We start from the raw sequence: 54,261 nt of genomic DNA, 5'->3' as shown, positions 1-54,261 counted from the left end.
GCCATGGTCAGCGACTGCGACTGGGTGGCCTGGGCCAGCGCGTTGACCCGCAGCAGCAGCACCGCGTTGGAGGCGACGAACGTGGCCGTCGCGATGATGGCGACCGTCAGCAGGACGGCGAGGGCGCGCAGCGGCCCTGGCTGGCGGGAGCGCGGGGCCGGCTCGGGGCTGGTCATCTCACGTCGATCGTGGAGAGGCTCCAGATCCACTGGTCGGCGCTGGCCCCCGCGGGGACGCCACCGACGTAGACGATGCGCGTCGGGCCGCCGTCCTCGATCGGGATGGGCGCGCCCCCGCCGCTGCGCGTCGCCAGCAGCACGCCGCCCGCCATCACGTCGGAGATCGCCAGGTCGATCTGGTAGTCGTCGAGCGCGGTGATGTGCACCGAGCGGGCCTGCGGGTCGACGCGGGCCACCTCCAGCAGGTCGTCGAGCCAGACGCCCTCGAAGTTGAGCGTCTGCTTGACCCACGGCTCGAACAGCGTCACCCGGACCCGCCCCAACCGGTCGAGCGTCGGCGGGTCGAGCGCCAGCGCGCTGCCGTCGTTGGTGGTGCCGATCCTCCCGGTGAGGGTGAGCACCACCGGCTCGACGGGTTCCGGGACGGGCTGGTCGGGCAGCAGCGCGGCCGGCGCCAGGACGACGGGCGCCGGGTCGACGGGGTCGGCGGCGGGCGCGGTGGGCACCGGGGCGCTGGCCGCGCAGCCGGCCAGCGCGAGCAGGCAGACGGCCGCGAAGAGCAGCGGGGCCGGGCGTGCGTGACCGAGCCGGCGGGGAGCTCTGGCCAGGCCCATGGCACCGTCCTCGTGTCGGTCGTGCGGCCGTCGGCCCTCCGCGCGACAGCCCAATGATCGCTCACCGAGCGGCTCGGCCTGACTACACGATGGGGGTCAGGTGGCGGTCGCCGGGGTCGGGTCGCGGACCGGCGTGTCGCCCCCGACGCGCCGCTACGCTCACCCCGATGGACCACGACCTGCCGCCGGACATCCTCGTTCGCGCCCGGCACGTGCTCACCTGCGGCCCGGCCGGCGAACTGCGCGACGGCGCGGTGCTCGTGCGGGGCGGGCGGATCGCCGCCGTCGACGCGTTCGAGCGGCTGCGGGCGGCCGCCCCGGACGTCGGGGTCGTCGGTGACGGCAGCGGCATCCTGGTTCCCGGCTTCGTCAGCTGCCACGGCCACTTCTCCGAGGGCCTGGTGTCCGGGATCGGCGAGACGCACACGCTCTGGGAGTGGTTCGCACAGGTCGTCGGGCCGATCGAGCCGCACATCACGCGCGAGATCGCGCTGGTGGGGACGCTGCTGCGGGGCGCGGAGATGGCGCTGTCCGGGGTCACGACGGTCGCCGACATGTTCTGCTTCGCCCCCCGCGCCGAGCCCGTCACCCCCGGGGTGGTCGACGGGCTGGAGCGGCTCGGGCTGCGCGGCGACGTCAGCTTCGGCGCTGCCGACACCCCCGGCCCCCGCCCGCTCGCGCCGATCCTCGCCGAGCACGAGGCGCTGGCCGCCGCCGCGGCGGCATCGCGGCGCAGCCGGTTCCGGGTCGGGCTGGCCACGGTGCCCGAGTCGTCCGACGACCTGGTCGCGGCGACCGCGCGCCTGGTCGCCGACACCGGCCGGCTGCACGTCCACCTGCACGAGGTCCGCGAGGAGGTGACCCAGTGCCGGGTCACCCGCGGGGCGGCCGCCATCGCCTACGCCGAGCGCGCCGGGCTGCTCGACGGCCAGACCGTGGCCGCGCACTGCGTCTGGCTCGACGACGACGACATCGCGGTCCTCCGCAGGCGCGACGTCGCCGTCGCCCACAACCCCGTGTCGAACATGGTCCTGGCCTCCGGCGTGTGCCCGGTCCCCCGGCTGCGCCGCGAGGGCGTCACCGTCGGCCTCGGCCTGGACGGGCCGGCCAGCAACGACAGCCAGGACATGCTGGGGACCATGAAGACCGCGGCCCTGCTGCAGAAGGTGCACCACCTGCAGGCCACCGCCATCACCGCCCGCGACGTCGTGCGCATGGCCACGATCGGCGGCGCCACCGCGCTGGGCATGGCCGCCGAGATCGGCAGCCTGGAGCCGGGCAAGGCCGCCGACCTGGTCTGGCTGCCCGAGCACAGCCCTTCGCTGGCCAATATCCACGACCCGTACCAGAAGCTGGTCTACTGCGCGTCCGTCCGGGACGTGGCGCGGGTGTGGGTCGACGGGGAGCCGGTCGTCGTCGACGGCCGGGTCACCGGTGTCGACGTCCCCGCCCTCCTCCCCCGCGCCCGGGAGCTCGCCACCCGCCTGGCCACCGACGCCGGGCTCGACTCCGCCCTCGCCACCCGCGTTGTTGACTGATGTTGGCATCCGGCTGAATCATTGTTGGAACGTGTTGACTCCAACACGTCCTCTCGCGCATCGTGCGCTGCGTGTTCGAGTTCCCGTTCCCGGGCGTCGCGATGGGCTGCGACTACAACCCGGAGCAGTGGTCGCCCGACGTCTGGCGCGAGGACATCGCGCTGATGCGGGAGGCCGGGCTCGGCTTCGTGACGCTCGGGGTGTTCTCCTGGGCGCTGGTGGAGCCCGAGCCGGGCCGGTTCGACTTCGGCTGGTTCGACGAGGTGCTCGGGCTGCTGCACGAGGGCGGCATCGCGGTCGACATGGCCACGGCCACCGCCGCGCCCCCGCCGTGGCTCACCACCGCGCACCCGGAGATCCTCCCGGTCGACGCCGACGGCCGGACGCTGTGGCCGGGCAGCCGGCAGTCCTGGTGCCCCAGCTCGCCGGTGTTCCGCGAGCACGCGCTGCGCCTGGTCGCCGAGATGGCCCGCCGCTACGGGAGCCACCCGGCGGTGCGGCTGTGGCACGTCAGCAACGAGCTGGGCTGCCACAACGGGCGCTGCTGGTGCGACGTGAGCGCGGCGGCGTTCCGCGAGTGGCTGGCGAAGCGCTACGGCGACGTCGACGCGCTCAACACGGCCTGGGGCACGACGTTCTGGTCGCAGCACTACACGTCGTTCGACCAGGTGCTGCCGCCGCGGATCACGCCGGCGTTCAAGAACCCCACCCAGCAGCTCGACTTCGCCCGGTTCAGCTCCGACGCCCTGCTGGACTACCACCGCGCCGAGCGCGACGTGCTGCGCGGGATCTGCCCCGACGTCCCGGTGACCACCAACTTCATGGTCAGCTCCCACCAGACCGAGCAGGACTACTTCCGCTGGGCGCCCGACCAGGACGTCGTCTCCCAGGACCACTACCTCGACGCCCGGCTGCCCCGGCCGCGGGCCGAGCAGGCGTTCACCGACGACCTCACCCGCGGGGTGGCCGGCGGGAAGCCGTGGCTGCTGATGGAGTCGGCGACCTCGGCGGTCAACTGGCAGCCGGTGAACGTGGCCAAGCGGCCCGGTGAGCTGCTGCTCGACTCGTTGCGCCATGTCGCCCGCGGGGCCGACGCCGTCGGGTTCTTCCAGTGGCGGGCCTCGGCGGCGGGCGCGGAGAAGTTCCACTCCGCGCTCGTCCCGCACGCCGGGCGCGACTCCGAGCGGTTCCGCGAGGTCGTGGCGCTGGGCTCGGCGCTGCGGGCGGTCGGCGAGGTCGCCGGCAGCCCGGTGCGGGCCGACGTCGCCGTGCTGTTCGACTGGGAGGCCATGTGGGCCTGCGACCTCGACTCGCACCCCAGCGCCGAGCTGCGCTACACCGACGCGGCCAACCGCTGGCACCGGGCGCTGGCCGGGCTCGGCGTCACCGCGGACGTCGTGCACCCGGAGTCGGACCTGTCGGGCTACCGGCTCGTCGTGGTGCCGACGCTGTACCTGTGCTCGGACGCGGCGGCCGCCGGGCTGCGCGCGTTCGTCGAGGCCGGCGGGCACGCGCTGGTCACCTACTTCTCCGGGATCGTCGACCCGGACGACCGCATCCGCCTGGGCGGCTACCCGGGCGCCTTCCGCGACCTGCTCGGCGTGCGCGTCGAGGAGTTCGCACCGCTGCTGCCCGGCGAGACGGTCACCCTGGACGACGGCAGCCGCGCCGACCTGTGGGCCGAGCACGCCACCGCGCCCGACGCCGAGGTGCTCGCCCGGTTCGTCGACGGCCCGCGCCCCGGCGACCCGGCGCTGACCCGGCGGGCCGCCGGAGCGGGCGCGGCCTGGTACGTGGGCACGCGCCTGGACGAGGCGGCCACCGCGGCGCTCGCCGACCGCGTGGCCCGGGAAGCCTGCGCGACCCGGCTGGACGTGCCGGCGCCGGGCGTCGAGCTGGTGCGCCGCGGGCGGTACCTGTTCGTCCTCAACCCCACCGACGAGCCGGTGGCGGTGCGCACCGAAGGGGTCGACCTGCTGGCCGACGCCCGGCCCGGGGCGGCGTCCGGAGGTAGCGTCACGGTCGCCGCGCGGAGTGCCGCGGTGGTCCGGGAGGAGGAGTAGATGCTGGCCCGCCAGCGCCAGGAGCTCATCCTCGACGAGGTCCGCACCACCGGCGGCGCGCGCGTGTCCGAGCTGGTGGAGCGCCTCGGCGTGTCGGACATGACGATCCGCCGCGACATCGAGGCGCTGGCCGGTCGCGGCCTGGTCACCCGCGTGCACGGCGGCGCGACGGCCGCCCGCAGCAGTGTCGACGAGCCCGGCTTCGCGGCCAAGGCCGTGCTGCACACGGCGGCCAAGCGGGCGATCGCCGTGGCCGCCGCCGAGCTGGTCGAGCCCGGTGCCTCGGTGGCGCTGTCCGCCGGCACGACCACGCACGCCGTGGCGTCCGCGCTGCTGGGCATCCCCCGGCTCACCGTCGTGACGAACTCGCTGCGCGTGGCCGAGGTGCTGCACGAGGGTGGCCGCGAGGACCACTCCGTCGTGCTGACCGGGGGCGAGCGCACGCCGTCCGACGCGCTGGTCGGGCCGGTCGCGGTGGCCGCGCTGCGCCGCCTGCACGTCGACTGGCTGCTGATGGGCGTGCACGGGATGGACGCCGAGGCCGGGTTCACCACGCCGAACCTGGCCGAGGCCGAGACCAACCGGGCGCTGGTGGCCAGCGCCCGCCGGGTGGCCGTGGTGGCCGACAACTCGAAATGGGGAGTGGTGGGGCTGAGCACGATCGCGACGCTGGGCGAGGTGGACGTGGTGGTCACCGACTCGGGCCTGGACCCGGAGGCGCGCAACGCGCTGGAGAGCAGCTGCGGACGGCTGGTGCTGGCCGCATGAGCCCGACCGGAACGCGCACCCCCGCTCGGATGGCCGACGGCCGCGAGCTCTTCTACTTCGACGACCCGGGCCGCCCGGACCGGGTGCCGCCGCCCGACACGCGCGACCTGCCGGCGGTGCAGACCGGCTCGACCATGCGGTTCGACGTGCTGACCGGCGAGTGGGTCACGGTCGCCGCGCACCGGATGGACCGGACGTTCCTGCCCCCGGCCGACCACTGCCCGCTGTGCCCGACGCGTCCCGGCCGCGAGCCGTCGGAGATCCCGGCCGACGAGTACGACGTCGTCGTGTTCGAGAACCGGTTCCCGTCGTTCGCACTGGCCCCGGCCGTGGACGTCCCGGCTGGGGTCGACTCGGCGGTGGACGGGAACCCGCTGTGGCCGCAGCGGCCCGCGGTCGGTCGCTGCGAGGTCGTCTGCTTCACCAGCGACCACGACGCCGCGTTCGCCCACCTGCCCACCGAGCGCGTCCGCACCGTCATCGGTGCCTGGGCCGACCGCACCGCCGAGCTGTCCGCGGTCCCCGGCATCGCGCAGGTGTTCCCGTTCGAGAACCGCGGGCTGGAGATCGGGGTGACCCTGCAGCACCCGCACGGCCAGATCTACGCCTACCCGTTCGTCACCCCCCGCACCGCCCAGCTGCTCGACCGGGCCGCCGAGCACCGCCGCCAGACCGGCCGCGACCTGTTCCAGGACGTGCTCGACGGCGAGCGCAAGGCCGGCACCCGGGTCGTGCTGGAGGGCACCCACTGGACGGCGTACGTGCCGGCCGCGGCCCGCTGGCCGGTCGAGGCCCACCTCGTGCCGCACCGGGCGGCGCCCGACCTCGCCGCGCTGACCGACGACGAGCGCGCCGAGCTGGCCGAGCTCTACCCCGACCTGCTGCGGCGCCTGGAGCGGTTCTTCGGCGAGGACACGGTCTCGGTCGACCCCCGGCCGCCCTACATCGCGGGGTGGCACCAGGCCCCGGTGCACACCGGGCGCGACCTCACCCGGCTGCACCTGCAGCTGTTCTCGCTGCGCCGGGCCCCGGGCAAGCTGAAGTACCTGGCCGGGTCGGAGTCCGGGGTCGGTGCGTGGATCGTCGACACCACCGCGGAGCGGATCGCCCAGCGGCTGCGGGACGCGGCCGCGTGAACCGCTTCTCCGAGGAGTTCGGCCGGGAGCCGGCCGGGCGGTGGGCCGCCCCGGGCCGGGTCAACCTGATCGGCGAGCACGTCGACTACGCCGACGGGCTGTGCCTGCCGTTCGCCATCGCCCAGCGCACCGTCGTCCTGGCCGCCGGCCGCGACGACACCACCCTGCGACTGCGCAGCGTGTCCGAGCGCGACACCGTCGAGATCGACCTGGACGAGGTCGGCCAGGGCTCCCCCGCCGGGTGGGGCGGTTACGCCGCCGGCGTGCTCTGGGCGTTGCGCGAGGGCGGCCACCCGGTCCGCGGGCTCGACCTGCTGGTGACCGACACCGTCCCGCTCGGGGCCGGCCTGTCGTCGTCGGCGGCGGTGGAGTGCGCCACCGCGCTGGCCGCCGACGACCTGTTCGGCCTCGGCCTGGGCGGCTCGCCGGAGGGCCGCCGCGAGCTGGCCGCGGCCTGCGTGCGCGCCGAGAACGAGGTCGTCGGCGCGGCCACCGGCGGCATGGACCAGGCCGCGGCGCTGCTGGCCACGGCCGGGCACGCGCTGCTGCTCGACACCCACGACGGCTCCACCCGGCAGGTCCCGTTCGACCCGGCCGACGCCGGGCTGCAGGTGCTGGTGATCGACACCAAGGTGCGCCACCACCTCGCCGACGGCCAGTACGGCAACCGCCGCGCCGCCGTCGAGAAGGCCGCCGCCACCCTGGGCCTGCCCAGCCTGCGCGGCGCCACCCTCGACCAGCTCGGCGGGCTCGACGCCGAGCTGGCCCGCCGGGCGCGCCACACCATCACCGAGATCGCCCGGGTCGAGCAGGTGGTGGCGCTGCTCGACGCCGGCCTGGTCACCGAGATCGGGCCGCTGCTCGACGCCTCGCACGCCTCGCTGGCCGGCGACTACGAGGTCTCCTGCGACGAGCTCGACCTGGCCTGCACGACCGCGCGGGCGGCCGGGGCGCTGGGAGCGCGGATGGTCGGCGGCGGGTTCGGCGGATCGGCCATCGCGCTGGTCCCGGTCGCCCGGGCCGATGTGGTGGCCGGGGCGGTGCGGGCGGCGTTCGAGGCGGCCGGGCTGCGCGAGCCCGACCTCATCGACGCGGTGCCCTCCCCCGCGGCGGCCCGCCTGGAGTAGCCGGTCAGGGCTGCAGGACCTCGTCCCACTCCCGCACCCGGTGGGCGCCGACGACGCCGTGGCGCAGGAACGGGTCGTCGGCCATGAACTCCTCGACCGCCTCCCGCGTGCTGAACACCGCCATCGCGCCGACCGGCGCGTCGGAGAACGTGCCCACCAGCAGCATCAGCCCGCGCCCGTGGAACGCGTCGATCCGCTCGCGGTGGGCCGGGTAGTGCTGCTGGGCCAGGGCCATCGCGCCCTCGGCCAGCTCGTAGAACAGGACGTGCTTCACGTGCGGTCTCCTTCGTGCGCGGCCCCGGCGAGGGCGGCGAGGATGGTGGCCCAGCCGCGGTCGAAGCCGCCGGCCGCGTACCCGCCCGGCTGCGCGCAGTCCTGGCTGATCTGCTCGGCGCTGAGCGCCTCCCAGCCGCGGTGCTCGACCGCCACCCTGGTCAGCGCCGGGCCGAGCGCGGAGAAGGTCAGCTCGACCTCGGTCGGCGCCGGGCTGCACAGCCAGGTCATCGCGAAGCGGTGCGGCCGGTCGAACACCAGCACCGTGCCCCACTCGCGGACGGTGCCGTCGTCCCAGGTCTCGTAGACGCGGCCGTCGACGTGCGGCTCCACGGTGACGTCGCGGACCCGGTCGCCGCCCATCGAGTACGGCAGGCGTGGCCACCACACCCCGATCTCGCGGACGAACACGTCGAACGTGTGCTCGACGTCCGAGCGGACGAGCGTCGACTGGCGCACCGGGGGCCGGTGCGGCGCCGTCGCGGTCTGGCGGTCGGTCATCGCCGGTCCTCCCGGTCGTCGTGCACGGGGCGCGGGGCGTGCAGGTGGTCGCGGAAGCGGCGCAGGACGGTCGCCCAGAACTCCCCGACCCCGCCCCGCTCGGCGGGCGCCCGGCGGCGCCTACCCCGCCGTGGCGGCCTGGTCGTCATCGCTGATCCCCCGCTCGGCCTCGACCAGTCTCCTGGCCGTGTCCAGCGAGCCGGCCCACATCTGGTCCAGGAAGCTCTGCAGCCCCACCAGCCCCTCCGGGCGGGCCCGGTACAGCCGGCGGGTGCCGTCGCGGCGCTCGTGCAGCAGCCCGGCGGCCTTGAGCACGCCCAGGTGCTGGCTGACCGCCGTCCGGCTGACCTCGAACTCCTCGGCGATCCGCCCCGCCGGCAACTCCTCGTGCGCCACGAGCCGCAGGATCGCCCGCCGGCGGGGCTCGGCCAGCGCCTTGAGCGCCTCGTCCGTGGCGTGCTCGGTGTCGGTGTCGGTGTCGCCGTCGGGGTCGGCACCGGTGTCGGTCATCGCGTCAGGCCCAGAGCCCGACCCGGTTGCCGTCCGGGTCGGCCAGCACGGCGAACCGGCCGTACCCGCCGGGCAGGTCGGTCGGTGGGACGAGCCGCTCCCCGCCGAGCGCGACGGCCCGGTCGAGCGCCGCGTCCAGGTCGGGGACGCGGACGTAGATCGTCGTGCCGGCGTCGGCCGGCCCCTCGGACGCTCCGATGCCCCCGCCGATCGCCCCCTCCCCGGCCCCGGTGTCGACCAGGCCGTAGCCGCCCATCCCCGGGTCGGCGTCCACGGTCCAGCCGAACAGGTCGGCGTAGAACTTCTGCGCGCGCTCGTGGTCGGGGCTCAGTACCTCGAAGAACGCCACGGGGTGGGCCATCACTGCCTCCAGCTCTCTGTCGGTATGCACGAACGTTAGCAGCTGCTTCCGTTAGCGTCTACTGACAGATTCACCGAGTCTGGTCGCAGCGCTCGTGGAGTCCGCAGCGCTGGCTGGGTCGTCGCAGCACGCCGGCGGGCTGCGACCACACCCCTCGCGCTGCGCGCACACCCCGGTGCTGCGAGGCACGAGAGTGGCGCTCGTCCGACGAGGTGACGCGGCGGCCGCTACCGGCTCAGGACTCGGCGATGGGCAGCCGCACCTGGAACCGCGTGTCCCCCGGCTCGGAGACCACGGTGATCTCGCCGTGGTGCCGGGAGACGATCACCCGGTAGCTGACGTCGAGCCCCAGCCCGGTGCCCTTGCCGACCGGCTTCGTGGTGAAGAACGGCTCGAAGATCCGCTGGCGGACCTCCGGCGGGATGCCCGGCCCGGTGTCGCCGATCTCGACGAGCACGCGGTCGCCGTCGAGCGCGGTGCGCACGGTGAGGGTGCCGGTGCCGTCGCCGGACCCGCGCATCGCGTCGATGGCGTTGTCGATGATGTTGGTCCAGACCTGGTTCAGCTCGGCCGGGTAGGCCGGGACCTGGGGGATCGACCGGTCGTAGTCCTTGACCATCCGGATGCCGGACTCGTCGCTGAACTTGCGCCCGAACATCACCAGGGTGGCGTCGAGGCCCTCGTGCAGGTCGACGATCCGGTAGGGGGCGCGGTCCATCTGGGAGTACTGCTTGGCCGCGAGCACCAGGTCGGAGATGCGCGCGGTGGCGTCGGTGATCTCGCGCAGCAGGCTCTCGGTCTCCACCGTGTAGGACAGCCAGCGGATGGCGCCCTCGAACACGTCCGAGTCCGAGGCGAGCTTCACCGCCTCCAGGTCGGCGACGTCCAGGCCGCCGTTGACGAACACCGGGGCCAGGTCCCAGCCGCCGGCGATGCCCTGGTCGTCGAGCCAGTCGCTGATCTCGTCCTCGCGGTCGGAGGCCTCCAGCGGGGACAGGTCGGGGGCGTTGCGGACCTTCTTGACGAACTCGTCCTGGGCCATCACCAGCTTCTGCAGCTGCGGCCCGGCGATCTTGCCGTCGGCGATCATGCCGAGCTTGTGGCGCATCCCGGCGACCTTGTCGCGCAGCGCGTCGGCGGCGCGCCCGGCCGCGGCGGCCGGGTTGTTGAGCTCGTGGGTGAGCCCCGCGGAGAGCTTGCCCAGCGCCAGCAGCCGCTCGCGCTCGCTGACCGCCTGGTTGCCCCGGGTCAGGCCGAGCACCATGCCCTCCAGCAGGTGCTTGGCCATCGGGAACCAGCGGGCGAACTCCTGCGCGAACTCCGCGCGCGGCAGGGCGAGGATGCTGCCGTCGGCCAGCGCGCGCACCGACACCGGGTACAGCGTCGCCGACTCGTCCTCCAGGTAGAACTGGGTGGCCCCGAAGTACGCGCCGCGGTAGTCGCTGCGGGTGGTCTCCACCTGCTCGCCGCCGATGTTGCGGGTCATCGCGATCGCCCCGGTGAGCAGCACGTAGAAGCAGCGGGCCGGCTCGCCCTCGGTGAGGATCTGCTCCCCGGCCGAGATCGCCACGACGTCGCCGTGCTCGGAGACCCAGGCCAGCTGCTCGTCGTCGAGGCTCTCGAACAGGAACAGCCCGCGCAGCTCGTCCGTGCTCAGGTGGGTGGGGATCTCGGTCCCGGTCATCTCGGTTCCAGCCATGTCACTGCTCCGACAGGTAGCGGTGCACCAGGGTCACGGCCATCGCGCCTTCGCCGACCGCCGAGGCCACTCTCTTGACCGACTCCGCTCGCACGTCACCGGCCACGAACACGCCGGGCACGCTCGACTCGAGGTGGTACGGGTCTCGCGGGAGCGTCCAGCCCTGCGGCCGCTGCCCACCCACCACCAGGTCGGGGCCCGTGCGGACGAACCCGCGCCCGTCGCGCACGACCACGCCGTCCAGCCATTCCGTGCGCGGCGCCGCCCCGATGAAGATGAACATCGACGCCGCTTTAACGCTCTCCTGCTCGCCGCTGTTCCGGTCGACCAGCACGAGCCGCTCCAGGTGCCCGTCGCCGCCGGCCTCGACGACCTCGGTGCCGGTGCGCACGGTGACGTTGTCGATCGCGTCCAGCTGCTTGATCAGGTAGCTGGACATCGACGCCTCCAGGCTGGGCCCGCGGACCAGCAGGGTGACGGTGGCGGCGTGCCGGGAGAAGAACACCGCCGCCTGCCCGGCCGAATTGGCCCCGCCGATGACGTAGACGTCCTGGCCCTTGCACGCCGGGGCCTCGGTGGCCGCGGAGCCGTAGAACACCCCGCGCCCGGTGAGCTCGGGGACCCCGGGCGCCTCCAGCGCGCGGTAGGAGACGCCGGTCGCGAGCACGACGGAGTGCGCGGCGATCTCGCTGCCGTCGCCGAACCGCACGACCCGCGCCGAACCGCGCGCCTCCAGCGCCACGACCTCGCGGGTGGTGAGCACCTCGGCGCCGAACTTCGCGGCCTGCCGGCGGGCCCGGTCGGTGAGCTGGGCGCCGGACACGCCGTCCGGGAAGCCCAGGTAGTTCTCGATGCGCGAGCTCTGCCCGGCCTGCCCGCCGGTGGCCTGGCGCTCGACGAGCACCGTGCGCAGCCCCTCGGAGGCGCCGTAGACGGCCGAGCCGAGCCCGGCGGGACCGCCGCCGATGACGATCAGGTCGTAGAAGTCGGTGGCCGGGTCGGTGGTCAGCCCGACCGCCGTGGCGATCTCCGCGTCCGACGGCGAGGCCAGCGCCGTGCCCTCCGGCGTGACCAGCACCGGGACGTCGTCGGGGGTGAGCCCGGCGACCTCCAGCAGCCGCCGGCCCTCCGGGTCCTCCACCGACATGTACTGGTAGGGCACCTGGTTGCGGGCCAGGAAGTCGCGCGCGGCGAAGCACTCCGCCGACCACCGGTGCCCGACGATCCGGATCTCCTCGACGGGGCGCTGCCCGACCGCGCGCCAGGTCTCCACCAGTGCGTCGATGACCGGGTAGAGCTTCTCCTCCGGCGGGTCCCACGGCTTGAGCAGGTAGTGGTCGACGTCCACCACGTTGATCGCCTGGATCGCGGCGTCGGTGTCGGCGTAGGCGGTGAGCAGGGCGCGGCGCGCGTGCGGCGCCACGTCCATGGCCTGCTCGAGGAACTCGATGCCGTTCATGCCCGGCATCCGGTAGTCGGCCAGGATCGCGGCCACCGGCTCCCCGCGCAGGGTCAGCTCGCGCAGCGCCTCGAGCGCGTCGGCGCCGGACTCGGCGCGCACGATCCGGTAGTCCTGCCCGTAGCGGCGGCGCAGGTCGCGGGCGACGGAACGGCTCACCCCCGGGTCGTCGTCGACGGTCATCAGGACGGGCTTGGACGGCAAGGCGGACTCCCCACGGCACCACGGGTGACGAGCGGCGACGGCGACGCTCGGCTACGAAACTACTGCTCGCCCACCGCCGGGGGCCACGTCCCGATCGATTCGCGCGGCCGGCGGACCGGGAGGATGCGCTGCGCACCGACTCGGTGACTGTGCGGTAATCCGGAGAGAACCCAGGCGAAACACGGAGCGGTCAGGCTTGCGGCCATGAGCGCCGAGGTCGTGTCCCGCCCCCCGGTGGGACTCACCGGAGCCCGGTTCGACCGAGCCCACTGGCCGGACGTCGACGACCCCGCGGTCGCCCCACCGGTCACGGCGCCCCCGCCCGACGACCCGGTCGGGCAGACCGGCGCCCGCTTCGGCGGCCCGCGCCGGCGCAGGCGGACGCCCCCCGGCCCGCCGCCCGCCATCACCGCGGAGCCGACCCCCACCGCGACGTTGCCGACGACGGACGAGATCCCGGTCGTCGTGCCCGGGAGCGCGGCCGTGCGCCCCTACGTCCTCACCCGCGGCCGCACCCGCGCGGCGGTCGCGTTGTCGCTGGACACGCTGCTCTCCGCGACCCTGCCCGCCCCCGACCGACCGGTGCGGCCCGAGGTGCGCGCCGCGCTCGCGCTCTGCGCGCGGCCGCGCTCGTTCGCCGAACTCGCCGCCCGGCTGGGCGTGCCGCTCGGGGTGGCCGCGGTGCTGTTGGGCGACCTGGTGGGCGCCGGCCTGGTCCGGGTCCACCGCGCGACGCCCGACACCGGCCCCGACCTGGCCCTCATGCGACGCGTGCTGGAGGGGTTGCGCCGGCTCTAGCGAGCGGAGCAGCGTCTCAGGAGATCGTGCTCCCGCCGTTCACCGGCAGCCACGCCCCCGTCACGAACCCGCCGGCGTCCGACACCAGGTACGCCACCGCGGCGGCCACGTCGTCGGGCACGCCCATCCGCCCGAGCGGCACGCCGGCCTCGTACTCCGCGAGGGCCTCGGGGGCGGCGTCGGCGTGGCGCTCGACGGGGATCCAGCCGGGGGCCACGGTGTTGACCGTGATCCCCAGCGGGCCCAGCTCCTTCGCCCACACCCCGGCCAGCCCGCGCTGGGCGGCCTTGGCGGCGACGTAGGCCGAGCTGCCCGGCGGCAGCCGCTGCACCACGTCGGACCCGATGTGCACGACCCGGCCCCAGCCGGCCCGCCGCATGTCGGGCAGCACTGCGCGCAGCAGCAGCACCGGGCTGCGGACGAAGAAGTCCAGGTGCTGGGCGACATCCGGCCAGTCGAGGGCGTCGACGGGCACCTTCGGCTGCGGGCCGGTCGCGTTCAGCACCAGCACCCCGACCGGGCCGAGGTCGCGGCGCACGTCGTCCACCAGCGCGGCGACCTGCGCGTCGTCGGTGACGTCGGCCCGGTACGCGCGGGCGGCGCCGCCCTCCGCCGTGATCCGCTGCACGACGTGGTGCGCCGCGTCGGCCGAGCGGGCGTAGTTGACCGCCACCGGGTGCCCGTCGGCGGCCAGCCGGGCCGCGATGCGCGCGCCGAGACCCCGCGAGGCCCCGGTGACCAGGGCCGCCGGACGGGCCATCAGGGCGCCTGCAGCTCCGCGGCGTAGGCGGCGAGGGAACGGTTGTAGCGCGGCAGGTGCGGCGCGAGGGCGGCGAGGGCGAGGCCGGTGGCTTCCCGGGCGCGGCCGGTGGCGGCCAGGGCCAGCGCCAGGAACGCGGCGACGGCGTCGTCGAGCTCGTCGGAGCCGCGGTCGCGCTCGGCCGTCAGCAGCGCGACGCTCTCCTCGGCGCGCCCGAGGTTGCGCAGGCTGCTGGCCATCTGGATCACCGCGCGGCGGCGCCCGATGCCGATGAGGCCGGCGTCGAGGGCCGCGCGGTAGAGCGGGGCCGCGTGGTCCGGCCGGCCGGTGGAGTCGTTCGCGCAGGCCCGTTCGAACAGCGCGACCGGGTGGTCGGCCGGGAGCCCGGCGACCGCGTCGTCGATGCGGGCCCGGAAGCCGGCCGGTTCGTGCTCGTCCTGGCCGGCCCACAGCTCCGCCAGCCGCCGCTCCAGGTCCGCGCTGATTTCGGTCACGGGGCCAGCCTCGCACTACCGCGCCGGGAGGACCCGCGGACCCGGCGCCTACGCCCCGGGGTGGCGCGGGCCGACCTCCGCCGGTCGGATGCGTCCGGCACGACCTGCCCCGCAGGCTCGGTTCCGCGTGTCGTGGGGGCACGTGACACCGATCGAGGGGGAACGCATGCGCATCAGGCGCAGGACGACGGCCGCCGTGCTGGCCGGGGCGGCGATCGCGCTGGGGGTGGCGACGGCGGCACCGGCCGTCGCGGCCGAGCCGACAGGTACCCGGGTCACCGGCACCGATCCGGGCGGCACCCGCGTGACGGGCGCCGATCCGGGCGGGACGCGGGTCACCGACCGGGAGTACGGCCCGACCGGCACCAGGGTGACGGTGAGCCCGCTGGTCGGCGCCGGGGAAGTCGCCGCCGTGCTCGGCACGCGCGTGACGTGACGCGCTGACCGCGGGGGCCGGGGCGTTCGCGCCCCGGCCCTACGTCCGGGCGACCGCGAAGATCCGGCGGAACGGGAACCACGTGCTGCCGTCCGCGCGAACCGGGTAGGCCGCGCGCAGGCGGGGGGCCAGCTCGGCGCGGAACGCCGCGTACTCGTCGGCGTCCAGCGCGTCGCGCACCGGTCGCAGCGCGGTGCTGGTGATCCAGCTCAGCACGGGGTCGTCGCCGGTCAGCCGGTGCTGGTAGGTCGTCTCCCAGACGTCGACCTCGGCGCCGGCGTCGGCGAGCAGGTCGGCGTACTCGTCGGGCTCGGGGACGGCCTTCTCCCCGCGCGGCCGCACCCGCCCGGCCCACCGCGGCTCGGCGAGCAGCTCGCGGACCAGCGCGTGCGACGGTGCCCCGAAGTTGCCCGGCACCTGCAGCGCGAACCAGGCCCCGGACGGCAGGGCGGCCAGCCAGGCCGGCAGCAGCCGCGGGTGCTCCGGAACCCACTGCAGGACGGCGTTGGTGATGACGACGTCGGTGTCCGGGGCGGGCGTCCAGTCGACGACGTCGGCGCGCTCGACCGTCACCCCCCGCTCGCGGGCGGCGGCGACCATCTCGGCCGACGAGTCCAGGGCGCTGACCTCGGCGTCCGGCCAGCGGTGGGACAGCAGGCCGGTGAGGTGGCCGGGCCCGCAGCCCAGGTCGACGACGCGCCGCGGCGCGGTGGCGCCGACCCGGGCGAGCAGGTCGTGGAACGGGCGGGAGCGGTGGTCGCCGAAGTCGAGGTAGCGGGTGGGGTCCCAGGCCGTGCCGTCGACGACTCTCACAGTACGAGCGTACGGTTTTAGCGGTCCCGGGGTCAATCGGACGGGCGAGCGGCTCCGTCCAAGGTGCGCGCGACCGACCCGGCGACCGACCGGACGGTGTCGAGGTCGGTGCCCGGATCGGGGCGGACCTGCAGCACCATGCCGTCGCGCCCGGCGATCTTGCGCTGGACGAACCAGGCGCCGCCGCCGGGCAGCTCGCGGTGGTGGCGGGAGCGGATGGAGCCCTCGACGCGGGCGTGCACCACCTCGGGCAGCCGGCCGGGCCCGGCCAGCCGCCAGCGCACTGGCGGGCGGTCCGCCAGCAGGACCGCCCCGTCGACCTCCTCCGCCTCGACCGCCTCGACGAGCACGAACGCGCCGTTCTTCCAGGTCGCCTTGCTGACCAGGTGCCAGCCGATCCTGCGGTGGCCGTCGTCGGTGGGCAGCCACAGCCCCACCGAGGTGGCGACGAGGTGCCGGTCGCCGCCCTCCAGGGCGGCGACGCCCAGCACCCGCTCGTCGGGATCGAGGGTGCCGGCGAACGTGTCGGGCAGCCCGTCCCGCCCGGCCAGCTTCCGGAACAGGTTCGGCAGCTTCATCGCAGGGCCTTCTCGCGCAGCGCGATCCGGTACTGCTCCAGCGGCACCAGGTCGCCGAAGATCTGGTGGTAGGCGTCGGGCTCCTCGATCGGGTTGGTGCGCTGCAGGCGCGACTTCAGCTCCGCGATCTGGGCCTCGACCAGCGCCAACCGCACCCCGGCGATCACGCTGCCGATGTAGCGGGCCTCCTCCACGTTGCGCCGGGGCAGTTCGAGGGGCTCGACGGCCAACTCGGTGACCAGCCGGCGGGTCTCCTCGTTCGCCTCGGCCTGCACCGCCTCCACCCAGGCGCCGCCGTCGCGCCCGCCGCACACCCCGCCCGCGGCCTGCACGGCCCGGTGCACCAGGGCGAACGCCGGGTGCGTGAACACCTGCTCGGGCAGCTCGTCGTAGGCCGGACCGGCGACCGCCGGCACCTGCAGTGCCGCCTTGAGCGCCTCGCGCTGCAGGTGCAGGCGGGGGTCGTCCTTCGGGGGCGCGGGCGGGGCCGACCGGCGCGCGCGCCCGGCCGCGACGACGTCGCCCCCGGCGGACTCCCGCACCCGGCGCACCACCATCGCGATGTCGTCCCAGCTGGTCCAGCCGGCGAGGCGGCGGGCGTACTCGTCGCGCAGGTCCTCGCGGCGGATGCGGGCCACCAGCGGGACCGTGCGCTGCAGCGCGGCGACCCGGCCCTCGGCGGTGTCGAGGTTGTGCTCGCGCAGCATCGAGCGGATCGCGAACTCGAACAGCGGCTCGCGGCGGGCCACCAGGTCGCGCACCGCCGTGTCGCCGTGGCTCTGGCGCAGCTCGCACGGGTCCTGGCCGTCCGGGGCGATGGCGACGAAGGTCTGCGCGGCGAAGGCCTGGTCGCCGTCGAACGCCTTGAGCGCCGCGGCCTGGCCGGCCGCGTCGCCGTCGAAGGTGTAGATGACCTCGCCGAGGTCGAACGAGTCGTCGCCGATGAGCCGGCGGATCACCGCGATGTGGTCGGCGCCGAACGCCGTGCCGCAGGACGCGACCGCCGTCGGCACCCCGGCCAGGTGCATGGCCATGACGTCGGTGTAGCCCTCGACGACGACCACCTGGCGGCGCTTGGCGATCTCGCGCTTGGCCAGGTCGAGCCCGAACAGCACCTGGGACTTGCGGTAGACCGGCGAGTCGGTGCTGTTGAGGTACTTGGCCTCGATGCCGTCGTCGTCGAAGATCCGCCGGGCGCCGAACCCGACGACCTCGCCGCCGAGGTCGCGGATCGGCCAGACCAGCCTGCGGTGGAACCGGTCGATCGGCCCGCGGCGGCCCTCCTTCGACAGCCCGGCCTTGATCAGCTCGTCGAGCGTGAAGCCGACGCCGAGCAGGTGCTTGGTGAGCACGTCCCAGCCGGCGGGCGCGTAGCCGCAGCCGAACGTGGCGGCCGCGGCCGCGTCGAAGCCGCGGGTGGTCAGGAACTGCAGCGCGGGCGCGGCCTCGGGGGTGCGCAGCCGCTCGGCGTAGAACAGGGCGGCCCGCTTGTTGGCCTCCAGCAGCCGGGAGCGGGTGCCCCGGTCGCGCTGCACGGACGCTCCGCCGCCCTCGTAGGTGAGCCGGAAGCCGATCCGGTCGGCCAGCCGCTCGACGGCCTCGACGAAGCCGATGACCTCGACCTTCTGGACGAAGGCGAACGCGTCGCCGCCCTCCCCGCAGCCGAAGCAGTGGAACGTGCCGTGCGAGGGGCGGACGTTGAACGACGGGGACTTCTCGTCGTGGAAGGGGCACAGCCCCTTGAGGGAGCCGGCCCCGGCCCGCCGCAGCGCCACGTACTCGCCGATGAGCTCGTCGATCCGGGTGCGGTCCCGGACCTCGGCGATGTCGCTGTCCCGGATCCGCCCTGCCACGCGGCAGAGTCTATGCCGCGCCGCGCGACGGGGAACGGCGGTGCGGGCGCTCGGGCAGGGCCAGCAGCAGCGGGGTCAGGGCCATGACGAGCAGCACGGCCAGGCCGAGGACCGCGCCGACGAGGTTGATCGTGTCCATGCCACGACGATGCCCCGCGCGACCCGTCCGCCACCTCGGCCACAGGTACCGATCGGCCGGCCGCCCTCATCCCTTCGGACGACCCCCTGGCGCGCCTCACCCGCCGCGGCGGCACCGACGGCGACAATCCGATCATGCTCCGCTCCCCCGTTCCGCTTGTTTCGTGCACGTCCGAGTTGGGAAACCGCCCGTGCTGACAACTCAGGACGGAGCGCCCATGCGGGGCTGGGGACGGGTCCGGGCGGTCCTCATGGCGTGCGCCCTGGTCGCCACGACGGCCGGGTGCGCGGAGCTGACCGACTTCGTCGAGACCCTGCCCTCGACCACGACGGGCGGCGGCGCGTCCGCGCCGGCGGGCGCCGCCCCGACCGGCGACGCCGCCACCGCGCTCGCCGCGCTCCCGGTCAAGGGCCGCGCCCCGAAGACCGGCTACGACCGCGACGAGTTCGGGTCGCGCTGGGCCGACATCGACCGCAACGGCTGCGACCAGCGCAACGACGTCCTCGCCCGCGACATGGTCGACGAGACGTTCAAGGAGGGCACGCACGACTGCGTCGTCCTCACCGGCCGCCTCGCCGACCCCTACACCGGCACCGAGATCGCCTTCACCCGCGGCCAGGACACCAGCGACGACGTCCAGATCGACCACGTCGTCGCGCTGTCGGACGCCTGGCAGAAGGGCGCCCAGCAGCTCGACCCCGACACCCGCAAGTCGCTGGGCAACGACCCGCTCAACCTGATGGCCACCGACGGCCCCACCAACCAGTCCAAGGGCGACGGCGACGCCGCGACCTGGCTGCCGCCCAACCGCCAGTTCCGGTGCGCCTACGTGGCCCGCCAGGTCGCGGTGAAGGCGAAGTACTCGCTGTGGGTCACCGCGGCCGAGCGCGACGCCATCGCCGGCGTCCTGGGCACCTGCCCCGGCCAGCCGCTGCCGACCGACCCGCCGCCCGCGGTCACGGGGTAGCGTCGGCGCCGTGCCCGCCGAGGCCACCAGCCACCCCGCCACCGCGTTCGAGGAGCACCGCGCCCACCTCGTCGCCGTCGGCTACCGGATCACCGGCAGCCTCGCCGACGCCGAGGACGCCGTGCAGGAGAGCTGGCTGCGGCTGGCCGGCCTGAGCGACGACGCCCGCGCCGAGGTGCGCGACCTGCGCGCCTGGCTGACCACCGTCGTCGGGCGGATCTGCCTCGACCGGCTCCGCTCGGCCACCGCCCGCCGGGAGCGCTACGTCGGCCCGTGGCTGCCCGAGCCGCTGGTCACCACCGGCGACCCGGACGACCCGCTGGCCGCCGTCGTGCGCGACGAGGGCGTGCGGATGGCCGCGATGGTGGTGCTGGAGCGGCTCACCCCCGCCCAGCGGGTGGCGTTCGTGCTGCACGAGGCGATGGACACCCCGTTCGCGGCCATCGCCGCCATCCTCGGCTGCACCGAGGCCACCGCCCGCCAGCACGCCTCGCGCGCCCGCAGGGCGGTGGCCGACGCCGACCCGCCGCCGCGGGCCACGGTGGCCGAGCAGGCCTCGGTGCTGGCCGCGTTCGCCGACGCCATGGCCAGGGCCGACCAGGACGCGCTGGTCGCCCTGCTGCACCCCGACGTCGTCCTCTACAACGACGGCGGCGGTCGCGTCTCGGCCGCCCGCCGGCCCGTCACCGGCCCGGACAAGGTCGCCCGCCTGCTGCTGGGCCTGCTCGACCGCTACGGCCGCGGCCTGCTCGACGTCCGCCCGGTCGGCGTCAACGGCGAGCCGGGCATCCTCGGCCCGGCCGGCGACGCGGCGGTCGCGGTGAACGTCTTCGCCCTCCGCGACGGCCGCGTCGTCGGCATCTACGGCGTGCTGAACCCGGAGAAGCTCACCCGGCTCCCAGCCTGACCTTGCAGGCCGCGTCGAAGCCCTGCCCGGTGATCCCGAGCGCGCTGTTGACCCGCGCCCGCATGTTCTCCAACCCGATCTGCGTGGTCAGCTCGACCAGCCCGGCCCGCCCGAACTCCCGCTCCAGCTCGGCCACCTGCTCGTCGGTGACGCTCACCGGCTGCGCGGTCATCGCGTCGGCGTAGGCGATGGCCAGCCGCTCGGCGCGGGTGTAGAGCGGGCTGGTGGCGTACTCGTCGATGTGCTGCAGCCGCTCGACGTCCAGGCCGTCCAGGCGCTGGAGCATGGTGCCGAAGTCGACGCACCACTGGCAGCCGACCACGGTCGCCGCCCGGTAGACGGCCAGCTCCCGCACCGACGTGGGGAGCTGCGTGCACGCCTTCTCGTAGGCGGTCTCGGCCACCAGCCCCGCCCAGAACACGCCCTTGTGGTGGCGGGCCACGGCGAAGGGCTCGGGGACGTCGCCGAACCGGCGGCGGGCGAAGCGGTAGACGAGCCGGCCGACGAAGCCGGCGTCGGAGTCGGGGACTGCGGGAATGCGGGTGAGTGCCATGCGCCTTGGACGACGGCGGACCCCGGAACGTGACAGCCCCGACGAGCCCCCCGATCAGCCGGTGGGTGGGAGCGCCTTCTCCCCCTGCGGGTTGATCGCCCACCAGACTCCGTCGGCGCCGTTCCCGCCGGCCGACTCCAGCCCGGTGCTCTCGCCGACGTGCGTGTACACCGGCCACCCCGCGACGGTCACCTGCTTGCTCCCGTCCGGCCGGACGAGGGCGCCGATGTCGTCCTCCTTGACCCCGAGCCCGACCACGCCCGACTCGCCGACCAGCACCGGCGCCCAGGCGGCGGTGCAGGCGGGGTCGACGCAGGTGCTGGTGGGGGGCTGGTTGCTGTCGCGGTCGGAGCGGTAGACGATCTGGCCGGTCCCGTCGGTGACGATGTAGCCCAGCGGGGCGGACTGCACGGCCCACAGCTCGGTCTCACCGGTGTTGCCGCCGTGCCCGGAGTGGCCCCCGCCGCCGCCCGGGGCGGGCGCCGCGCCACCGCCGTGGCCGGAGTGCCCGCCCTCGGCGGCCGCGCCGCCACCACCGGCCTGCTCGGCCTCCCACTGGGCGTGCTCCTCGGCGGTCATCCCGTGGTCCTCCGCGGTGGGGCCGGACCCGCCGCAGGCCGTCAGGGTGAGCATGAGGGCGCACGCGGCAGCTGCTGCCGCGCCGCGGAGCCGGTTGGTCATCGACCCACCTTCCCGGTCCCGGAGCCTCCGGGGCACACAGGCGTTCATGGACGGGGCCGGACGATAGTTCACCCGATCGGGTTGCTCCGGAGTGGGTCACGGATCGCTAACGAAGCCCGAGGGCGAGGTGGCGGGCGACGGCCTGCTGGTCGGTCAGCACCGCCACCTGGTCGACGACGACGCGGCGGCGCGCGGCGTCGTCGGGGGCGTCGCGCCAGTCGTCGGCGAACACCGGGTCGAGCGCGTCGGGCGCCTTGACCAGCAGCGACTCGGCCAGTTCGGCCAGCAGCGCGCGCTGGCGGGCCTGCATCGCCAGCCGCTGCGGGTCGGCCATCACGTACCGCAGGGCCACCGCCTTGAGCAGCGCCACCTCGGCCCGCGCGGCCTCCGGGACGACGAGGTCGGCGTCGTAGCGGCGCAGCGGTCGGTCGCCGTGGACCGCCCACGTCGCCTCGGTCGCCGCCTGCACGAACCGGCCCACCAGCTCGCTGGTCAGGCGTTTCAGGGCGCGGTGCGCCGCGACGGGCGCCGAGGTGATGGCGAAGCCGCGCACCGCGTCGACGAACGGCAGGGCGAGCAGCGCGACGGCCGCGTCGTCGAGCGCGCCCGGATCTGCGCCGAAGTGCACCGCCGCCAGTTCGACGAGTGCCGCCCGCTCGCCGGGGGCGGCCAGCGCGGCGAGGTCGATCCGGCCGGTGAGGATGCCGTCCTCGACGTCGTGCACGGAGTAGGCGACGTCGTCGGACCAGTCCATGACCTGCGCCTCGATGCAGCACCGGTCGGCGGGCGCGCCCTCCCGGACCCACTCGAAGACGGGCAGGTCGTCGGCGTACACGCCGTACTTGCGCTGCCCCGGGCGGCGCGGCCACGGGTACTTGCCGGCGGCGTCGAGGCAGGCGCGGGTGAGGTTGAGCCCGCTGTTGACCCCGTCGGCCCCGATCTTGGGTTCGAGGCGGGTGAGGATGCGCAGCGTCTGGGCGTTGCCCTCGAACCCGCCGCACTCCGCGGCGAACTCGTCGAGGGCGCGTTCGCCGTTGTGCCCGAACGGCGGGTGCCCGATGTCGTGGGCCAGCCCGCCGGTGTCGACGACGTCGGGGTCGCAGCCCAGGTCCTCGGCGATGCCCCGGCCGATCTGGGCGACCTCCAGCGAGTGCGTGAGCCGGGTGCGCGGCACGCCGCTGATCTCCGCGCCCTCCCCCGGCCCGAGCACCTGCGTCTTGCCGGCCAGCCGGCGCAGCGCGGCCGAGTGCAGCACGCGGGCGCGGTCGCGGGAGAACGGGCTGCGCCGGTCGGAGCGGCCGGCGCCCTTGGGCGCCTCGGGCACGAGCCGGGCGGCGTCGTGCGCGGAGTAACCGGTGCTCACGGGCGGGGCGGGCTCACCCGACGCCGCCGGTCTCGTCGGCGTAGGACGGGTCGACCGAGGCGTGGGTGAGCCGGTAGAACAGCGTCGCGCCGGTCTCCCGGACGATGTAGCGGGCCTGCGTCTCGCGGGTCTGCACGACCGGCCCGCTGCGGGTGGGCGAGGTCCAGGCGTCCAGGCCGGCGTCGCGGGCCATGGTGCGCGCCCGCAGCGAGTGCCACGGATCGCTGACCATCACCGCGCTGTGCCAGCCGTCCCGGGCCGCCCGGACCGCGACGGCCTGCAGGCTCCCCAGGGTGTCGCTGCCCTCCCCGACCGCGACGACGGCGTCGGCCGGGACCCCGCGCTCGACCAGGTAGCGCCGGCCGGCCTCGGCCTCGGTGTAGGCGTCGCCCGGCTGGCCGCCGCCCGCGGTGACGATCCGCGGTGCCACGCCCGCCTCGTAGAGCGCCTCGGCGTGCCGCAACCGGGAGGCGAAGATCGAGCTGGGGTCGCCGTCGTACTGGGCGGCCCCGAGCACCACGACGGCGTCGGCGGGGCGGCGGTCGTCGACGCGGGCCACCTGCCACACCCGGAACGCGGTGCCGCCGACCACCAGCGCGCCCATGACGAGCGCGCCGACCAGCAGCCGCGTCACCCAGGCCCGCCAGCCGGCCGGGCGCGGCGACGGCCGTCCGGGCGTGCGGCCGGCGCCGGGCTGGTAGAGCGCGACCGTGGTCGCCTCGGACTGCGACCTCATCCGCCGATCCGGTGCTCGGAGCCGGCCAGGGCGCTGCCGGTGCGCCCGGAGCGCGCCGCGACGACCTGCGCGACGATGGAGACGGCCGTCTCGGCCGGGGTGCGCGCGCCCAGGTCGAGGCCGACGGGGCCGTGCAGCCGGGCGAGCTCGTCCTCGCCGACGCCGGCGGCGAGCAGCCGCTCGCGGCGGGCGGCCTGGGTGCGCCGGGAGCCCAGCGCGCCGATGAACCCGCGCCCGCGCAGGCCTGCGATCAGCGTGGCGTCGAAGGCGGGGGCGTGGTCGAGCAGGACGAGCACGTCGGCGTCGGAGAAACCGGCGACCGCGGCCGTGGCCTCGTCGACCGTGGACGCGGTGCGCACAGCCCAGCCGAGCAGCCCGGCCTGCGCCGCGAGCGCCTCGCCGATGGCGCCGGCCCCGACGACCAGCACCGACGGCACCGGCACCCACAGGTCGACCAGCAGCTCGCCGTCGCCTGCCGGGACCCGCTCGGTGGCGGTGGCGCCGCGGCGCAGGAGCCCGGCCGCGGCCCGCGCGGCGTCGTCGTCGAGGTCGGGTGAGCCGAGCCCGCCGGTGCGGGTGGCCAGCTCGGGGCCGGTGAGCACCAGCGCGGCGGCGCCGTCCGCCGCCGAGACGAGCGCGGCCGGGCTGCCGGCCTCCAGCGCGGCGCCCAGCGCCTCGGCCTGGGCCGTCGGTAGCGGGTGGCCGAGCAGCGTGGCCCCTCCGGCGCAGGCCAGCCCGGCGGCCAGCGCGTCCGGCTCGGTGACGTGCGCCTCGCGCGTCTGCGCGGCGGTGGCGGCCTCGGCGAGCAGCGGCCGGGCCGAGCCGTCCAGCGCACCCCGGTAGAGCAGCCCGGCGACCGCCCCGGACGCCGTGCCGGCGAGCAGCTGGCCGGACTCGACGGTGCCGAACCCGTGCCGCTCCAGCACCCGCACGACGCCGACCCCGTCGGCCGCCCAGGACCGCAGGGCGGCCCCCAGCTCACGCAGCCCGTGCTCGCTCACCGAGCCAGGGTATCCCTCGCCCCCGACGAACCCCGGCAACCCGTCGAGAACGAGGTTGTCGTTGTCTTGGACCGGTCCAACCGACGACAACCTCGTTCTGGACGGTCGGTCGCCGTGCGTGCTGTCGCGAACACGACGAGCGTTCCCGATCGCCCACGAGGGACCACCGCCCCTTCCTAGCGTCCGTCCCCACGAGCCGGATCGACGTGGGGGCGGGCATGGGGGCACAGCGATGATCGACCCGGCGGGGATCCCGCAGATCGCCGGGGACATGGCCGCACTCACCCGCCACGGCGGTGACCTGTCGCAGGTGGGCACGGCGTTCGCCGACACCGGCGCCCGGGTGCACACCGGGTGGCAGGCCCTGGCCGGGTCCTACTCCGCTCCCGAGGCCGCCCAGCTGTTCGCGGCGACCGGGCCGGTGCAGGGCGTCTCGGCCTCGGTGGCGGAGGACCTCCGCTCGGTCGGCAGCGCCCTGATCAGCTACGCCGGGGAGGTCACCGGCATCCAGACCCGGCTGCGGGCGTTGCAGGCCGAAGCGGCGCAGTTCGTGGCGTTCGCGGCGGCGAACCCCGACCGGCTCGCCAACCAGACCGACGTCGACCGGCACAACCACCTGCTCGCCGCGGTGAACGCCCAGGTCGCGGCGTTCCAGGACGCGGAGCGCCGGTGCGCCAACGCGATCCTCGCGCTCTACTCGGACCGGCGCTACGTCGCGGACAACGGCGACGGGGTCCTGCAGGCGCACGAGCACGGCGTCACCGCCGCGGGATTGGCCGCACTCGCGCAGGAGGGCCGGCTGCCGTGGGGTGCGGCCGAAGCCCTGGACCGCGGGTTCCTCGGCGACGTCGGGGACTTCTTCGCCGGTGTGGGCCAGGGCGTCGGCGATGTCGGCGGTCGCTTCGCGGGGGGCCTGGGCGAGGCCGCCCACGGGGCGGTCACCGGGCTGGGCATGCTCGTGGGGTACGCCGACGGCGGGTTCAGCTGGGAGACGGCCGGCACCGCGTGGGCCGGGCTCAACGCCCTGGCGGCGAGCCTGACCCCGGTCGGCCTCGTCAACCAGTTCGTCGACCTGCCGTTCATGCCACGGGGCATGGCACAGGAGACCCTGCTGAACACGGTCGGGGCGCTGAGCGCCTACGACGTGTGGGGCCAGGACCCGGCCCGGGCCGCCGGTCTGGTGACCGGCAACGTCCTGCTCGCGGTCCTGGGTCCCAAGGGCGTCGGGGTCGGTCTCCGCGGTGGTGGGGCCGCCGCAGCGCGGAGCGGGGTGCCGGTCGTCGCCCGCGCCGGGGAAGGGCTGGTGCGGGTCGGGGATGCGATCGGGCGGTTGCCGACGATCACGGATGTCGTCGGCAAGGTGTCGGCGCGCCTGCGCGGGCTGGACATCCCGCCGGTCGCCCTCCCCCACGCGGACCTACCGCCGACGCACATCGACGCGCCGCGGGCGGAGCCCGGTGCGCCGCCGCGGGTGGACGGACCGACGGTCGGCGACGACCTGGCCCGCGACGGCGGCGCGAGCCCCCGGGCCGGCGACCTCGACGGCAGCGGGCGCCACGGGGAGAGCGATGTCGGCCGGGGGGACGGGACCGGCGCCGCCCCAGAGGTCGCGGGTGAGGGCATCGACGCGCCGGGCAGGAGCGACCGAGGTACCGGCGGGGGCGGCCCTCCGCTCCCGCCCGAGCGCATCCCGCCTCCGGTCGTGCGGGAGACGCCATTGCCGACCAGGGACATCGAAGAGCGGTTCCAGGGAGAGGACGATCCGACGAACCCGAACCGGCCGTTCTTCCCCGATACGGTCCAGTACTTCGACGATGCGCGGCGGGAAGCGGCGCGCGTCGTCGTCGTCGACGGTCGCTTGTACGAGGCTGAGAGCGGGGTGCCGCTGGATACCCGCAGCGCGTCGAACTTCCGGGACGAGACTCGCGCCATCTTCGTCCAGGACTCACACGGGAATCTGTACGTGTCACTGGAGCAGGAGGTCGGCAAGGTGCACCACTCCAGCATCCTGGGCGGGCGGTCGGTCGCCAACGCGGGCGAGCTGGAGGTCGTGAACGGTGTGCCGATCCTGCTGAACCGCGCCAGCGGCCACTACCGGCCCACCCAGGCTAACCAGCAGAACGGCATCGCCTCACTGGTCGAGCAGGGCCTCGACCTCTCCCGAGCACGGGTCGAAGGAGGTTTCTGACGTGGACGAGACGTTGCCGATGGAGTGGCGTGGCCGCATCCGGGTCCTGCTGTACGGGATGGACTTGCGCAGTCGGGCCGATGCCGACGACCTCACCCGGAGCGTGAACCGCATCCTGAAGCGGCAGCGCTTCGGCGACGACCCCGAGGAGTTCTACGACGCCGTGGTCGCGGCGCTCCGCTCCGGCCGGGTCCTCGCTGAGGACGGTCAGGACGAGGGCGCTGTCCGGTCGGCGCTGACCGGGATCGTGGAGCGGTTCGACGCCCGTCGACCGTGGCCGCCGGCGCCGTTCGTGGAGCAGGACGTGCAACTGTGGGACGAGTTGCGCGCGGCACCGGTGGTCGGAGTCGTCCAGCGAGGGATCTCGAAGGTGGGGCTCGCGTTCGGGTTGCATGCCCGGCCCGTCACCGTCGGCGCGGACCGGCTCGACGTCCTCGTGGTGCGGATGCTCAGCGGGCGGCTGGTGGGGATGCGGGCGAGCGGGGTCTGGGGCGCGCCCACCGTTGACGTGCTGTCGCCGGCCGATCCGGAGGCCGTCCGCGCGGAGATCGCCGAGGCCACCGGTCTCGTCGTCGACCCGCCCTGACCCACCCGATCCGTCGGGAACGACGCTGCTGCTGTACGGATCGGTCCAACGGATACACCCTTACCTCTGCTTCGGGGAGTGACGATGGACCTGTACGCGAAGGTGTTCGTCCTGTGGGACGGGGACGCGGACTCGCTCACCCGGGCCGTGGCGCCCCTCGTCGACGGCCACGTGGCCCGCAGAACGGTGACCGGTTCCGTCCTCGACCTCGACGTCGAGGAGAACGACGACTACGACGCTCGTGCCGCCGCCTCCGATCCCGATCGGTTCCTGCACTTCCCCTTCTACCTCGACGTCGAGCCGACCACGCCGGGCGCCGACCCGGCCGAGGTCGTCGCGGCCGTCACGAGGCTGTTGCGGGGGCTGGCCGACGCCGGTGCGGAGTGCGTGACCGCTGCCGACTACGAGGACCAGCTCCCGGGTAGCGGCCGCACGGGGCCTACGACGGGTGCGGCCCCGAATCCGTGACGGGCGGCCTGGCAGGTCGAGAACGACGTCGTTCTCGACGCTGATCAGAGCCAGCCGCGCTCATCGGCCAGCCGGACGGCCTCGGCGCGGGTGCGGGCGCCGGTCTTGCCGATGGCCGACGACAGGTGGTTGCGCACGGTGCCCTCGGACAGGTGCAGCCCCTTGGCCACGCGGGCGACGGTGGCGCCGTCGGCGGCCGCGGTGAGCACCTCCCGCTCCCGGTCGGTGAGCGGGCTCGCGCCGCTGGACAGCGACTCCGCGGCCAGCGCCGGGTCGACCACGCGCAGCCCGGCGTGCACCCGGCGGACCGCGTCGACCAGCTGCTCGGGCGGGGCGTCCTTGACCACGAACCCGAACGCCCCGGCGCGCATCGCCCTGGACAGGTAACCGGGCCGGCCGAACGTGGTCAGCACGAGGACCCGGCAGGTCGGCACCGCCTCGCGCAGGGCGGCAGCGGCGTCGAGGCCGTCGCCGCCGGGCATCTGCACGTCCAGCAGGGCCACGTCGGGCGCGCTCGCCCTGGCCGCGGCGACGACCTCGGCACCCGAGCCCACCTGGGCCACCACCTCGATGTCGCTCTCCAGCCCGAGCAGGGCGGCCAGCGCACCGCGGACGAGCGCCTGGTCGTCGGCCAGCAGAACGCGGATGGTGCTCATGCCGGCTCCGGACGGCGCACGCGGCGCGGGGCCGGGACGCACTCGGCGCGCAGCCGGAAGCCGCCGTCGGGCAGCGGCCCGCACTGCACCGTGCCGCCGACGGCGGCGAGGCGCTCGCGCAGCCCGCTGATCCCGTTGCCCGGGGGCGCCCCGGTGGGGCCGCCCACGCCGTCGTCGACGACCTCGACGGAGTCGGGGGCGAGCCGGATCGTGCAGGTGCCGGCGCCGCTGTGGCGGATCACGTTGGTCACTCCTTCCCGCACGACGTACGCGAACGGCTGCTGCCGCTCGGTCGGCACGTCGTCGACGGCGCTGGGCAGGTCGGCGGTGATCTCCGCGGCGCGCAGCGCCTCGCGGGCCCCGGCCAGCTCGGCGGCAAGCGAGGTGACCCGGTTGGCCGACACGGTGGCGCGCACGTCGGCCAGCGCCTGGCGGCCCAGCCGCTCCACGTCGGCGACCTCGGCGGCGGCGCGGGCGGGCTCGTCGCGCTCCAGCAGCCGCCGGGCCAGCCCGGCCTTGACGGTGATCGTGGTGAGGCTGTGGCCGAGCACGTCGTGCAGGTCGCGGGCCATGCGCTCGCGCTCGGCGGTCACCGCCATCGTGGCCAGCTCCTCCCGCGCCTCGCGCAGCTCGCTGTTGCCCCGCACCAGCGCGAACACCGCCATGATCCCCAGGCCGAGGGCGCCGGCGGCGAACACCTCGTCCCAGCCGACCTGCTTGCCGGCCGCCCAGGCGAAGCCGAGCGCGGCGAGGGCCGTGAGCAGCGTGACCGGCGCGCCGTACGGCGGCCCGGTCAGCATCCCCACCGACACGACGACGAAGGCGACAGTGTAGAGGCGGCTGCCGTCGGCGCCGCCCATCCCGACGAAGCCGACCGCCCACAGCACGGCCATGGTCGCGATCAGCGCGACCGAGAACCACGCGCTGCGGCGCTTCACCGCGAGGTAGAGGCCGTGCACGTAGCAGGCGCCGTAGCCGAGCAGGGACAGCACGAGCAGCACGCGCAGCCCCACCGGCCGGTCCAGGGTGAGCGCCGTCCACAGCTGCGGGACCAGCAGCAGCACCCAGCCGCTCGACCACGCGTACCACTGGCCGACGGTCATCTCGGCGAGGTCCCGCACCGGCCCCGCTCCGCCCCTCGCCACGTCGCCCACCGTAATCCCCGGGTTCAGGCGCGGACCGCGTCGCGGCGGTAGCGCCACACCGCCAGCGCGCCGGCGACCGCGAACCAGGCCGCGAGCACCGCGACCCCCTCCCACGGCACCCCGCCGCCGACCGCGGGCCGCGAGGCGAGGTCGGCCAGCCAGTAGCTGGGCAACGCCTGCGCGACCGTCACCATGACCGGCGGCAGGATCGCGACCGGGATGAAGATGCCGCCCAGCAGGCTGAACAGCAGCATGGTCACCATCGTCGCGCCCTGCGCCGACTCCTGCGTGGCCAGCGTGCCGACGAGCAGCCCGATCGCGGCGAACGGCAGCACCCCCGCCCAGCCCACGGCCAGGACCTGCAACCAGGTCAGCACGGGCAGGTCGACCCCCATGACCGCGCCGACGACGAGCACCAGCGCCAGCGCGGGCAGCGCCACCAGCATCGCGACCGCCGCCTTGACCGCGAGGTACCCCCAGGCCGGCAGCGGGGTGAGCCGCAACTGGCGGTTCCATCCCAGCGACCGTTCGGTGGCCACCAGCCCACCGGTGCTGACCGAGGCGGTGATCGCGCCGAAGGCGGCCATGCTCAGCATCAGCGCGACCAGGCTCCCGTCCTCCTGGCTGGGCGCGTAGATCCCGACGAAGATCAGGAAGAAGGCGACCGGGAACCCGATCGTGAACACCAGGAACTGCGGCGAGCGCAGCAGCCGGCGGGCCTCGATCAGCAGCATCGTGGGCATGTGTCAGTCCTCCTCGGACGCGGTGAGCGCGACGAAGGCGTCCTCGAGCCCGTGCGCGGTGACCTCGATGTCGTGGGCGGTGGGGTGGACGTGCAGCAGGGCGCGCAGCGCCGCGTCGGAGTCGGTGCAGGTCAGCCGGACCCGGTCGCCGTCGACGCGCACGTCCGCGACCCCCGGCAACGCGCCCAGCGCCCACGGGTCGGCCCCGGGCAGGCTCAGCGCCACCACCCGGCCGGCCGCCAGCGACCGCACCGCGGCGACGGAGCCGTCGGCGACGATCCGCCCGGCCCGCATCAGCACGACCCGGTCGGCGAACTCCTCGGCCTCGGCGAGGTAATGGGTGGCGAACAGGACCGTGCGACCGCCGCCGGCGTAGTCGCGCATGGCCGCCCAGAACTCGCGGCGGGCCCGCACGTCCATCGCGACGGTCGGCTCGTCCAGGACCAGCAGGTCGGGGTCGGTGACCAGGGCCGCGGCGAACCGCACCCGCTGGCGCTGCCCGCCCGACATCCGCCCCAGCCGCTGCCCGGCGATGTCGGCCACCCCGGCCCGGCGCAGCGCCTCGGCCGGCGGCATCGCCCGCCGCTGCAGCGCCGCCACCAGCCGCACGGCCTCGCCCGCGGTCAGCTCCTCGGGGAACCCGCCGGACTGCAGCATCGCCCCGACCAGGCCCTCCTGCACGGCCTCGCGCGGGGTGCGCCCGAACAGCCGGACGCCGCCGGCGTCCGGCCGGCTGAGCCCGAGCAGCAGGTCGACGGTGGTGGACTTGCCGGCGCCGTTCGGGCCGAGCAGGGCGACGACCTCGCCGGGCGCGATCGTCAGGTCGACGCCGTCGACCGCGCGGATCTCGCCGTAGCTTCGGCGCAGACCGGTCAGCGCGACCGCGGCTCCGGCCGCGGCGGCGGGTGTGGGGTGGGGTTCATCCATGCCCCGAACTCTGGCCGCGGACCGGCCCCACCCCCCGGATCGCCCGTCACGACCTGCCCGTGACGGATGTCAGGGACGTCAGCAGCCGATCAGGCGCGCGGCCAGGTACGACTCGACCTGGTCGAGCGCGACGCGCTCCTGGGTCATCGAGTCGCGCTCGCGGATGGTCACCGCCTGGTCGTTGAGGGTGTCGAAGTCGACCGTGAGGCAGAACGGCGTGCCGATCTCGTCCTGGCGACGGTAACGGCGGCCGATGGCGCCGGCGTCGTCGAACTCGACGTTCCAGTGCTTGCGCAGCGCCGCGGCGAGGTCGCGGGCCTTGGGCGAGAGGTCGGCGTTGCGCGAAAGCGGCAGCACCGCGGCCTTCACCGGGGCCAGCCTGCGGTCGAGCTTGAGCACGACGCGCTTGTCGACGCCGCCCTTGGCGTTGGGCGCCTCGTCCTCGGTGTAGGCCTCGATGAGGAACGCCATCATCGACCGGCCCACGCCGGCCGCCGGCTCGATCACGTACGGCCGGTACCGGGTGCCCGACGCCTGGTCGTAGAACGACAGGTCGACGCCGGAGTGGTTGCTGTGGGTCGTCAGGTCGAAGTCGGTGCGGTTGGCGATGCCCTCCAGCTCGCCCCACTCCTGGCCGGTGAACTGGAAGCGGTACTCGATGTCCACCGTGCGCTTGGAGTAGTGGGAGAGCTTCTCCTTGGGGTGCTCGTAGTGGCGCAGGTTCTCGCGCGCGATGCCCAGGTCGACGTACCAGTCGGTGCGCTGGTCGATCCAGTACTGGTGCAGCTCCTCGTCGGTGCCGGGCTCGACGAAGTACTCCATCTCCATCTGCTCGAACTCGCGGGTGCGGAAGATGAAGTTGCCCGGGGTGATCTCGTTGCGGAAGCTCTTGCCCATCTGGCCGATGCCGAACGGCGGCTTGCGGCGCGCGGTGGTCTGCACGTTGAGGAAGTTGACGAAGATGCCCTGCGCGGTCTCCGGGCGCAGGTAGTGCAGGCCCTCCTCGGACTCGACCGGGCCGAGGTAGGTCTTGAGCATCATGTTGAAGTCGCGCGGCTCGGTGTACTGGCCGCGGGTGCCGCAGTTCGGGCAGGGCACCTCGGACAGGTCGTCCTCGGCGGCCGGCTTGCCGGTGCGCTCGGTGTACTCCTCGGCGAGCTGGTCGGCGCGGAAGCGCTTGTGGCAGCTCTGGCACTCGACCAGCGGGTCGGTGAACACGCCGACGTGGCCGGAGGCCACCCACACCTGGCGCGGCAGGATCACCGACGAGTCCAGGCCCACGACGTCCTCGCGGCCGGTGACCACGGTCTTCCACCACTGCCGCTTGATGTTCTCCTTGAGCTCGACGCCCAGGGGCCCGTAGTCCCACGCGGAACGGGTACCGCCGTAGATCTCGCCCGACGCGAACACGAACCCGCGGCGCTTGGCCAGCGCGACGATGGTCTCGATCTTGGCGGAAGTGGCCTTGCTGGGCACGGACGGACTCCTGAACAGCCGGGAGATGAAGGCGTCCATGTTACCGAGCGCCCTACCCCGGTCGCCGCAGGGTTTATCCCTGGTCGCGGGGTCGGGTCCCGCTACTCGGCGAGGAGGCTGGTGTGCTCCTGCGCCGTGCCGCCCACCGCGTCGACGAGCGTCTCGAACGCGGCCGGCGAGTCGGTGCGGGCCTGCGCCAGCAGCGGCACCACGTGCTCGCGCACCGGGAACGGGCTCAGCGCGCGCCGGTAGGCGTCGACCGAGTCGAACCGCACCACCAGCACCCAGGCGTCCGGCTCGTCGACGGCCCGGCCCAGCTCGCCGCCCCGGCAGCCGGGCTGCGCGGTCAGCAGCTCCAGCGCGGTGCGGGCGCGGGCGCGCAGGTCGTCAGCCTCGGTATGGGGCGCGTCGAACCGGCAGACCAGCAGCACCGACCCAGCCTCCCACCGCCCGCATACGATGGGAGCGCGGCCCCGATGAGGCGGGACACCCGGGAGCGTGGCCGCCGCACCCGGGCGGGGAGACCGATGTCGATCGTCGCAGGAGCCGGCGCCGTGCCCGAGCAGGACGCGGGTGCCGCCGGGCGCGCCACGGCGACCGACCCGGCGCACGACCCGGCCCGTCCCGCCGCGCCCAACCCCGTCCGCTCGCCGGCCGCGCTGACCGCCGCGGGCGACCTGCTGCGCGCGCTGGCCGCCCCGGTGCGCATCGCGATCGTGCTGCAGCTGCGCGAGTCCAGCCTCTGCGTGCACGACCTGGTCGACGCGCTGGGCGTCACCCAGCCACTGATCAGCCAGCACCTGCGGGTGCTCAAGACCGCGGGTGTCGTCGAGGGCACCCGCCACGGCCGCGAGGTCGTCTACTCCCTCGTCGACGACCACCTCGCCCACATCGTCGTCGACGCCGTCGCGCACGCCGAGGAGAACCGGTGACCGCACCCCCACCCCGGGCCACCCGCCAGCGCGCCGCGGTGTCCGCCCTCCTCGACCGCACCGACGACTTCCGCTCCGCCCAGGAGATCCACGAGCAGCTGCGCCGCGGCGGCGAGGGCATCGGCCTGACCACCGTCTACCGCACCCTGCAGGGCCTGGCCGACGCCGGCGAGGTCGACGTCCTGCGCACCGACTCCGGCGAGTCGGTCTACCGCCGCTGCGCCACCGCCGACCACCACCACCACCTGGTCTGCCGCCGCTGCGGCACCGCGGTGGAGATCGAGGGCCCCGCCGTCGAGACGTGGGCGCAGAAGGTCGCCGAGGCCCACGGCTTCTCCGACCTCAGCCACACCGTGGAGATCTTCGGCCTGTGCCGGGACTGCCGCGCCGCGTCTCAGAACGACACATCCGCGAGGGCCGCGGGCGGCTAGCGTCGCCGCGGTGGACGGCAACGGCGCGGCGGCCCCGCAGGTGGACACCCCCAACACGGTGCGGCGACTGGACGGGGCCGAGGCCGTGGAGCTGGCCGGCCTGGCCGCCGTGTTCGAGGAGCTGCAGTACGTGCTGCGCTGCTGCGAGCACCTCGTCGCCACCCTCGCCTCCCCCAACCCCGACCCGGTGCTCGTCGAGGCCCTGTGGACCGGCGCCCTGCTCGGCTACGCTCGCTGCTTCTCCGCCCGCACCGCCGTCCTCACCGAGGCCGACCTGGGCCGCCTCGAACTCGACGCCGACCCCACCGCCTTCCACGAGATGATGCGCAAGCTGCGCGACCACTACGCGTCGCGGCACGTGAACCCCCGCGAGGCCTTCACGATCGGCGCGGCGCAGTCCAACGACGGCCACCCCACCGGCGTCGCGATCGTCTCCACCCCCCGCCCGTCGGTGGACGACGCCACCGTCCGACTGCTGGGGCGGATCGCCTACGCGCTCAGCGGGCTGCTGGACGCGCGGATGCAGGAGAGCCAGCAGCGGGTGAGCGCGGCCGCCGGGGAGATGTCCGCGGCAGCGCTGGGCCGGCTACCCCTGATGCACCTCTCCCCGACCGCCTAACTCCCGGTCACCCCGCCCCGCCCCGGCTCGCCCCCCGGTTCCGCCACGTCGCAGGGTCTGCCTACTCGGCGCAGAGGCCCCGGACCCTGCGACGGGTAGGCAAACCCTGCGAGGACGACCCTAGCCCGGGGGGTAAGGGGTCAGCTCTCGATCAGTGCTGCCCGTAGCGCCGACGCGTTGCCCACGACCAGCATCAGCAGTGTCCCCATCGCCTTCTCGTCCAGGCCCGCCGCCGGGAACGCGTAGCGCAGGGTCACGTCCCAGCCCTTCTGCCCCCGGATCACCCGGGGCGTCCCGAACAGCGCCTCCCCGGCACCGAGCGCGACCCGGGTCGGCACGTCGTCGTCGAAGGGGAGGTCCCAAGCGACGACGCAGGTGATGTTGAGGACCGGCAGGCCCTCCTCCAGCTCCAGGCCCTGCACCGCGCACACCACGCCGCCGTGGGCGAACGTGACCGCGCCGTCGTCGTCGACCTCGACGTCGTGGAACCGCTCCAGCGCCGCGCGGGCGATGCCGAGCATGTCGGTGATCGCCCCGCTCACGACGTCACCGCCGTGGGGGTGTCCAGGGCGCCGCCGAAGCGGCGGTCGCGGCGGGCGTAGATCTCGATGGCCTGCCAGATGTGGCGGCGGTCGAAGTCCGGGAACAGGGTGTCGAGGAAGACCATCTCCGCGTACGCCGACTGCCAGAGCAGGAAGTTCGAGGTGCGCTGCTCGCCGGAGCTGCGCACGAACAGGTCGACGTCGGGCATGTCGGGCTCGTCGAGGTGGCGGGCGATCGTCCGCTCGTCGATCTTGCCGGGCTTCAGCTTGCCGTCGGCGACCTGCTGGGCGATCTGGCGGACGGCGTCGGCGATCTCGGCGCGGCCGCCGTAGTTGACGCACATGGTGAGCGTCAGCACGTCGTTGTCGCGGGTCTTCTCCTCGGCGATCTCCAGCTCCCGGATGACGCTGCGCCACAGCCGCGGCCGGCGCCCGGCCCAGCGCACCCGCACCCCCATGGAGTGCATCTCGTCGACGCGGCGGCGGATGACGTCGCGGTTGAAGCCCATCAGGAAGCGGACCTCGTCGGGGCTGCGCTTCCAGTTCTCGGTGGAGAACGCGTAGGCCGACAACCAGCGCACGCCGATGTCGATGCAGCCGCGGGCCACGTCCATCAGCGAGGCCTCGCCGCGGCGGTGGCCCTCGATGCGGGGCAGGCCGCGGGCGTTGGCCCAGCGGCCGTTGCCGTCCATCACCAGGGCGACGTGGTTGGGCACCAGTTCGCGGGGGATGGCCGGCGGGCGGGCTCCCGACGGGTGCGGGGCGGGGGGTTGCACGACTGCCACGCCCGCACCCTACGGGGGCTCGCCCGCCCGGCATCCACCACGACTACCGGCACCACTCCCGACCGCCTCGACCGTGTCGACAAGGCGATCCTCGACGGATCAGCGAACCGACGCGCGCGGTCCTCGCGCCGGCGTCCGCGTAGCCGACCCGCCCAGCCCGTCCAGCGTCCGCCGCGCCCACGCCCGCGTCGCCTCGTACTGCGCCAACCCGAACTCGGCGGCCAACCTCCCCAGCTCGGACCGGGGGCTGCCGTCCGACGGCGGGATCGTGCTCAGGACGACGCGCAGTTCGGCCGCGGCGGCCGTCGCCTGCTCCTCGATCGCGGCGAGCATGGCGCGCTGGTCGTCCTCGTCGAGGACGGGGATGAGGAACATCCGCAGCACGTGGGAGTTGCGCACGACCCCGCTGCCGGGTGGTCGCAGCAGCCATTGCCGCAGTTCCTCGCGGCCGGCCGGGGTGATGTCGTAGGTCTTGCTGCCGCGGGGGCCCTCGTCGACCACCTGGACCAGCTCGCGCGCGGCCAACTTGCCCAGCTCCGGGTAGATGCTGGCGTGGCCGGCCTGCCAGGCGTAGCGGCCGAAGTCGCGCTCGAACTCGCGGGCCAGGTCGTAGCCGGTGGCGGGGGACGCGGCGAGCAGGCCGAGCAGGGCGTGCGACAGGGACACGGACGAACCCTACCGTCCGCCTTCGACATGTCAGTATTGACATGTCGAAAGCAACAGGTCCACGCTCGACGCATGACGACGACCGCGCCCGCGTACCTCACCGGCCACCTCGCCCCCGTCCCCGACGAGATCAGCGCCGTCGACCTGCCGGTCGAGGGCTCGTTGCCGCCCGAGCTGACCGGCCGCTACCTGCGCAACGGCCCCAACCCGCTGCCCGGCCAGGACCCGGGGCACTGGTTCGCCGGGCACGGGATGATCCACGGTGTGCGACTGTGCGAGGGGCGCGCGGAGTGGTACCGCAACCGCTGGGTCCGCACCGGCGCGCTGGCCGGGCGCCCGTTCATGGGGCCCGACGGCCTCGACCGCACCGCCGTCACCGCCAACACCCACGTCATCGAGCACGGCGGCGCGCTGCTCGCGCTGGTCGAGAGCGGCTTCCCGTACGAGGTGACGCCGGAGCTGGACACCGTCGGCCCGTGCGACTTCGGCGGCCGGCTCACCACGGCGATGACCGCGCACCCGAAGCAGGACCCGCGGACCGGTGAGCTGCACTTCTTCGCCTACAGCCCGATGGCCCCGCACCTGGTCTACCACCGGCTGTCCGCGACGAACGAACTCGAGTGCAGTGTCGAGGTGCCCGGCGCGGGCCCGTCGATGATGCACGACTTCGCCGTCACCGACCGGCACGCGCTCTTCCTCGACCTGCCGATGGTCTTCCGGCTCGACGACGTCGGGAAGCGCAGCCTGCCGTTCGGCTGGGACGCCGACTACCCGGCGCGGATCGGGGTGATGCCGCTGGAGCGCCCGGGCGAGGTCACCTGGATCGAGGTCGACCCCTGCTACGTCTTCCACGTCGGCGGCGCGCACACCGACGACGACGGCCGCATCGTGCTCGACGCCTGCCGCTACGGCTCCGCGGGCATCGACCGGCTGTGGGGCTCGATCGGCGGCGGCCCGGCCGGGGCGGCCGCCGACGCCGCGTCCACGGGGCGGGCCACGCTGCACCGCTGGACCATCGACCCGGTCGCCGCGACGGTCACCGAGACCGCGCTCGACGACCGCCCGGCCGAGTTCCCCACCCTCGACGACCGCCGCACCGGGTTGCCGTCGCGCTACCTGTACACGGTCTCCGAGCGCGGCGACGGCGCCGCGCTGGTCAAGTACGACCGCGACACCGGCGCCGCGACCGCCCACGAGCTCGGCCCGGACACGGTCACCGGCGAGGCCGTGTTCGTGCCCGCCGAAGGCGGCACCGCGGAGGACGACGGCTGGCTGGTCGGCATCACCACCCGCCGCGACGGCAGCGCGTCGCAGCTGCTGGTGCTCGACGCGACGGACGTCGCCGCCGCGCCGGTCGCAGCGGTGATCCTGCCGCGCGGGGTCCCGGCGGGCTTCCACGGCTCCTGGATCCCCGACGCCTGACCCGCCAGCCCCGGTTCAGGAAAGCCACGATGCTGCCCTCAGCGGGCAGCATCGTGGCTTTCCTGAACTTCCCGCGGGCGCGATGTCGAGGACGGCCGGGCGGCTCCGACCGGGGAGTGCGAGCACACCGTCCCGAGGAGCACCCGCCATGCGCAAGATCATCCACTACGTCCACACGTCCCTCGACGGCTACGTCAACGGCCCCGGCGGCGCCTTCGACTGGGCCGACCTGGGCCCCGAGCTGGCGCAGTACTCCTACGGACTGGAGGACCGCACCGGCCCGCTGCTCTACGGGCGCGCGGTGTGGGACCTCATGTCGTCGTACTGGCCGACCGTGGAGGAGATCTCCGACCACCCCCACGACCTGGCCTACGCGCCGCGGTGGCGCAAGACCGAGAAGATCGTGATCTCCCGGACGCTGGCCGACGGCCCGTGGCGCGACCGCGTCGTCGGCCGGCGGGACCTCGTCGCCGAGATCGCCGAGCTGAAGGCCGAGCCGGGCGAGGACCTGCTGCTCATGGGCGGCGCGCGGGCCGCGGCGGCGCTCGCCGCGGCGGGGCAGATCGACGAGCACCACGTGGCCGTGCACCCGGTCGTGCTGGGCGGCGGGCAGCCGCTGTTCGCGCCCGGCACCGACCGGTTCGGCCTGGAGCTGGTCGGGTCGACGCCGTGCGACGGCCGCACCGTCGTCCTGCGGTACCGGCCGGCCTCGACCCAGTAATAGAGAGATTGCTCTAATACTCCGGTGACCGTTCCTCACGCCGTCCCCGCGCTCTACGCCGCCATGCACGCGGTCGACGTCGCGGCGCTGCTCGCGACCCTGCACCCGCGGTTCCGCGGCCGGGTCACCGAGGGATTGCCCTTCGACATCGGAGGAACGGCCGACGGCCCGCAGGAGATGCTGCGCGACGTGTGGGCGCGCGCGTTCGCGCACTTCGACGCGCTGCGCCCGGAGCCGGACGAGTACGTGCCCACCGCGGACGGCCGCGTGCTGGTGCTGGGCTGGTACACCGGCACCGCACGGGCCACCGGGGAGCCGCTGCGCGCCCGGTTCGCCCATGTCATCGAGGTGCGCGACGGGCTGGTCGGCGCGCTGGAGCAGATCACCGACAGCGCCCGCTGGTGGTCGGCGGCCACGGCCTGACGTGGGCCGCCCGCCCCGCTTCCCCGCCGACGCCATCCTGGACGGCGCCGCCCGGCTCGTCGCAGCAGGCGGGCCGGCCGCCGCCACGACCTCGGCCGTCGCCGCGGCGATCGGTGCCCCCAGCGGGTCGCTCTACCACCGCTTCGCCAGCCGCGACCTGCTGCTGGCCCGGCTGTGGGTGCGCACGGTCGGCCGCTTCCAGGAGGTGTACCTGGCCGCGCTGGCCCATCCCGACCTCGACCGGGCCGCCGTCGACGCCGCGCTCGCGGTGCCGGCCTGGTGCCGGGCGCACCCGGACGAGGCGCGGGTGCTGCTGCTGCACCGGCGCGCCGACCTGGTTGGCCGCTGGCCCGCCGAGCTGGACGCCGACCTGGCCACCCTCAACGACGCGGTGTCGGCTGCGCTCGTCGACCACACCCGGCGCCGCTACGGCAGCGCGGCCGAGCTGACCCGCGTGGTGTTCGCGCTGGTGGACGTGCCCTACGCGGCGGTGCACCGGCACCTGGCCGACGGGTCGGCGCCGCCGCCGGAGGTCGACGCGCTGGTGCGCGAGACGGTGACCGCCCTACTGCGATGACGCCGGGCGCGCCTCGGTCACCGGCGCCGTCGCGCGCCGCTCGACCAGCGGCAGCGAGCGCAGCTGGCGCTCCATGTGCCATTGCAGGTAGGCCGCGACGAGCCCGCTGGTGTCGCGGCGGGTGGCCGCCACGGCCGCGTCGGCGACGTCCCAGTCGCCGTGCAGCAGGGCCCCGAGGTGGGTAAACGTCTCCCGGGACGGGCGCACCGAGCCGGGCGGGCGGCACCGGGCGCACACCGCGCCGCCCGCGGCGATGTTGAACGACGGGTGCGGGCCGGGCTCGGCGCACTTGGCGCACTCGTCGATGGCGGGGGCCCAGCCGGCGTGGGTCATGGCGCGCAGGAAGAACGCGTCGAGCACGAGCGACGGGTCGCGCTCCTGCCCGGCCAGTGCCCGGATCGCCCCGACCAGCAGCAGGTAGACCCGCAGCGCGGGCTCGCCCTCCTCGGAGACGAGCCGGTCGGCGGTCTCCAGGATCGCGCAGCCCGCGGTGTAGCGCGGGTAGTCGCTGATGATGCCGGTGCCGAACGCGTCGACGGTCTGCGCCTGGGTGACGATGTCGAGCGAGCGGCCGGGGTAGAACTGCACGTCGACGTGGTTGAACGGCTCCAGCCGGGCGCCCCACCGCGACCGCGTGCGCCGCACGCCCTTGGCCACCGCGCGCACCTTGCCGTGGCGCTGGGTGAGCAGCGTGACGATGCGGTCGGCCTCGCCGAGCTTCTGCACCCGCAGCACCAGGCCGGTGTCGCGGTAGGACGTCGCCACCCGTCCAGCCTACGGCCCGGTCAGCGCGGCCGGGCGTAGCGGATCGTGGTGAGCGGGACGAACACCGCCAGCAGCAGCGCGGTCCACAGCAGCGAGGCGAGCACCGGGTGCTCCAGCGGCCAGGCGCCGTTGGTCGGCGCGACGGGGTTGCCGCACAGCTCGCGGACGGCGGCGGTCAGCGCGCTCAGCGGGTTCCAGTCGGCGATCGTGCGCAGCCAGGCGGGCATCCCCGTGGTCGGCACGAACACGTTGGACAGCATCCCCACCGGGAACACCAGCACCGACAGCTGCGCCGCCGTCTCCTCCTTGCCGATCAGCAGTCCCAGGTGCATCCCGATCCAGGTCGCCGCGAACTGGAACGCCACCAGCAACCCGAGCGCGCCGAGCGCCGGGCCGAGCCCGGTGCGGATGCGCCACCCGACGACCAGGCCGCACACCGCCATCAGCAGCAGGCAGACCACTCCGTAGACGGCGGTGGCGGCGGCCTGGCCGAACGGCACGGCGACCCGGGTGATGGGCATCGAGCGGAACCGGTCGACCACCCCGCGCCCGGAGTCGCGGGCCATCGTGATCATGGGCGGGACGACGTTGAAGGCGATCGTGGCGAACAGCCCCGGCACCAGGAACTCGCGGTAGTCGCCCGCCGCGGGCAGGGCGATCGCGCTGCCGAAGACGTAGCCGAACGCCAGCACCAGCACCACCGGCGCGGCCAGGGTGAGGGCGATGCCCGCGGGGTCGTGGCGCAGCTTCAGCAGCACCCGGGTCGCGGCCGCGGAGCCGTCGGCCCACGGGCGCGGACGGGCGGCCAGGGTGGGCGCGCTCATGCCGCACGCCCCTCAGCGGCCCGGGTGTTCCCGGTGAGGCTCAGGAACACCTCGTCCAGGGTGGGGCGGCGGACCCCGACGTCGAGCGCGGTGACGCCGGCGGCGTCGAGCCTGCGCACGACCTCCGGCAGCGCCACGTTGGCCCCGACCACCACCAGGCGGACGCGCAGACCGATCTCGTCGACCTCCGGTTCGATGCCCGTCCACGACGCCAGCGCCGCCGCCGCGCCCGCCAGGTCCGACCGCGCCGCCACGACGACCTCGACCCGGACCCCGATCGAGGCCTTGAGCGCGTCCGGGCTGCCGGTGGCCACGACCCGCCCGCCGTCGATGACGACGACGTCGTCGGCGAGCCGGTCGGCCTCCTCCAGGTACTGGGTGGTCAGCAGGACGGTGGAGCCCGCGGTCACCAGCTCGCCGACGGTGGCCCAGATCGCGGTGCGGCTGCGCGGGTCGAGCCCGGTGGTCGGCTCGTCGAGGAACAGCACGGGTGGGGCCACGACGACGCTGGCGATCAGGTCGAGCCGCCGGCGCATTCCGCCGGACCAGGTCTTGACCAGCCGGTCGGCGGCGTCGGCGAGCTCGAAGCGCTCCAGCAGCTCGTCGGCGCGCCGGGCGGCGCCGCGGCGGCCGAGGTGGTGCATGCGGCCGAGGATGCGCAGGTTCTCGCGGCCGGTCAGGTCGTCGTCGACGGCGGCGTGCTGGCCGGCCAGCCCGATGCTGCGGCGCACGAGCCCGGCCTCGCGGACGACGTCGTGGCCGAGCACGGTGGCCCGTCCGGCGTCCGGGACGGTGAGCGTGGCCAGCACCCGGATCGCGGTGGTCTTGCCCGCGCCGTTGGGTCCGAGCAGGGCGCAGACCCCGCCCCGTTCGATGGTGAGGTCGAGCCCGTCCAGGGCCGGCACCGGGCCGTACCGGCGGACCAGGCCCTCTGCTACCACTGCAGCCACCACGGCTGCCTCCTCTGCGATCGTTGTTCGCAGTGACGGTAGCGGACTGGGAACAGTGTTCGCAACACGGAGGGTGGCGGCGCATGGCCCGGAGCATCTGGCTGCGGCAGGAGCGGGCGGGGCGGGGACCCGTCCCCGAGCACAGCCGCGCCGAGATCACCGCGGCCGCCGTCGCGCTCGCCGACGAGGGCGGCCTGGCCGCGGTCTCCATGCGCAAGGTCGCCGCCGCCGTCGGCACCGGCGCCGCCTCGCTGTACCGCTACGTCGAGAACCGCGACGAGCTCGTCGAACTGATGGCCGACGCGGTCGTCGGCGAGGTCGACCTCGACCGGCCGCCGGCCGTCGACTGGCTGGCCGACCTGGTCGAGCTCGCCCACGCCATGCGCGCGGTCTACCGGCGCCACCCCTGGATGCTCGACGTCGTCCCGGGCCGGGGGCTCGGCCCGAACGCGATCGATGTGATGGAGCGCGCGCTGGGCGCCATGTCGGGCCTCGACGTGCCCGCCGCGACGAAGATGGAGACGTTCGCGCTGCTCAACGCCACGATCCTGCTGCTGGTCCGGGCCGAGGGCGCGGTCCCCGACCCGACCGGCGAGTACGCGCGCGGCCACCTCGAGTTCCTCGCCTCGGTGGCCGCGGCGGGCCGGCACCCGCACCTGGCCGCCGCGCTGGCCGACCCCACCCCGCCCCCCGACCCGGGCCAGGACCTGCTCGACCGGGTGCTGCCCCGCGTGCTCACCGGCCTGCTTGACACGAACGGCCGCACCGGGTGAGGCTGCCCTAACCCCCACCCACCTGGAGGCCCCCGTGCGACCCCAACCGGCCGGCACCCACCTCGTCCCCGCGGAATCGCTCGCCGAGACCGAGCGGACGCTGGCGGCCACGCCGGGGGTGCGCGGCGAGCCGACCGACGCCGAGCGGTCCCGCACGCTGGTCGCCGGGGTGCCCACCGCGTCGCTGGCCACCATCGGCGAGGGCGGCTTCCCGTTCGGGTCGCTGGTCAGCCACGGCGTGGACGAGCGCGGGCGCCCGCTGCTGCTGCTCAGCGACCTGGCCGAGCACACGCGCAACCTCGGCGGCGATCGGCGCGCCTCGCTGATGGCGGTCGAGACCGGCGAGGGCGACCCGTTGGCCCTGGCCAGGGTGACCGTGCTGGGTGTGGTCGAAGAGTTGCGCGGCGACGAGCGGGCGGTGGCGCTGCCCACCTACCGGGCCGCGCAGCCGGGCGCGTTCTACGCCGAGTTCGCCGACTTCCGGCTCTACCGGATGGAGGTCTCCTCGGTCCGCTACGTCGGCGGCTTCGGCCGGATGAGCTGGGTGACCGCGGACGAGTACACCGCGGCCGAGCCCGACCCGCTGCGCCCGCACGCCGCGCGGATCGTCGAGCACATGAACGACGACCACGCCGACGCGCTGGTGCTGTTCTGCCAGGTCCTCGCCGACCGCCCGGCCACCACCCGCGCCCGGATGGTCGGCGTCGACCGCTACGGCTTCGCGGTGCTGGCCGCCGAGGGCCCGGACGCCGACGAGGTGGCGGTGCGGCTGCGCTTCGACGCCCCGGTCGACACCCCCGACGCCGCCCGCAAGGCCATGGTCGACCTGGTGCGCCGGGCCCGCTCCGCCTGACGGCCTCCGTCGAGAACGAACCTGTCGTGATCAACAGGGCTTGTCGATCACGACAACTTCGTTCTCGACGGGATCGGGACGGTCAGAACCCGAGCTTGCGCAGCTGACGGGGGTCGCGCTGCCAGTCCTTGGCGATCTTGACGTGCAGGTCGAGGAAGACCCTGGTGCCCAGCAGCGCCTCGATCTGGCGCCGTGAATCGGTGCCGACCTGGCGCAACCGCTCCCCGCCCTTGCCGATCACGATCCCCTTCTGGCTGGAGCGCTCGACGAAGATGTTCGCGTGGATGTTCAGGATCGGGGCCTGCTTGGGGTGGCGGCCCTCCTGCGGGACCATCTCCTCGATCACCACCGCGATCGAGTGCGGCAGCTCGTCGCGCACCCCCTCCAGCGCCGCCTCCCGGATGAGCTCGGCGACCAGGGTCTCCTCCGGCTCGTCGGTCAGCTCGCCGTCCGGGTAGAGCTGCGGGCCCTCCGGCAGCCGCGCGACCAGCAGGTCGGCCAGCAGGTCGACCTGGAAGCCGGACACCGCCGAGCACGGCACGACCTCGGCGAACGGCATCAGCCCCGCCAGCTGGGTGAGCCGCGCGGTGATCTGCTCCGGGCCGGCCTTGTCGGTCTTGGTGACGATCCCGATCACCGGGGTGCGGTTGGCCACCGAGCGCAGCTCGTTGACGATGAACTCGTCGCCGCGCCCGACCGGGGCGTCCGCCGGCACGCAGAAGCCGATCACGTCGACCTCGGCCCACGTCTCGCGCACGACGTCGTTGAGCCGGCTGCCCAGCAGCGTGCGCGGCTTGTGCAGGCCCGGGGTGTCGATCAGGATCAGCTGCGCGTCCGGGCGGTTGACGATGCCGCGGATGGCGTGGCGGGTGGTCTGCGGCCGGCTGGACGTGATCGCGATCTTCTCGCCGACCAGCGCGTTCGTCAGCGTGGACTTGCCGGCGTTGGGCCGGCCCACGAAGCAGGCGAAACCCGAGCGGTACCCGCTCATGACGCGGCCCCCAACGGGCCGAGGCGATCGCCGGTGAGCCGCTGCAGGATCTCCCGGCCGATCGGCAGCGCCGCCGTCGCCGCCGGCGACGGCGCGTTGAGCACGTGCAACACCGTCCCGGCGCCGGACCCACCGCCCACCGGGGGCTGCTCGACGAACAGGAAGTCGTCGACGAGGGTGCCGTCGGCCTTGACCGCCTGCGCCCGCACCCCGGCGCCCGCCGGGTGCAGGTCCTCTGCCCTGACATCGGGCAACATCCGCTGGATCTGCTTCACCATGGCCTTCTTCGACAGGGATCGGTGCACCTCGCCCAGCCCGTAGCGCCAGTGCCGCTTCGCGACCTGCAGTATCCCGGGGTAGGCGAGGGTGGACAGGAGTTCCTTGGGCTTGACCGCGCTCCACGAGTACCCCTCGCGGGCCATCGCCAGCACGGCGTTCGGGCCGGCGTGCACATGGCCGTCGACGCCGCGGGTGGCGTGCACGCCCAGGAACGGGAACGCCGGGTCGGGCACCGGGTAGATCAGGCCCCTGACCAGGCCGGCGGCCCGCTCCGAGAAGCCCGAGTACTCGCCGCGGAACGGCACGATCCGCACCCCGGGGTCGGCGCCGCTGGCCCGGGCCAGCTCGTCGCTGCGCAGCCCGGCGCAGACGACGACCTGGCCGGCCTCCAGCTCGCCGCCGCCGTGCACGACGACGCGGTCGGCCCGGCGGTCGAGCCAGGACACGCGCCGGCCGAGGTGGACCTCCCCGCCGGCGGCCACGACCAGCTCGCCCAGCTTCTCGGTGACCAGCCGGTAGTCGCAGACGCCGGTCGAGGGCACCCAGAGCGCGGCCAGGCCGCGCACGTGCGGCTCGCGCTCGCGCATCCCGGCCTGGTCGAGCTCGTGCACCTCGACGCCGTTGGCGCCGCCCCGGCGGACCAGCTCGGCCATCCGCGGCAGCTCGTCGGGCTCGGTGGCCACCACGAGCTTGCCGCTGACCTCGTGCGGCAGGTCGTGCTCGCGGCAGAACGCGACCGTCTCCGCGCACCCGGCCACGGCCAGCCGCGCCTTGAGCCCGCCGGGGGCGTAGTACAACCCGGAGTGGATGACGTTGGAGTTGTGCCCGCTCTGGTGCGCGGCCAGCGCCGGCTCCCGCTCGACCACGGCCACCGTGCGCCCGCTGCGGACGACGGCGTGCGCGGTGGCCAGCCCGACGATGCCGCCGCCGACCACGACGACGTCGTAACGACGGCCGCTCGTGGTGGACGGTGAGCTCGCCAGCTCGCTCACGAGGGCATCGCCGGCACGGTCTCCACGACGGCGCCCCTGGCGTCGGCGCGCAGCACCGGGGCGCCTGCGGTCAGGTCGGCGACGGCGGCCAGCGACGCGGGGTCGACGGCATCGGCGTCGGTGACCACGGCGGCGGCCTCCAGGGCCGTCGCGCCGCTGGACACCGCGGCGGCCACCGCGGCCTGCAGCGCGGTCAGCGCCAGCGACGGCAGCGCCACCGACGCCGCCGTGTACGTGCGGCCGTCGGTGTCGCGCACGGCCGCGCCCTCGGCGGCGCCGGTGCGCCCCCGGCTGGACCGGGCCAGCGTCACGATCTTGGCGTCCTCGGGGTCGAGGGCCTGCTCACCCGTGCCGGACATCGCTCTCCTCCCGCCGGCCCACCGGGGCGTCGGCGTGCTCGTCGCGCTCGTCGGGCCGGTCGTCGGCGGCGCCGGCCGGGCCGTCGGCCAGCCGCTCCACCAGCACCGAGGTGATCCGGATCCGCCCCCGCGCGTCCTTGCCGCCCTCGGCCAGCAACGCCAGCCCGGCCACCTCGGCGCGGGCGCCGGGCAGCGGCACCTTGCCCATGCGCTGGGCCAGCAGGCCGCCGACGGTGTCGACGTCGACGTCGTCGAGGACCTCGGCCAGCTCGGTCTGCTCGCCGTCGATGCCGGGGAACAGCTCGGCGAAGTCGGCGACCGGCAGCCGGGCGTTGACCCGCAGCCTGCGCTCGTCGAGGTGCACCACGTCGGGCACCTCCTCGTTGTCGTACTCGTCGGTGATCTCGCCGACGATCTCCTCGAGGATGTCCTCGATGGTCACCACGCCGGCCGTGCCGCCGTACTCGTCGACCACGATCGCCATGTGGTTGCGGGCCGCCTGCATCTCCTTGAGCAGCTCGTCGACCCGCTTGCTGTCGGGCACGAACACCGCCGGCCGCATGACCTCGTTGAGCGCCGGGACCGGGTTGCCGCCGTCCGCGGCGGCCTCGGCCTGCGCGCCGACGATGTCCTTGAGGTAGGCCACGCCGACGATGTCGTCGATGCCCTCGCCGAGCACCGGGATGCGCGAGTAGCCGCTCTTGAGCGCCAGCCGCAGCACCTTGTCGACCGGGGTGTCGCGCTCGGTCCAGACGACGTCCGGGCGCGGCACCATCACCTCGCGCACCAACGTGTCGCCCAGCTCGAACACCGAGTGGATCATCTGGCGCTCGTCCTCGTCGACGACGCCGCTGGTGCTGGCCATGTCGACGAGCTCGCGCAGCTCGACCTCGGAGGAGAACGGGCCCTGCCGGAAGCCCTGGCCGGGGGTGATCGCGTTGCCGACCAGGATCAGCAGCTTGGCCAGCGGCCCGAGCAGCGTGGCCAGCGCGCGCACCGGGGCGGCGATCAGCATCCCGATCCGGTACGGGTGCTGGCGGCCCAGCGTGCGGGGGCCGACCCCGATCAGCACGTAGGACACCACGACCATGATCGCCGCGGCGAGCAGCGCCCCCGCCCACACCGGGCTGATCACCTGGTCGAGGGCGATCGTGAGCAGCACCGTGGCCGCGGTCTCCGCGGTCAGCCGCAGCAGCAGGAGCAGGTTGACGTGGCGGGGCCGGTCGGCGACGACCTTGGACAGCGCACGGGCGCCGGGCCGCCCGGCGCGCACCAGCGCCTCGACCCTCGCCCGCGACACCGTGTTGAGCGCGGCGTCGGCGGCGGCGAACACCCCGGCCAGCGGGACCAGCAGGACGGCGATGACGATGAGCGTCGTGATCACGGGACGGTGGTCAGCCGTCCTCGCCGGGTTCGGCGAGGCCGACCGTGCCCAGCACCGCGGAGTCGCTGCGGCGCTGCGCGGCCAGGGCCGCGGCCTGCTCGCGGCCGGTGCGCCACTCGCGCAGCAGCCGGTTCTGCAGGCCGAACATCTCCCGCTCCTCGTCCGGCTCGGCGTGGTCGTAGCCGAGCAGGTGCAGCACGCCGTGCACGGTGAGCAGGTGCAACTCGTCGGCCAGGCCGTGCCCGGCCGTGCGCGCCTGGGCCTTGGCGAACTCCGGGCACAGCACGATGTCGCCCAGCAGCGCCGGGCCCATGTCCGGGGCGTCGGGCCGGCGGGACTCGTCGGCCAGCTCGTCCATCGGGAAGCTCATGACGTCGGTCGGGCCGGGCTCGTCCATCCAGCGCTCGTGCAGCTCGGCCATCACCTCGCTGGTGACCGCCAGGATGCTCAGCTCGGCGGCCGGGTTGACGTGCATCGCGTCCAGCGCGTGCCGCGCGACCGACGCGACCAGCGACTCGTCCAGGGCGATGCCGGACTCGTTGCAGACCTCGATGGACACTTCTTCCCCTGCCTCGGTGGTTCCGTCCGACCACCAGACTAGCCGTGGGCGGACAATCGGCTCATGACAGGCACGCTCGGCACCCCCGTCACCAACTGGGCGGGCAACGTCGCCTTCCCCGGCCCGCTGCACCGCCCGCGCTCGGTGGCCGAGCTGCAGTCGCTCGTGGCCGGCGCCGAGCACGTCCGCGCCCTGGGCAGCGGCCACTCGTTCAGCCCGATCGCCGCCACCCCCGGCGACCTGGTCACCGTGGCCGACCTGCCGCGGCGCATCGACATCGACGCCGACGCGCGCACCGCCACGGTCTCCGCCGGATCGACCTACGGCCGGGTCGGCGCCGCGCTGCACGAGGCGGGCTTCGCGCTGCCGAACACCGGCTCGCTGCCCCACATCTCGGTGGCCGGCGCCTGCGCCACCGGCACCCACGGCTCCGGCGACGCCAACGGCGTGCTGGCCACCTCCGTCTGCGCCGTCGAGCTGGTCGGCGCCGACGGCGAGCTGCGCGCGTTCCGCTGCGGCGACCCCGACTTCCCCGGCGCCGTCGTCGCGCTCGGCGCTCTGGGCATCGTCACCGCGCTGACCCTCGACCTGCGCCCCACGTTCGAGGTGCGCCAGTGGGTGCGCGAGGGCCTGCGCTCGTTCGACGCCGTCCCCGAGGCCCTGGCCTCCGCCTACAGCGTCAGCCTGTTCACCCGCTGGCGCGGCGAGGGCTTCGAGCAGTGCTGGATCAAGCAGCTCGCCGATGCCCCCACCCCCGACCCCGCCTGGTTCGACACCACCCCCGCCCCCGGCCCCCGCCACATGCTCACCACCGAGGACCCGGCCAACTGCACTCCCCAGGCCGGCGACCCCGGCCCCTGGCACACCCGCCTGCCGCACTTCCGCGCCGAGTTCAAGCCCAGCCGCGGCGACGAGCTCCAGTCGGAGTACCTGGTGCCGCGCGAGTCGATCGTCGACGCCCTGCACGCCCTCGACGCCGTCGCCGACCGCATCGCCCCGGTCCTGCTCGTCAGCGAGGTCCGCTCCATCGCCGCCGACGACCTCTGGCTCTCCGCCGCCCACGGCCGCGACAGCGCCGCCCTGCACTTCACCTGGGTGCAGGACATCGCCGCGGTGACGCCCGTGGTGACGGCGGTCGAGCGGGCGCTGGAACCGTTCGGGGCGCGGCCGCACTGGGGCAAGGTGTTCACCACCGATCCGTCGGTGGTGCGCTCGCTCTGGCCGCGGTTGGCGGACGCCGAGGAGCTGATCGGGCGGGTCGATCCGGCGGGGAAGTTCGGGAGTGCGTGGTTGGGGCAGTACGTGACGCCGGCCCGGCACCAGCTTTGAGGGCTCCTGCGGCGGGCTGCTGAGGGCCTCCGGCGGCTCCTGCGGCGGGCTGCTGAGGGGCCTCCGGCGGCGCCTTCGCGGCGGGCGACCTCAGATCAAGCAGGGGCTTCGAGGGGTGGAGTGGCCGCTCCGCGGCCGGCTCGGGCGAGGGCGGGCGGGGGCGGGGTGTCCGCGCAGCGCCAGCGGGTGTCCTCACAGCGCGGGGTAGGCCGTCCTCGCAGCCCCGGGCGGGCGTCGCAGCACCGGGTGGGTACTCGCAGCCCACCGGCGGGCTGCGACGACCCACCCAAAGCTGCGAGACACCCACAACACACAACCGACACGGCCGAAAGCGGACCTCACAGGCCCCGACCACCCCCAGGCGCGGCCCGCCGTGATCCACAACCACGTCGCAGACTTTGCCCACCCGGCGCAGACCCCCCGGACCCTGCGCCGAGTACACAAACCCTGCGACGTGAGCCAGGTACCCGGCACCACTCGGCCGAACCGGACATCAGCGCCGAGCCCGCCGAGCCGCCCGGTTGTCCGCGGGCGGCCCGTTCCGCGGCGCCGCCGACCGCAGCGCCGGGCGCTCGCGGTCGGAGTCCCAGCGGGCGTAGGCGTCGACGATGTCGGCGACGAGCCGGTGGCGCACGACGTCGGTGCTGGTCAGCTGGGAGAAGTGCACGTCGTCGACGCCGTCGAGGATGTCGCTGACGACCCGCAGCCCGGAACGGGTGCTGCCGGGCAGGTCGACCTGGGTGATGTCGCCGGTGACCACGATCTTCGAGCCGAAGCCGAGCCGGGTCAGGAACATCTTCATCTGCTCGGGAGTCGTGTTCTGCGCCTCGTCGAGGATGATGAAGGCGTCGTTGAGCGTCCGTCCGCGCATGTACGCCAGCGGCGCGACCTCGATCGTCCCGGCGGCGATCAGCTTCGGGATGGACTCCGGGTCGATCATGTCGTGCAGCGCGTCGTAGAGCGGGCGCAGGTACGGGTCGATCTTCTCGTAGAGCGTGCCGGGCAGGTAGCCCAGCCGCTCGCCCGCCTCGACGGCCGGCCGGGTCAGGATGATCCGGTTGACCATCTTGGCCTGCAGCGCCTGCACGGCCTTGGCCATCGCGAGGTAGGTCTTGCCGGTACCGGCGGGGCCGATGCCGAACACGATGGTGTGCGAGTCGATGGCGTCGACGTAGCGCTTCTGGTTGAGCGTCTTGGGCCGGATGGTCTTGCCGCGGCGGGAGAGGATGTCGAGGCTGAGCACCTCGGCCGGGGACTCCCCGATGCGGGCGCGGTCGTCGGCGGCGTCGTCGCCGAGCATCTCGACGGTGCGCCGGACGGCGTCGGCCGAGACCTGCTGGCCGCGCTCGGCCAGGGTGATGAGCTCGGTGAAGACCCGCTCGGCGAAGGCCACGTCGGCCGGGTTGCCGGTGAGGGTGAGTTCGTTGCCACGCACGTGCACGTCCGCCGCGAGCATGTCCTCCGCGGTGCGGAGGTTCTGGTCGCGCGATCCGAGGAGCGCGAGCAGGGCGGCGTCCGGAACGGCCATGCGGGACTGGACGGGATCCGGATGGGTCAAGGGAAGTGCCGCCTGCTTTCGCTGTCTGCCTGATCGGTCGACGTCGATCGTACCGCCGGGCACCGACAGCTGTCCGCCTGATATGGCCGCCACCCGCCGTCGACCGACCGGTCAGGTCAGCTCGGCGTCGTGGACGAGCAGGGCGATCTGGGTCCGGTTGCCCAGCTCCAGCTTGAGCAGGATCTGCGAGACGTGCGCCTTCACGGTGGCCACGCCCATGTGCAGCTCGGCGGCGATCTCGCCGTTGGAGGCGCCGCGCCCGACCGCCGCCGCGACCTCGCGCTCCCGTTCGCTGAGCGCGGCGAGGGTGCGGCGCGCCCGCTCGCGGGTGCCCGACCCGGTCGCGGCGCGGTCCATCAGCCGGCGGGTGATCCGCGGCGAGAGGATCGGCTCGCCCGCGGCCACCTTCCGCACCGCCGCCACCAGGTCGGCCGGCGGGGTGTCCTTGAGCAGGAAGCCCCCCGCTCCCGCCCGCAGCGCCCGCAGGACGCCCTCGTCGGCGTCGAAGGTGGTCAGCACGACGACCTCGGGAGGGTCGGTGCGGGCGCGCACCCGGGCCGTCGCGGTGATGCCGTCGACCTTGGGCATCCGCAGGTCCATGAGCACCACGTCGACGGGGTGGGCGTCCAGCGCGGCGGGCACGTCGGCGCCGTCGCCGACCTCCGCGACGACCCGGATGCCGTTCGCCCCGTCGAGCATCATCGTCAGCGCCGAGCGCACCAGCGCGTCGTCGTCGACGACGAGCACGCGGACCTCGGTCACGGCCGTACCGCCCGGGGCAGCGTCGCGACGAGCCGGAACCGGCCGTCGGCGACGCCGTGCTCCAGGCGTCCCCCGGCCAGCTCGACGCGCTCGGCGAGCCCGATGAGCCCGGTCCCGCTGCCCGGGGTGCCGGCCCCGGCCCCGGTCGGGTTGACCACCTCGACGACGATGTCGTCGGCGCCGGTCAGCCGGACGCGCACGGGTTGGCCGGCGGCGTGCTTGCGGGCGTTCGTCAGGCCCTCCTGGATCACCCGGTACACGGTACGGCCGAGGCTGCCCCCCGGGTCGCCGTCCAGGTCGTCGTGGAAGTCGACCTCGACCCCCGCCGCACGGACCTCCTCGACGAGGCGGGGCAGGTCGGCCGTCGTGGGTTGCGGGCGGCCGTCGTCGGGGCCGGCGCGCAGCACGCCGATGACCTCGCGCAGGTCCTCCAGGGCCGCGTGCGCGTTGGCCCGCAGCACGCCTGCCGCCGCCGCGATCCGCTCCGGGGACGCGTCCGGCCGGAACTCGATGGCGCCCGCGGTCGTGGCCACGAGCGAGAGCCGGTGGGCGAGGACGTCGTGCATCTCGCGGGCGATCCGGGTGCGTTCGGCGGACCGGGCCTCCCCCACCCGCAGCTCCTGCTCGGCCTCCGCGCGCCGGGCGCGTTCGCGCAGCGACGCCAGCAGGTCCGCGCGCGACCGCGCGTACGCACCCCAGCCCAGCAGCGCCGCGTGCGCCGCCACGGCCAGCACCAGCCACCACCCGAACGGCAGCCCCTCCACCGGCCGCGACGCGTACCGCAGCGCGTGCGCGCCGGCCCCGAAGGCCGCCACGGCGGCGGCGGTGGGCAGGGGCCGGGTGCGGGCGATGCGCAGGGTGCCGGCGGTCGCGGCGGGCGTGGCCGACGGGGCGAAGGCGGCCAGCGCGGCCAGGGCGACGGCCACCCGGACCGGGGGCTCGCGCCGGGCCAGCAGCACCACGGCCGCGCTGCTGACCAGCGCGACGCCGATGTCGAAGGCGAGCCGGGGCCCGGACGGGGAGCCGAGGTTGCCGGCCGAGACGACCGTGAGCGCCGACAGTACCGCCACGGCCAGCACGAACACCGCGATCACCGGCGCAGGGGCCCGCTCGCCCGCGGCCGGGATGTCCATGCCGCGACCCTAGGGCCGGTCGCCGCGCCCCGACACAGACCAAAGTCGGCGGGCCCACCCACCCCGGTCGGGGCCGGCGCAGACCCGCGGCCGATGCCGCCGGGGCGCGGTCCCGGCACCGTTCCCGCCATGACGACGACAACCCGCACCGGTCCTCCCGACCTCCGAGTTCGACGAGCGCTGACCGTCCTCGGCGCCGCGGTCGCCGCGGCCGGGGTGTGGGCCGTGGTGCGCCTGGTCGGTGGGGCCGACCTCGACGTCGCCACGGCGTCCGGCCCGGCGACGGTGGGGCTGCCCGCCGTCGTGCTGACCGCGCTGGCCGCCGGGCTGGCCGGGTGGGCGCTGCTGGCCGGCTTGGAGCGCTGGACGCGCGCCGGGCACCGCGCCTGGCGGTGGGTGGCCGGTGTCGTGCTGGCGGTCTCGCTGCTGGGTCCGGTCACGACCGCGCTCACCTGGACCTCGCTGGCCTGCCTGGTCGCCCTGCACGTCGCCGTCGGGGCCGCCCTGCTGACCCTGCCCAGGAAGAGGTGCTAACCGAGCAGCCGGAGGGCGGCGTCCCGGCAGGCGCGCCAGGCGTCGGTGGTCGGGTCGATCACCGCGAAGTGGTCGACGCCGGGCAGGGTGACCAGCTCGGCGGCGTCCCCGGCGGCGGCCACGAACAGCTCGCTCTGCCGGATCGGGACGTTGGCGTCGAGGGTGCCGTGCACGCAGACCACCGGCACGCCCAGCGGGAGCCGGGCCACCGGGGACGCGAGCGCGTACCGGTCGGGCACCTCGGACGGCGAGCCGCCCAGCAGGTCGGGCACCGCGCGCTGGCCGACCCGCCGCTCGGCCGCGTCCACCAGGTCCAGCACCCCGGCCTGGCTCACCGCGCCGCGCAGCCGGACCGCGGGGTCGGCGCCGGGCGCGCCGGCCGGCAGGCCGGGGCGGGC

64 protein-coding genes (1 of these 64 only partly in view) are annotated in these 54,261 nt (G+C 74.9%); 23 read left to right on the top strand and 41 right to left on the bottom strand.

Annotated features, from left to right (window positions below; translation table 11 throughout):
• Both KIK08_RS04660 and KIK08_RS04655 read right to left on the bottom strand, forming a co-directional pair.
• Positions 1-176, bottom strand: the start of a protein-coding gene (locus KIK08_RS04660; RefSeq protein ID WP_214401726.1) for a putative bifunctional diguanylate cyclase/phosphodiesterase. It extends 1,810 nt beyond the left edge of the window; only the first 176 of its 1,986 coding nucleotides appear in the window; the start codon lies at positions 174-176; its stop codon lies off the left edge, out of view.
• Positions 173-793 (bottom strand): putative pterin-binding protein, encoded by a 621-nt coding sequence (locus tag KIK08_RS04655; protein WP_214401725.1) that lies wholly within the window; start codon positions 791-793, stop codon positions 173-175. Before KIK08_RS04655 ends, KIK08_RS04660 begins: the two co-directional genes overlap by 4 nt.
• Positions 794-960: 167 nt before the next feature.
• On the opposite strand from KIK08_RS04655, the gene KIK08_RS04650 reads away from it, so the two are divergent.
• The 5 genes from KIK08_RS04650 to galK all read left to right on the top strand — a co-directional run bounded on the left by KIK08_RS04650 (position 961) and on the right by galK (position 7,425).
• Positions 961-2,331: an amidohydrolase family protein gene (locus KIK08_RS04650; RefSeq protein ID WP_214401724.1), complete on the top strand. Its 1,371-nt coding sequence runs from the start codon at positions 961-963 to the stop codon at positions 2,329-2,331.
• Positions 2,332-2,402: 71 nt separating this feature from the next.
• The gene (locus tag KIK08_RS04645; RefSeq protein ID WP_308257393.1) at positions 2,403-4,394 is read left to right on the top strand and encodes a beta-galactosidase; all 1,992 of its coding nucleotides are present in this window, start codon (positions 2,403-2,405) and stop codon (positions 4,392-4,394) included.
• A complete protein-coding gene (locus tag KIK08_RS04640; protein WP_214401723.1) occupies positions 4,395-5,162 on the top strand; it encodes a DeoR/GlpR family DNA-binding transcription regulator in 768 nt (255 codons plus the stop codon).
• Positions 5,159-6,298, top strand: a complete 1,140-nt coding sequence (gene galT / locus KIK08_RS04635) for a galactose-1-phosphate uridylyltransferase (protein WP_214401722.1) — start codon at positions 5,159-5,161, stop codon at positions 6,296-6,298. Before KIK08_RS04640 ends, galT begins: the two co-directional genes overlap by 4 nt.
• On the top strand, positions 6,295-7,425 hold the full coding sequence (gene galK / locus KIK08_RS04630; RefSeq protein ID WP_214401721.1) for a galactokinase: 1,131 nt from the start codon (positions 6,295-6,297) through the stop codon (positions 7,423-7,425). Before galT ends, galK begins: the two co-directional genes overlap by 4 nt.
• Positions 7,426-7,429: 4 nt before the next feature.
• On the opposite strand, the gene KIK08_RS04625 is transcribed toward galK, so the two are convergent.
• From KIK08_RS04625 to KIK08_RS04595, 7 genes are all read right to left on the bottom strand, one after another.
• Positions 7,430-7,699, bottom strand: coding sequence for a YciI family protein (locus KIK08_RS04625; RefSeq protein ID WP_214401720.1), 270 nt, complete (start codon positions 7,697-7,699; stop codon positions 7,430-7,432).
• Complete coding sequence (locus KIK08_RS04620) at positions 7,696-8,199, bottom strand: SRPBCC domain-containing protein (RefSeq protein WP_214401719.1); 504 nt, start codon at positions 8,197-8,199, stop codon at positions 7,696-7,698. The genes KIK08_RS04625 and KIK08_RS04620 overlap by 4 nt, the downstream gene beginning before the upstream one ends.
• Positions 8,196-8,348, bottom strand: coding sequence for a hypothetical protein (locus KIK08_RS04615; RefSeq protein ID WP_214401718.1), 153 nt, complete (start codon positions 8,346-8,348; stop codon positions 8,196-8,198). The genes KIK08_RS04620 and KIK08_RS04615 overlap by 4 nt, the downstream gene beginning before the upstream one ends.
• A complete protein-coding gene (locus tag KIK08_RS04610) occupies positions 8,320-8,709 on the bottom strand; it encodes an ArsR/SmtB family transcription factor (protein ID WP_214401717.1) in 390 nt (129 codons plus the stop codon). Before KIK08_RS04610 ends, KIK08_RS04615 begins: the two co-directional genes overlap by 29 nt.
• Positions 8,710-8,713: 4 nt before the next feature.
• Positions 8,714-9,070, bottom strand: coding sequence for a VOC family protein (locus KIK08_RS04605; RefSeq protein ID WP_214401716.1), 357 nt, complete (start codon positions 9,068-9,070; stop codon positions 8,714-8,716).
• Positions 9,071-9,305: 235 nt separating this feature from the next.
• Positions 9,306-10,769, bottom strand: a complete 1,464-nt coding sequence (locus KIK08_RS04600) for an ATP-binding protein (RefSeq protein WP_250556293.1) — start codon at positions 10,767-10,769, stop codon at positions 9,306-9,308.
• A 1-nt stretch (position 10,770) separates the two neighbouring features.
• The gene (locus tag KIK08_RS04595; protein WP_214401743.1) at positions 10,771-12,411 is read right to left on the bottom strand and encodes an NAD(P)/FAD-dependent oxidoreductase; all 1,641 of its coding nucleotides are present in this window, start codon (positions 12,409-12,411) and stop codon (positions 10,771-10,773) included.
• A gap of 225 nt (positions 12,412-12,636) precedes the next feature.
• On the opposite strand from KIK08_RS04595, the gene KIK08_RS04590 reads away from it, so the two are divergent.
• Positions 12,637-13,230, top strand: a complete 594-nt coding sequence (locus tag KIK08_RS04590) for a DUF742 domain-containing protein (protein WP_214401715.1) — start codon at positions 12,637-12,639, stop codon at positions 13,228-13,230.
• 16 nt (positions 13,231-13,246) lie between these two features.
• On the opposite strand, the gene KIK08_RS04585 is transcribed toward KIK08_RS04590, so the two are convergent.
• Positions 13,247-13,990: an SDR family NAD(P)-dependent oxidoreductase gene (locus KIK08_RS04585; protein ID WP_214401714.1), complete on the bottom strand. Its 744-nt coding sequence runs from the start codon at positions 13,988-13,990 to the stop codon at positions 13,247-13,249.
• Complete coding sequence (locus KIK08_RS04580; protein WP_308257392.1) at positions 13,990-14,484, bottom strand: tetratricopeptide repeat protein; 495 nt, start codon at positions 14,482-14,484, stop codon at positions 13,990-13,992. Before KIK08_RS04580 ends, KIK08_RS04585 begins: the two co-directional genes overlap by 1 nt.
• 166 nt (positions 14,485-14,650) lie before the next feature.
• On the opposite strand from KIK08_RS04580, the gene KIK08_RS04575 reads away from it, so the two are divergent.
• Positions 14,651-14,920 carry a hypothetical protein gene (locus KIK08_RS04575; protein WP_214401713.1) on the top strand — a complete coding sequence of 90 codons (270 nt, stop codon included), beginning with the start codon at positions 14,651-14,653 and terminating at the stop codon, positions 14,918-14,920.
• 39 nt (positions 14,921-14,959) lie between these two features.
• On the opposite strand, the gene KIK08_RS04570 is transcribed toward KIK08_RS04575, so the two are convergent.
• The 4 genes from KIK08_RS04570 to KIK08_RS40860 are packed head-to-tail and all read right to left on the bottom strand — an operon-like array spanning position 14,960 to position 18,303.
• Entirely contained in the window at positions 14,960-15,733 is a 774-nt protein-coding gene (locus tag KIK08_RS04570) for a trans-aconitate 2-methyltransferase (RefSeq protein ID WP_214401712.1), read from the bottom strand.
• A gap of 32 nt (positions 15,734-15,765) precedes the next feature.
• A complete protein-coding gene (locus KIK08_RS04565; RefSeq protein WP_214401711.1) occupies positions 15,766-16,311 on the bottom strand; it encodes a hypothetical protein in 546 nt (181 codons plus the stop codon).
• Positions 16,308-18,164, bottom strand: coding sequence for a DNA primase (gene dnaG, locus KIK08_RS04560; RefSeq protein ID WP_214401710.1), 1,857 nt, complete (start codon positions 18,162-18,164; stop codon positions 16,308-16,310). Before dnaG ends, KIK08_RS04565 begins: the two co-directional genes overlap by 4 nt.
• A gap of 10 nt (positions 18,165-18,174) precedes the next feature.
• Positions 18,175-18,303 (bottom strand): hypothetical protein, encoded by a 129-nt coding sequence (locus KIK08_RS40860; RefSeq protein WP_256446106.1) that lies wholly within the window; start codon positions 18,301-18,303, stop codon positions 18,175-18,177.
• Positions 18,304-18,520: 217 nt separating this feature from the next.
• Here KIK08_RS40860 and KIK08_RS04555 point away from each other — a divergent pair, with 217 nt between their 5' ends.
• Positions 18,521-19,270: an HNH endonuclease family protein gene (locus KIK08_RS04555; RefSeq protein WP_250556292.1), complete on the top strand. Its 750-nt coding sequence runs from the start codon at positions 18,521-18,523 to the stop codon at positions 19,268-19,270.
• Between the two features lie 10 nt (positions 19,271-19,280).
• Entirely contained in the window at positions 19,281-20,177 is an 897-nt protein-coding gene (gene sigJ / locus KIK08_RS04550; RefSeq protein ID WP_214401709.1) for an RNA polymerase sigma factor SigJ, read from the top strand.
• Here the strand turns inward: sigJ and KIK08_RS04545 are convergent.
• The 5 genes from KIK08_RS04545 to KIK08_RS04525 form a co-directional block, all read right to left on the bottom strand.
• Positions 20,158-20,730, bottom strand: a complete 573-nt coding sequence (locus tag KIK08_RS04545; RefSeq protein WP_214401708.1) for a carboxymuconolactone decarboxylase family protein — start codon at positions 20,728-20,730, stop codon at positions 20,158-20,160. The genes sigJ and KIK08_RS04545 overlap by 20 nt on opposite strands.
• A gap of 54 nt (positions 20,731-20,784) precedes the next feature.
• Positions 20,785-21,411 (bottom strand): hypothetical protein, encoded by a 627-nt coding sequence (locus KIK08_RS04540; RefSeq protein ID WP_214401707.1) that lies wholly within the window; start codon positions 21,409-21,411, stop codon positions 20,785-20,787.
• A gap of 106 nt (positions 21,412-21,517) precedes the next feature.
• Positions 21,518-22,774, bottom strand: a complete 1,257-nt coding sequence (locus KIK08_RS04535; protein WP_214401706.1) for a deoxyguanosinetriphosphate triphosphohydrolase — start codon at positions 22,772-22,774, stop codon at positions 21,518-21,520.
• 13 nt (positions 22,775-22,787) lie between these two features.
• On the bottom strand, positions 22,788-23,378 hold the full coding sequence (locus KIK08_RS04530) for a YdcF family protein (protein WP_250556305.1): 591 nt from the start codon (positions 23,376-23,378) through the stop codon (positions 22,788-22,790).
• 128 nt (positions 23,379-23,506) lie between these two features.
• On the bottom strand, positions 23,507-24,511 hold the full coding sequence (locus KIK08_RS04525; RefSeq protein WP_308257391.1) for an XdhC family protein: 1,005 nt from the start codon (positions 24,509-24,511) through the stop codon (positions 23,507-23,509).
• 232 nt (positions 24,512-24,743) lie between these two features.
• On the opposite strand from KIK08_RS04525, the gene KIK08_RS04520 reads away from it, so the two are divergent.
• The 3 genes from KIK08_RS04520 (at position 24,744) to KIK08_RS04510 (ending at position 27,753) form a co-directional block, all read left to right on the top strand.
• Positions 24,744-26,699 carry an IQM protein middle domain-containing protein gene (locus KIK08_RS04520; RefSeq protein ID WP_214401703.1) on the top strand — a complete coding sequence of 652 codons (1,956 nt, stop codon included), beginning with the start codon at positions 24,744-24,746 and terminating at the stop codon, positions 26,697-26,699.
• A 1-nt stretch (position 26,700) separates the two neighbouring features.
• Positions 26,701-27,285 (top strand): hypothetical protein, encoded by a 585-nt coding sequence (locus KIK08_RS04515; RefSeq protein ID WP_214401702.1) that lies wholly within the window; start codon positions 26,701-26,703, stop codon positions 27,283-27,285.
• An 84-nt stretch (positions 27,286-27,369) separates the two neighbouring features.
• Positions 27,370-27,753, top strand: a complete 384-nt coding sequence (locus tag KIK08_RS04510) for a hypothetical protein (protein WP_214401701.1) — start codon at positions 27,370-27,372, stop codon at positions 27,751-27,753.
• Positions 27,754-27,797: 44 nt separating this feature from the next.
• On the opposite strand, the gene KIK08_RS04505 is transcribed toward KIK08_RS04510, so the two are convergent.
• From KIK08_RS04505 to KIK08_RS04480, 6 genes are all read right to left on the bottom strand, one after another.
• The gene (locus KIK08_RS04505; protein WP_214401700.1) at positions 27,798-28,409 is read right to left on the bottom strand and encodes a response regulator transcription factor; all 612 of its coding nucleotides are present in this window, start codon (positions 28,407-28,409) and stop codon (positions 27,798-27,800) included.
• The gene (locus KIK08_RS41495) at positions 28,406-29,554 is read right to left on the bottom strand and encodes a sensor histidine kinase (RefSeq protein ID WP_214401699.1); all 1,149 of its coding nucleotides are present in this window, start codon (positions 29,552-29,554) and stop codon (positions 28,406-28,408) included. Before KIK08_RS41495 ends, KIK08_RS04505 begins: the two co-directional genes overlap by 4 nt.
• Before the next feature lie 23 nt (positions 29,555-29,577).
• Positions 29,578-30,297: an ABC transporter permease gene (locus KIK08_RS04495; protein WP_214401698.1), complete on the bottom strand. Its 720-nt coding sequence runs from the start codon at positions 30,295-30,297 to the stop codon at positions 29,578-29,580.
• Between the two features lie 3 nt (positions 30,298-30,300).
• The gene (locus KIK08_RS04490; protein WP_214401697.1) at positions 30,301-31,224 is read right to left on the bottom strand and encodes an ABC transporter ATP-binding protein; all 924 of its coding nucleotides are present in this window, start codon (positions 31,222-31,224) and stop codon (positions 30,301-30,303) included.
• Positions 31,225-31,302: 78 nt separating this feature from the next.
• Entirely contained in the window at positions 31,303-32,700 is a 1,398-nt protein-coding gene (locus KIK08_RS04485; RefSeq protein WP_214401696.1) for a glycine--tRNA ligase, read from the bottom strand.
• A 101-nt stretch (positions 32,701-32,801) separates the two neighbouring features.
• Positions 32,802-33,131: an antibiotic biosynthesis monooxygenase family protein gene (locus KIK08_RS04480; protein ID WP_214401695.1), complete on the bottom strand. Its 330-nt coding sequence runs from the start codon at positions 33,129-33,131 to the stop codon at positions 32,802-32,804.
• 96 nt (positions 33,132-33,227) lie between these two features.
• On the opposite strand from KIK08_RS04480, the gene KIK08_RS04475 reads away from it, so the two are divergent.
• Genes KIK08_RS04475 through KIK08_RS04465 form a run of 3 tightly spaced genes read left to right on the top strand, consistent with a single transcriptional unit; the run spans position 33,228 to position 34,682 of the window.
• Positions 33,228-33,632 carry an ArsR/SmtB family transcription factor gene (locus KIK08_RS04475; RefSeq protein WP_214401694.1) on the top strand — a complete coding sequence of 135 codons (405 nt, stop codon included), beginning with the start codon at positions 33,228-33,230 and terminating at the stop codon, positions 33,630-33,632.
• Complete coding sequence (locus KIK08_RS04470) at positions 33,629-34,063, top strand: Fur family transcriptional regulator (protein WP_214401693.1); 435 nt, start codon at positions 33,629-33,631, stop codon at positions 34,061-34,063. The genes KIK08_RS04475 and KIK08_RS04470 overlap by 4 nt, the downstream gene beginning before the upstream one ends.
• Before the next feature lie 10 nt (positions 34,064-34,073).
• Complete coding sequence (locus tag KIK08_RS04465; RefSeq protein WP_214401692.1) at positions 34,074-34,682, top strand: hypothetical protein; 609 nt, start codon at positions 34,074-34,076, stop codon at positions 34,680-34,682.
• A 140-nt stretch (positions 34,683-34,822) separates the two neighbouring features.
• On the opposite strand, the gene KIK08_RS04460 is transcribed toward KIK08_RS04465, so the two are convergent.
• The 3 genes from KIK08_RS04460 to KIK08_RS04450 form a co-directional block, all read right to left on the bottom strand.
• Positions 34,823-35,203: a hypothetical protein gene (locus tag KIK08_RS04460; RefSeq protein ID WP_214401740.1), complete on the bottom strand. Its 381-nt coding sequence runs from the start codon at positions 35,201-35,203 to the stop codon at positions 34,823-34,825.
• Between the two features lie 17 nt (positions 35,204-35,220).
• Positions 35,221-36,009: an isoprenyl transferase gene (locus tag KIK08_RS04455; protein ID WP_214401691.1), complete on the bottom strand. Its 789-nt coding sequence runs from the start codon at positions 36,007-36,009 to the stop codon at positions 35,221-35,223.
• A gap of 99 nt (positions 36,010-36,108) precedes the next feature.
• Entirely contained in the window at positions 36,109-36,675 is a 567-nt protein-coding gene (locus KIK08_RS04450; RefSeq protein ID WP_214401690.1) for a PadR family transcriptional regulator, read from the bottom strand.
• Between the two features lie 72 nt (positions 36,676-36,747).
• Between KIK08_RS04450 and KIK08_RS04445 the strand changes: the two genes are divergently transcribed.
• From KIK08_RS04445 to KIK08_RS04430, 4 genes are all read left to right on the top strand, one after another.
• Positions 36,748-38,097 carry a carotenoid oxygenase family protein gene (locus KIK08_RS04445; RefSeq protein ID WP_214401689.1) on the top strand — a complete coding sequence of 450 codons (1,350 nt, stop codon included), beginning with the start codon at positions 36,748-36,750 and terminating at the stop codon, positions 38,095-38,097.
• A gap of 148 nt (positions 38,098-38,245) precedes the next feature.
• Positions 38,246-38,818 carry a dihydrofolate reductase family protein gene (locus KIK08_RS04440; protein ID WP_214401688.1) on the top strand — a complete coding sequence of 191 codons (573 nt, stop codon included), beginning with the start codon at positions 38,246-38,248 and terminating at the stop codon, positions 38,816-38,818.
• Positions 38,819-38,842: 24 nt separating this feature from the next.
• Entirely contained in the window at positions 38,843-39,241 is a 399-nt protein-coding gene (locus tag KIK08_RS04435) for a nuclear transport factor 2 family protein (protein WP_214401687.1), read from the top strand.
• Position 39,242: 1 nt separating this feature from the next.
• Positions 39,243-39,818, top strand: coding sequence for a TetR/AcrR family transcriptional regulator (locus KIK08_RS04430; protein ID WP_214401686.1), 576 nt, complete (start codon positions 39,243-39,245; stop codon positions 39,816-39,818).
• On the opposite strand, the gene recO is transcribed toward KIK08_RS04430, so the two are convergent.
• The 3 genes from recO to KIK08_RS04415 are packed head-to-tail and all read right to left on the bottom strand — an operon-like array spanning position 39,807 to position 42,360.
• Positions 39,807-40,583: a DNA repair protein RecO gene (gene recO, locus KIK08_RS04425; protein ID WP_214401685.1), complete on the bottom strand. Its 777-nt coding sequence runs from the start codon at positions 40,581-40,583 to the stop codon at positions 39,807-39,809. The genes KIK08_RS04430 and recO overlap by 12 nt on opposite strands.
• Before the next feature lie 20 nt (positions 40,584-40,603).
• Positions 40,604-41,407 (bottom strand): ABC transporter permease, encoded by an 804-nt coding sequence (locus KIK08_RS04420; RefSeq protein ID WP_214401684.1) that lies wholly within the window; start codon positions 41,405-41,407, stop codon positions 40,604-40,606.
• A complete protein-coding gene (locus tag KIK08_RS04415; protein ID WP_214401683.1) occupies positions 41,404-42,360 on the bottom strand; it encodes an ATP-binding cassette domain-containing protein in 957 nt (318 codons plus the stop codon). Before KIK08_RS04415 ends, KIK08_RS04420 begins: the two co-directional genes overlap by 4 nt.
• A gap of 80 nt (positions 42,361-42,440) precedes the next feature.
• Here KIK08_RS04415 and KIK08_RS04410 point away from each other — a divergent pair, with 80 nt between their 5' ends.
• Complete coding sequence (locus tag KIK08_RS04410; protein ID WP_214401682.1) at positions 42,441-43,130, top strand: TetR/AcrR family transcriptional regulator; 690 nt, start codon at positions 42,441-42,443, stop codon at positions 43,128-43,130.
• Positions 43,131-43,164: 34 nt separating this feature from the next.
• Positions 43,165-43,983: a HugZ family pyridoxamine 5'-phosphate oxidase gene (locus KIK08_RS04405; RefSeq protein WP_214401681.1), complete on the top strand. Its 819-nt coding sequence runs from the start codon at positions 43,165-43,167 to the stop codon at positions 43,981-43,983.
• An 82-nt stretch (positions 43,984-44,065) separates the two neighbouring features.
• On the opposite strand, the gene era is transcribed toward KIK08_RS04405, so the two are convergent.
• The 5 genes from era to ybeY are packed head-to-tail and all read right to left on the bottom strand — an operon-like array spanning position 44,066 to position 48,547.
• Positions 44,066-44,974 (bottom strand): GTPase Era, encoded by a 909-nt coding sequence (era, locus tag KIK08_RS04400; protein WP_214401680.1) that lies wholly within the window; start codon positions 44,972-44,974, stop codon positions 44,066-44,068.
• Positions 44,971-46,245, bottom strand: a complete 1,275-nt coding sequence (gene lhgO, locus KIK08_RS04395) for an L-2-hydroxyglutarate oxidase (RefSeq protein WP_408004640.1) — start codon at positions 46,243-46,245, stop codon at positions 44,971-44,973. The genes era and lhgO overlap by 4 nt, the downstream gene beginning before the upstream one ends.
• Positions 46,242-46,604, bottom strand: coding sequence for a cytidine deaminase (locus KIK08_RS04390; protein ID WP_214401679.1), 363 nt, complete (start codon positions 46,602-46,604; stop codon positions 46,242-46,244). The genes lhgO and KIK08_RS04390 overlap by 4 nt, the downstream gene beginning before the upstream one ends.
• A complete protein-coding gene (locus KIK08_RS04385; protein WP_214401738.1) occupies positions 46,588-47,985 on the bottom strand; it encodes a hemolysin family protein in 1,398 nt (465 codons plus the stop codon). Before KIK08_RS04385 ends, KIK08_RS04390 begins: the two co-directional genes overlap by 17 nt.
• Positions 47,986-47,998: 13 nt before the next feature.
• The gene (gene ybeY, locus KIK08_RS04380; RefSeq protein ID WP_214401678.1) at positions 47,999-48,547 is read right to left on the bottom strand and encodes an rRNA maturation RNase YbeY; all 549 of its coding nucleotides are present in this window, start codon (positions 48,545-48,547) and stop codon (positions 47,999-48,001) included.
• Between the two features lie 63 nt (positions 48,548-48,610).
• Here ybeY and KIK08_RS04375 point away from each other — a divergent pair, with 63 nt between their 5' ends.
• Complete coding sequence (locus tag KIK08_RS04375) at positions 48,611-49,876, top strand: FAD-binding protein (RefSeq protein WP_214401677.1); 1,266 nt, start codon at positions 48,611-48,613, stop codon at positions 49,874-49,876.
• 493 nt (positions 49,877-50,369) lie between these two features.
• On the opposite strand, the gene KIK08_RS04370 is transcribed toward KIK08_RS04375, so the two are convergent.
• The 3 genes from KIK08_RS04370 to KIK08_RS04360 form a co-directional block, all read right to left on the bottom strand.
• On the bottom strand, positions 50,370-51,404 hold the full coding sequence (locus KIK08_RS04370) for a PhoH family protein (protein WP_214401676.1): 1,035 nt from the start codon (positions 51,402-51,404) through the stop codon (positions 50,370-50,372).
• Between the two features lie 141 nt (positions 51,405-51,545).
• Complete coding sequence (locus KIK08_RS04365; protein ID WP_308257389.1) at positions 51,546-52,196, bottom strand: response regulator transcription factor; 651 nt, start codon at positions 52,194-52,196, stop codon at positions 51,546-51,548.
• Positions 52,193-53,329, bottom strand: coding sequence for a sensor histidine kinase (locus KIK08_RS04360; RefSeq protein ID WP_214401675.1), 1,137 nt, complete (start codon positions 53,327-53,329; stop codon positions 52,193-52,195). Before KIK08_RS04360 ends, KIK08_RS04365 begins: the two co-directional genes overlap by 4 nt.
• A gap of 129 nt (positions 53,330-53,458) precedes the next feature.
• Between KIK08_RS04360 and KIK08_RS04355 the strand changes: the two genes are divergently transcribed.
• Positions 53,459-53,863 carry a DUF6069 family protein gene (locus KIK08_RS04355; RefSeq protein WP_214401674.1) on the top strand — a complete coding sequence of 135 codons (405 nt, stop codon included), beginning with the start codon at positions 53,459-53,461 and terminating at the stop codon, positions 53,861-53,863.
• Here the strand turns inward: KIK08_RS04355 and KIK08_RS04350 are convergent.
• The coding region (locus KIK08_RS04350) for an alpha/beta hydrolase family protein (protein WP_214401673.1) at positions 53,860-54,261 on the bottom strand (402 nt) is incomplete at its 5' end. The genes KIK08_RS04355 and KIK08_RS04350 overlap by 4 nt on opposite strands.

Source organism: Pseudonocardia lacus (assembly GCF_018531445.1).
GTDB classification, from domain to species: Bacteria; Actinomycetota; Actinomycetes; order Mycobacteriales; family Pseudonocardiaceae; genus Pseudonocardia; species Pseudonocardia lacus.
The sequence above is the reverse complement of the archived record's forward strand: the minus strand, read 5'-3'. Positions and strand labels throughout refer to the sequence as shown.

Bases quoted from the DNA above. Each gene is read 5' to 3' on its own strand.
- KIK08_RS04655 (WP_214401725.1), bottom strand. From the start codon at position 793: ATGGGCCTGGCCAGAGCTCCCCGCCGGCTCGGTCACGCACGCCCGGCC.
- KIK08_RS04650 (WP_214401724.1), top strand. From the start codon at position 961: ATGGACCACGACCTGCCGCCGGACATCCTCGTTCGCGCCCGGCACGTG.
- KIK08_RS04640 (WP_214401723.1), top strand. From the start codon at position 4,395: ATGCTGGCCCGCCAGCGCCAGGAGCTCATCCTCGACGAGGTCCGCACC.
- galT (WP_214401722.1), top strand. From the start codon at position 5,159: ATGAGCCCGACCGGAACGCGCACCCCCGCTCGGATGGCCGACGGCCGC.
- KIK08_RS04620 (WP_214401719.1), bottom strand. From the start codon at position 8,199: ATGACCGACCGCCAGACCGCGACGGCGCCGCACCGGCCCCCGGTGCGC.
- KIK08_RS04615 (WP_214401718.1), bottom strand. From the start codon at position 8,348: ATGACGACCAGGCCGCCACGGCGGGGTAGGCGCCGCCGGGCGCCCGCC.
- KIK08_RS04610 (WP_214401717.1), bottom strand. From the start codon at position 8,709: ATGACCGACACCGGTGCCGACCCCGACGGCGACACCGACACCGACACC.
- KIK08_RS04605 (WP_214401716.1), bottom strand. From the start codon at position 9,070: ATGGCCCACCCCGTGGCGTTCTTCGAGGTACTGAGCCCCGACCACGAG.
- KIK08_RS04600 (WP_250556293.1), bottom strand. From the start codon at position 10,769: ATGGCTGGAACCGAGATGACCGGGACCGAGATCCCCACCCACCTGAGC.
- KIK08_RS04595 (WP_214401743.1), bottom strand. From the start codon at position 12,411: ATGACCGTCGACGACGACCCGGGGGTGAGCCGTTCCGTCGCCCGCGAC.
- KIK08_RS04590 (WP_214401715.1), top strand. From the start codon at position 12,637: ATGAGCGCCGAGGTCGTGTCCCGCCCCCCGGTGGGACTCACCGGAGCC.
- KIK08_RS04585 (WP_214401714.1), bottom strand. From the start codon at position 13,990: ATGGCCCGTCCGGCGGCCCTGGTCACCGGGGCCTCGCGGGGTCTCGGC.
- KIK08_RS04575 (WP_214401713.1), top strand. From the start codon at position 14,651: ATGCGCATCAGGCGCAGGACGACGGCCGCCGTGCTGGCCGGGGCGGCG.
- KIK08_RS04565 (WP_214401711.1), bottom strand. From the start codon at position 16,311: ATGAAGCTGCCGAACCTGTTCCGGAAGCTGGCCGGGCGGGACGGGCTG.
- KIK08_RS40860 (WP_256446106.1), bottom strand. From the start codon at position 18,303: ATGGACACGATCAACCTCGTCGGCGCGGTCCTCGGCCTGGCCGTGCTG.
- KIK08_RS04555 (WP_250556292.1), top strand. From the start codon at position 18,521: ATGCGGGGCTGGGGACGGGTCCGGGCGGTCCTCATGGCGTGCGCCCTG.
- KIK08_RS04545 (WP_214401708.1), bottom strand. From the start codon at position 20,730: ATGGCACTCACCCGCATTCCCGCAGTCCCCGACTCCGACGCCGGCTTC.
- KIK08_RS04540 (WP_214401707.1), bottom strand. From the start codon at position 21,411: ATGACCAACCGGCTCCGCGGCGCGGCAGCAGCTGCCGCGTGCGCCCTC.
- KIK08_RS04530 (WP_250556305.1), bottom strand. From the start codon at position 23,378: ATGGGCGCGCTGGTGGTCGGCGGCACCGCGTTCCGGGTGTGGCAGGTG.
- KIK08_RS04520 (WP_214401703.1), top strand. From the start codon at position 24,744: ATGATCGACCCGGCGGGGATCCCGCAGATCGCCGGGGACATGGCCGCA.
- KIK08_RS04510 (WP_214401701.1), top strand. From the start codon at position 27,370: ATGGACCTGTACGCGAAGGTGTTCGTCCTGTGGGACGGGGACGCGGAC.
- KIK08_RS04505 (WP_214401700.1), bottom strand. From the start codon at position 28,409: ATGAGCACCATCCGCGTTCTGCTGGCCGACGACCAGGCGCTCGTCCGC.
- KIK08_RS04495 (WP_214401698.1), bottom strand. From the start codon at position 30,297: ATGCCCACGATGCTGCTGATCGAGGCCCGCCGGCTGCTGCGCTCGCCG.
- KIK08_RS04490 (WP_214401697.1), bottom strand. From the start codon at position 31,224: ATGGATGAACCCCACCCCACACCCGCCGCCGCGGCCGGAGCCGCGGTC.
- KIK08_RS04475 (WP_214401694.1), top strand. From the start codon at position 33,228: ATGTCGATCGTCGCAGGAGCCGGCGCCGTGCCCGAGCAGGACGCGGGT.
- KIK08_RS04460 (WP_214401740.1), bottom strand. From the start codon at position 35,203: ATGCTCGGCATCGCCCGCGCGGCGCTGGAGCGGTTCCACGACGTCGAG.
- KIK08_RS04445 (WP_214401689.1), top strand. From the start codon at position 36,748: ATGACGACGACCGCGCCCGCGTACCTCACCGGCCACCTCGCCCCCGTC.
- KIK08_RS04440 (WP_214401688.1), top strand. From the start codon at position 38,246: ATGCGCAAGATCATCCACTACGTCCACACGTCCCTCGACGGCTACGTC.
- KIK08_RS04420 (WP_214401684.1), bottom strand. From the start codon at position 41,407: ATGAGCGCGCCCACCCTGGCCGCCCGTCCGCGCCCGTGGGCCGACGGC.
- KIK08_RS04410 (WP_214401682.1), top strand. From the start codon at position 42,441: ATGGCCCGGAGCATCTGGCTGCGGCAGGAGCGGGCGGGGCGGGGACCC.
- era (WP_214401680.1), bottom strand. From the start codon at position 44,974: ATGAGCGGGTACCGCTCGGGTTTCGCCTGCTTCGTGGGCCGGCCCAAC.
- KIK08_RS04390 (WP_214401679.1), bottom strand. From the start codon at position 46,604: ATGTCCGGCACGGGTGAGCAGGCCCTCGACCCCGAGGACGCCAAGATC.
- KIK08_RS04375 (WP_214401677.1), top strand. From the start codon at position 48,611: ATGACAGGCACGCTCGGCACCCCCGTCACCAACTGGGCGGGCAACGTC.
- KIK08_RS04370 (WP_214401676.1), bottom strand. From the start codon at position 51,404: ATGGCCGTTCCGGACGCCGCCCTGCTCGCGCTCCTCGGATCGCGCGAC.
- KIK08_RS04360 (WP_214401675.1), bottom strand. From the start codon at position 53,329: ATGGACATCCCGGCCGCGGGCGAGCGGGCCCCTGCGCCGGTGATCGCG.
- KIK08_RS04355 (WP_214401674.1), top strand. From the start codon at position 53,459: ATGACGACGACAACCCGCACCGGTCCTCCCGACCTCCGAGTTCGACGA.